This is a genomic window from Azospirillum argentinense (assembly GCF_000632475.1).
In the GTDB taxonomy this organism is placed as follows: domain Bacteria; phylum Pseudomonadota; class Alphaproteobacteria; order Azospirillales; family Azospirillaceae; genus Azospirillum; species Azospirillum baldaniorum.
In genome coordinates this window covers 1489905-1542991 of record NZ_CP007793.1, presented here as the reverse complement: position 1 = coordinate 1542991, position 53087 = coordinate 1489905, and the positions used below count along the sequence as shown (strand labels likewise).

General features: G+C 68.0%; 66 protein-coding genes (2 of these 66 cut by a window edge). 40 read left to right on the top strand and 26 right to left on the bottom strand.

Annotated features, from left to right (window positions below):
• Together ABAZ39_RS07360 and ABAZ39_RS07355 are read left to right on the top strand one after the other, a co-directional pair.
• On the top strand, positions 1-732 hold the 3' portion of the coding sequence (locus ABAZ39_RS07360) for an NUDIX hydrolase (protein WP_038528088.1). 21 nt of this gene lie to the left of the window's left edge; 732 of the gene's 753 nt are visible here — the last part of the coding sequence; its start codon lies beyond the left edge, outside the window; the stop codon is at positions 730-732.
• A 248-nt stretch (positions 733-980) separates the two neighbouring features.
• Complete coding sequence (locus ABAZ39_RS07355) at positions 981-2726, top strand: PEP/pyruvate-binding domain-containing protein (protein ID WP_038528085.1); 1746 nt, start codon at positions 981-983, stop codon at positions 2724-2726.
• Between the two features lie 68 nt (positions 2727-2794).
• Here ABAZ39_RS07355 and ABAZ39_RS07350 read toward each other — a convergent pair whose 3' ends face one another.
• Complete coding sequence (locus ABAZ39_RS07350) at positions 2795-3244, bottom strand: CBS domain-containing protein (protein ID WP_038528081.1); 450 nt, start codon at positions 3242-3244, stop codon at positions 2795-2797.
• Positions 3245-3590: 346 nt separating this feature from the next.
• On the opposite strand from ABAZ39_RS07350, the gene ABAZ39_RS07345 reads away from it, so the two are divergent.
• Entirely contained in the window at positions 3591-4340 is a 750-nt protein-coding gene (locus tag ABAZ39_RS07345; protein WP_014240297.1) for a sulfite exporter TauE/SafE family protein, read from the top strand.
• Between the two features lie 22 nt (positions 4341-4362).
• On the opposite strand, the gene ABAZ39_RS07340 is transcribed toward ABAZ39_RS07345, so the two are convergent.
• Positions 4363-4923, bottom strand: a complete 561-nt coding sequence (locus ABAZ39_RS07340) for a gamma carbonic anhydrase family protein (RefSeq protein WP_038528078.1) — start codon at positions 4921-4923, stop codon at positions 4363-4365.
• Between the two features lie 127 nt (positions 4924-5050).
• Here ABAZ39_RS07340 and ABAZ39_RS07335 point away from each other — a divergent pair, with 127 nt between their 5' ends.
• Entirely contained in the window at positions 5051-5281 is a 231-nt protein-coding gene (locus ABAZ39_RS07335; protein ID WP_038528075.1) for an FmdB family zinc ribbon protein, read from the top strand.
• An 8-nt stretch (positions 5282-5289) separates the two neighbouring features.
• Here the strand turns inward: ABAZ39_RS07335 and ABAZ39_RS07330 are convergent, their stop codons facing one another.
• Positions 5290-6831, bottom strand: coding sequence for a sigma-54-dependent transcriptional regulator (locus ABAZ39_RS07330; protein ID WP_038528073.1), 1542 nt, complete (start codon positions 6829-6831; stop codon positions 5290-5292).
• 272 nt (positions 6832-7103) lie between these two features.
• Between ABAZ39_RS07330 and ABAZ39_RS07325 the strand changes: the two genes are divergently transcribed.
• Positions 7104-8417, top strand: coding sequence for a D-amino acid dehydrogenase (locus ABAZ39_RS07325; protein WP_038528070.1), 1314 nt, complete (start codon positions 7104-7106; stop codon positions 8415-8417).
• An 18-nt stretch (positions 8418-8435) separates the two neighbouring features.
• On the opposite strand, the gene ABAZ39_RS07320 is transcribed toward ABAZ39_RS07325, so the two are convergent.
• Positions 8436-9185 carry a PRC-barrel domain-containing protein gene (locus tag ABAZ39_RS07320; RefSeq protein ID WP_038528068.1) on the bottom strand — a complete coding sequence of 250 codons (750 nt, stop codon included), beginning with the start codon at positions 9183-9185 and terminating at the stop codon, positions 8436-8438.
• A gap of 129 nt (positions 9186-9314) precedes the next feature.
• Here ABAZ39_RS07320 and ABAZ39_RS07315 point away from each other — a divergent pair, with 129 nt between their 5' ends.
• The gene (locus ABAZ39_RS07315) at positions 9315-9887 is read left to right on the top strand and encodes a type 1 glutamine amidotransferase domain-containing protein (RefSeq protein WP_038528065.1); all 573 of its coding nucleotides are present in this window, start codon (positions 9315-9317) and stop codon (positions 9885-9887) included.
• A gap of 47 nt (positions 9888-9934) precedes the next feature.
• Here ABAZ39_RS07315 and ABAZ39_RS07310 read toward each other — a convergent pair whose 3' ends face one another.
• Entirely contained in the window at positions 9935-10597 is a 663-nt protein-coding gene (locus tag ABAZ39_RS07310) for a LuxR C-terminal-related transcriptional regulator (protein ID WP_038528064.1), read from the bottom strand.
• Between the two features lie 352 nt (positions 10598-10949).
• On the opposite strand from ABAZ39_RS07310, the gene ABAZ39_RS07305 reads away from it, so the two are divergent.
• From ABAZ39_RS07305 to ABAZ39_RS07235, 15 genes are all read left to right on the top strand, one after another.
• Positions 10950-11651: a LuxR C-terminal-related transcriptional regulator gene (locus tag ABAZ39_RS07305; protein ID WP_038528061.1), complete on the top strand. Its 702-nt coding sequence runs from the start codon at positions 10950-10952 to the stop codon at positions 11649-11651.
• A 118-nt stretch (positions 11652-11769) separates the two neighbouring features.
• On the top strand, positions 11770-13236 hold the full coding sequence (gene xdhA, locus ABAZ39_RS07300) for a xanthine dehydrogenase small subunit (RefSeq protein ID WP_038528058.1): 1467 nt from the start codon (positions 11770-11772) through the stop codon (positions 13234-13236).
• On the top strand, positions 13229-15568 hold the full coding sequence (xdhB, locus tag ABAZ39_RS07295; protein ID WP_038528056.1) for a xanthine dehydrogenase molybdopterin binding subunit: 2340 nt from the start codon (positions 13229-13231) through the stop codon (positions 15566-15568). The genes xdhA and xdhB overlap by 8 nt, the downstream gene beginning before the upstream one ends.
• The gene (locus tag ABAZ39_RS07290; protein WP_247881646.1) at positions 15561-16403 is read left to right on the top strand and encodes an urease accessory protein UreD; all 843 of its coding nucleotides are present in this window, start codon (positions 15561-15563) and stop codon (positions 16401-16403) included. Before xdhB ends, ABAZ39_RS07290 begins: the two co-directional genes overlap by 8 nt.
• Before the next feature lie 100 nt (positions 16404-16503).
• A complete protein-coding gene (locus tag ABAZ39_RS07285) occupies positions 16504-16806 on the top strand; it encodes an urease subunit gamma (RefSeq protein ID WP_014240308.1) in 303 nt (100 codons plus the stop codon).
• Between the two features lie 11 nt (positions 16807-16817).
• Positions 16818-17123 (top strand): urease subunit beta, encoded by a 306-nt coding sequence (locus ABAZ39_RS07280; protein ID WP_038528052.1) that lies wholly within the window; start codon positions 16818-16820, stop codon positions 17121-17123.
• A 26-nt stretch (positions 17124-17149) separates the two neighbouring features.
• Positions 17150-18859, top strand: coding sequence for an urease subunit alpha (gene ureC / locus ABAZ39_RS07275; protein ID WP_038528050.1), 1710 nt, complete (start codon positions 17150-17152; stop codon positions 18857-18859).
• Between the two features lie 18 nt (positions 18860-18877).
• On the top strand, positions 18878-19729 hold the full coding sequence (gene murI, locus ABAZ39_RS07270) for a glutamate racemase (RefSeq protein ID WP_038530939.1): 852 nt from the start codon (positions 18878-18880) through the stop codon (positions 19727-19729).
• Entirely contained in the window at positions 19726-20295 is a 570-nt protein-coding gene (locus ABAZ39_RS07265) for an urease accessory protein UreE (protein WP_038528048.1), read from the top strand. The genes murI and ABAZ39_RS07265 overlap by 4 nt, the downstream gene beginning before the upstream one ends.
• A gap of 96 nt (positions 20296-20391) precedes the next feature.
• Positions 20392-21102, top strand: a complete 711-nt coding sequence (locus ABAZ39_RS07260; RefSeq protein WP_038528046.1) for an urease accessory protein UreF — start codon at positions 20392-20394, stop codon at positions 21100-21102.
• Positions 21099-21737, top strand: coding sequence for an urease accessory protein UreG (ureG, locus tag ABAZ39_RS07255; RefSeq protein ID WP_014240314.1), 639 nt, complete (start codon positions 21099-21101; stop codon positions 21735-21737). The genes ABAZ39_RS07260 and ureG overlap by 4 nt, the downstream gene beginning before the upstream one ends.
• Before the next feature lie 100 nt (positions 21738-21837).
• Positions 21838-22725 (top strand): PRC-barrel domain-containing protein, encoded by an 888-nt coding sequence (locus ABAZ39_RS07250; protein ID WP_038528043.1) that lies wholly within the window; start codon positions 21838-21840, stop codon positions 22723-22725.
• A 43-nt stretch (positions 22726-22768) separates the two neighbouring features.
• Complete coding sequence (locus ABAZ39_RS07245) at positions 22769-23191, top strand: YgaP-like transmembrane domain (protein WP_081862914.1); 423 nt, start codon at positions 22769-22771, stop codon at positions 23189-23191.
• A 302-nt stretch (positions 23192-23493) separates the two neighbouring features.
• Complete coding sequence (gene fabI, locus ABAZ39_RS07240) at positions 23494-24279, top strand: enoyl-ACP reductase FabI (protein ID WP_038528041.1); 786 nt, start codon at positions 23494-23496, stop codon at positions 24277-24279.
• Between the two features lie 362 nt (positions 24280-24641).
• Complete coding sequence (locus ABAZ39_RS07235; RefSeq protein WP_038528038.1) at positions 24642-25052, top strand: bacteriohemerythrin; 411 nt, start codon at positions 24642-24644, stop codon at positions 25050-25052.
• Between the two features lie 15 nt (positions 25053-25067).
• Here ABAZ39_RS07235 and hutG read toward each other — a convergent pair whose 3' ends face one another.
• Both hutG and ABAZ39_RS07225 read right to left on the bottom strand, forming a co-directional pair.
• Positions 25068-25892 carry an N-formylglutamate deformylase gene (gene hutG / locus ABAZ39_RS07230; RefSeq protein ID WP_038528035.1) on the bottom strand — a complete coding sequence of 275 codons (825 nt, stop codon included), beginning with the start codon at positions 25890-25892 and terminating at the stop codon, positions 25068-25070.
• Positions 25893-26066: 174 nt separating this feature from the next.
• Positions 26067-26417 (bottom strand): ArsR/SmtB family transcription factor, encoded by a 351-nt coding sequence (locus ABAZ39_RS07225; protein ID WP_014240322.1) that lies wholly within the window; start codon positions 26415-26417, stop codon positions 26067-26069.
• A gap of 302 nt (positions 26418-26719) precedes the next feature.
• Between ABAZ39_RS07225 and ABAZ39_RS07220 the strand changes: the two genes are divergently transcribed.
• Together ABAZ39_RS07220 and ABAZ39_RS07215 are read left to right on the top strand one after the other, a co-directional pair.
• Complete coding sequence (locus ABAZ39_RS07220) at positions 26720-27190, top strand: DUF3299 domain-containing protein (protein ID WP_038530933.1); 471 nt, start codon at positions 26720-26722, stop codon at positions 27188-27190.
• A gap of 85 nt (positions 27191-27275) precedes the next feature.
• Complete coding sequence (locus ABAZ39_RS07215) at positions 27276-28445, top strand: hypothetical protein (RefSeq protein WP_247881645.1); 1170 nt, start codon at positions 27276-27278, stop codon at positions 28443-28445.
• A 9-nt stretch (positions 28446-28454) separates the two neighbouring features.
• On the opposite strand, the gene ABAZ39_RS07210 is transcribed toward ABAZ39_RS07215, so the two are convergent.
• The 16 genes from ABAZ39_RS07210 to ABAZ39_RS07140 form a co-directional block, all read right to left on the bottom strand.
• Complete coding sequence (locus tag ABAZ39_RS07210; protein WP_051657861.1) at positions 28455-29450, bottom strand: tyrosine-type recombinase/integrase; 996 nt, start codon at positions 29448-29450, stop codon at positions 28455-28457.
• Complete coding sequence (locus ABAZ39_RS33925; protein ID WP_081862913.1) at positions 29404-29685, bottom strand: helix-turn-helix transcriptional regulator; 282 nt, start codon at positions 29683-29685, stop codon at positions 29404-29406. The genes ABAZ39_RS07210 and ABAZ39_RS33925 overlap by 47 nt, the downstream gene beginning before the upstream one ends.
• A 2-nt stretch (positions 29686-29687) precedes the next feature.
• Complete coding sequence (locus ABAZ39_RS07205; protein ID WP_038528032.1) at positions 29688-29978, bottom strand: hypothetical protein; 291 nt, start codon at positions 29976-29978, stop codon at positions 29688-29690.
• Entirely contained in the window at positions 29971-31266 is a 1296-nt protein-coding gene (locus ABAZ39_RS36490) for a hypothetical protein (RefSeq protein WP_038528029.1), read from the bottom strand. The genes ABAZ39_RS07205 and ABAZ39_RS36490 overlap by 8 nt, the downstream gene beginning before the upstream one ends.
• A 4-nt stretch (positions 31267-31270) precedes the next feature.
• Positions 31271-32386, bottom strand: coding sequence for a hypothetical protein (locus ABAZ39_RS32895; protein WP_051657860.1), 1116 nt, complete (start codon positions 32384-32386; stop codon positions 31271-31273).
• 13 nt (positions 32387-32399) lie between these two features.
• Positions 32400-33026: a hypothetical protein gene (locus tag ABAZ39_RS07190; protein ID WP_038528027.1), complete on the bottom strand. Its 627-nt coding sequence runs from the start codon at positions 33024-33026 to the stop codon at positions 32400-32402.
• 21 nt (positions 33027-33047) lie between these two features.
• Positions 33048-33251 (bottom strand): hypothetical protein, encoded by a 204-nt coding sequence (locus tag ABAZ39_RS07185; protein ID WP_038528025.1) that lies wholly within the window; start codon positions 33249-33251, stop codon positions 33048-33050.
• Positions 33251-34561 carry a recombinase RecT gene (locus ABAZ39_RS32890; protein ID WP_144243475.1) on the bottom strand — a complete coding sequence of 437 codons (1311 nt, stop codon included), beginning with the start codon at positions 34559-34561 and terminating at the stop codon, positions 33251-33253. The genes ABAZ39_RS07185 and ABAZ39_RS32890 overlap by 1 nt, the downstream gene beginning before the upstream one ends.
• Positions 34562-34566: 5 nt before the next feature.
• The gene (locus ABAZ39_RS07175) at positions 34567-35559 is read right to left on the bottom strand and encodes a YqaJ viral recombinase family protein (RefSeq protein WP_038528023.1); all 993 of its coding nucleotides are present in this window, start codon (positions 35557-35559) and stop codon (positions 34567-34569) included.
• Positions 35556-36140, bottom strand: coding sequence for a 3'-5' exonuclease (locus ABAZ39_RS07170; protein WP_038528020.1), 585 nt, complete (start codon positions 36138-36140; stop codon positions 35556-35558). Before ABAZ39_RS07170 ends, ABAZ39_RS07175 begins: the two co-directional genes overlap by 4 nt.
• An 11-nt stretch (positions 36141-36151) precedes the next feature.
• Positions 36152-37258 carry a hypothetical protein gene (locus ABAZ39_RS07165; protein WP_051657858.1) on the bottom strand — a complete coding sequence of 369 codons (1107 nt, stop codon included), beginning with the start codon at positions 37256-37258 and terminating at the stop codon, positions 36152-36154.
• A complete protein-coding gene (locus tag ABAZ39_RS07160) occupies positions 37255-37494 on the bottom strand; it encodes a hypothetical protein (RefSeq protein ID WP_038528018.1) in 240 nt (79 codons plus the stop codon). Before ABAZ39_RS07160 ends, ABAZ39_RS07165 begins: the two co-directional genes overlap by 4 nt.
• 5 nt (positions 37495-37499) lie before the next feature.
• A complete protein-coding gene (locus tag ABAZ39_RS07155) occupies positions 37500-38159 on the bottom strand; it encodes a hypothetical protein (protein ID WP_038528015.1) in 660 nt (219 codons plus the stop codon).
• A 198-nt stretch (positions 38160-38357) separates the two neighbouring features.
• Positions 38358-38552 carry a hypothetical protein gene (locus ABAZ39_RS07150; RefSeq protein WP_144243474.1) on the bottom strand — a complete coding sequence of 65 codons (195 nt, stop codon included), beginning with the start codon at positions 38550-38552 and terminating at the stop codon, positions 38358-38360.
• Positions 38549-38911 (bottom strand): hypothetical protein, encoded by a 363-nt coding sequence (locus ABAZ39_RS07145; RefSeq protein ID WP_038528010.1) that lies wholly within the window; start codon positions 38909-38911, stop codon positions 38549-38551. Before ABAZ39_RS07145 ends, ABAZ39_RS07150 begins: the two co-directional genes overlap by 4 nt.
• A complete protein-coding gene (locus tag ABAZ39_RS07140) occupies positions 38911-39255 on the bottom strand; it encodes a hypothetical protein (protein ID WP_038528007.1) in 345 nt (114 codons plus the stop codon). The genes ABAZ39_RS07145 and ABAZ39_RS07140 overlap by 1 nt, the downstream gene beginning before the upstream one ends.
• Before the next feature lie 508 nt (positions 39256-39763).
• Between ABAZ39_RS07140 and ABAZ39_RS35450 the strand changes: the two genes are divergently transcribed.
• From ABAZ39_RS35450 to ABAZ39_RS33915, 3 genes are all read left to right on the top strand, one after another.
• Entirely contained in the window at positions 39764-40051 is a 288-nt protein-coding gene (locus ABAZ39_RS35450; RefSeq protein WP_144243473.1) for a hypothetical protein, read from the top strand.
• A gap of 178 nt (positions 40052-40229) precedes the next feature.
• A complete protein-coding gene (locus ABAZ39_RS35445) occupies positions 40230-40547 on the top strand; it encodes a hypothetical protein (protein WP_144243472.1) in 318 nt (105 codons plus the stop codon).
• 4 nt (positions 40548-40551) lie between these two features.
• A complete protein-coding gene (locus ABAZ39_RS33915; protein ID WP_081862912.1) occupies positions 40552-41199 on the top strand; it encodes a sensor histidine kinase in 648 nt (215 codons plus the stop codon).
• 66 nt (positions 41200-41265) lie between these two features.
• Here the strand turns inward: ABAZ39_RS33915 and ABAZ39_RS32885 are convergent, their stop codons facing one another.
• The 3 genes from ABAZ39_RS32885 to ABAZ39_RS32880 form a co-directional block, all read right to left on the bottom strand.
• Positions 41266-41532: a ribbon-helix-helix domain-containing protein gene (locus ABAZ39_RS32885; protein ID WP_081862911.1), complete on the bottom strand. Its 267-nt coding sequence runs from the start codon at positions 41530-41532 to the stop codon at positions 41266-41268.
• Between the two features lie 110 nt (positions 41533-41642).
• Entirely contained in the window at positions 41643-41888 is a 246-nt protein-coding gene (locus tag ABAZ39_RS07125) for a hypothetical protein (RefSeq protein WP_247881644.1), read from the bottom strand.
• Positions 41889-42580: 692 nt separating this feature from the next.
• Positions 42581-42988, bottom strand: coding sequence for a helix-turn-helix transcriptional regulator (locus tag ABAZ39_RS32880; RefSeq protein WP_051657856.1), 408 nt, complete (start codon positions 42986-42988; stop codon positions 42581-42583).
• 123 nt (positions 42989-43111) lie between these two features.
• On the opposite strand from ABAZ39_RS32880, the gene ABAZ39_RS37655 reads away from it, so the two are divergent.
• From ABAZ39_RS37655 to ABAZ39_RS07060, 14 genes are all read left to right on the top strand, one after another.
• Positions 43112-43357: a transcriptional regulator gene (locus ABAZ39_RS37655; RefSeq protein ID WP_081862909.1), complete on the top strand. Its 246-nt coding sequence runs from the start codon at positions 43112-43114 to the stop codon at positions 43355-43357.
• Complete coding sequence (locus ABAZ39_RS07115) at positions 43357-43638, top strand: hypothetical protein (RefSeq protein WP_051657855.1); 282 nt, start codon at positions 43357-43359, stop codon at positions 43636-43638. The genes ABAZ39_RS37655 and ABAZ39_RS07115 overlap by 1 nt, the downstream gene beginning before the upstream one ends.
• Positions 43639-44140: 502 nt before the next feature.
• Positions 44141-44650 (top strand): hypothetical protein, encoded by a 510-nt coding sequence (locus ABAZ39_RS07110; RefSeq protein ID WP_038527999.1) that lies wholly within the window; start codon positions 44141-44143, stop codon positions 44648-44650.
• Positions 44650-44907: a hypothetical protein gene (locus tag ABAZ39_RS07105; RefSeq protein ID WP_038527997.1), complete on the top strand. Its 258-nt coding sequence runs from the start codon at positions 44650-44652 to the stop codon at positions 44905-44907. The genes ABAZ39_RS07110 and ABAZ39_RS07105 overlap by 1 nt, the downstream gene beginning before the upstream one ends.
• A 21-nt stretch (positions 44908-44928) precedes the next feature.
• Positions 44929-45894: a hypothetical protein gene (locus ABAZ39_RS07100; RefSeq protein WP_038527994.1), complete on the top strand. Its 966-nt coding sequence runs from the start codon at positions 44929-44931 to the stop codon at positions 45892-45894.
• A gap of 11 nt (positions 45895-45905) precedes the next feature.
• Entirely contained in the window at positions 45906-46430 is a 525-nt protein-coding gene (locus tag ABAZ39_RS32875) for a RuvC family protein (protein ID WP_051657854.1), read from the top strand.
• On the top strand, positions 46427-47899 hold the full coding sequence (locus tag ABAZ39_RS07090) for a DEAD/DEAH box helicase (RefSeq protein ID WP_051657853.1): 1473 nt from the start codon (positions 46427-46429) through the stop codon (positions 47897-47899). The genes ABAZ39_RS32875 and ABAZ39_RS07090 overlap by 4 nt, the downstream gene beginning before the upstream one ends.
• Positions 47899-48519: an MT-A70 family methyltransferase gene (locus ABAZ39_RS07085; RefSeq protein ID WP_038527991.1), complete on the top strand. Its 621-nt coding sequence runs from the start codon at positions 47899-47901 to the stop codon at positions 48517-48519. The genes ABAZ39_RS07090 and ABAZ39_RS07085 overlap by 1 nt, the downstream gene beginning before the upstream one ends.
• Positions 48516-49178 (top strand): hypothetical protein, encoded by a 663-nt coding sequence (locus ABAZ39_RS35440; protein WP_144243471.1) that lies wholly within the window; start codon positions 48516-48518, stop codon positions 49176-49178. The genes ABAZ39_RS07085 and ABAZ39_RS35440 overlap by 4 nt, the downstream gene beginning before the upstream one ends.
• Positions 49178-49747, top strand: a complete 570-nt coding sequence (gene nusG / locus ABAZ39_RS07080; protein ID WP_038527989.1) for a transcription termination/antitermination protein NusG — start codon at positions 49178-49180, stop codon at positions 49745-49747. Before ABAZ39_RS35440 ends, nusG begins: the two co-directional genes overlap by 1 nt.
• A gap of 172 nt (positions 49748-49919) precedes the next feature.
• A complete protein-coding gene (locus tag ABAZ39_RS07075; protein ID WP_051657852.1) occupies positions 49920-50240 on the top strand; it encodes a phage holin family protein in 321 nt (106 codons plus the stop codon).
• Between the two features lie 104 nt (positions 50241-50344).
• A complete protein-coding gene (locus tag ABAZ39_RS07070; protein ID WP_081862906.1) occupies positions 50345-51127 on the top strand; it encodes a terminase small subunit in 783 nt (260 codons plus the stop codon).
• Positions 51099-52391 (top strand): PBSX family phage terminase large subunit, encoded by a 1293-nt coding sequence (locus tag ABAZ39_RS07065; RefSeq protein ID WP_038527986.1) that lies wholly within the window; start codon positions 51099-51101, stop codon positions 52389-52391. Before ABAZ39_RS07070 ends, ABAZ39_RS07065 begins: the two co-directional genes overlap by 29 nt.
• Positions 52391-53087: the 5' end (the start) of a portal protein gene (locus ABAZ39_RS07060; RefSeq protein WP_051657851.1), read on the top strand. Its footprint extends 1427 nt past the window's final position; only the first 697 of its 2124 coding nucleotides appear in the window; its start codon is at positions 52391-52393; its stop codon lies beyond the right edge, outside the window. The genes ABAZ39_RS07065 and ABAZ39_RS07060 overlap by 1 nt, the downstream gene beginning before the upstream one ends.

Genomic DNA, 53087 nt, shown 5'->3' with positions numbered 1-53087 from the left:
CTTTCCGCCGCCAGCCTGATCCTTCTGCGCGACAGCGTGGACGGGCTGGAGGTCTTCATGATCCAGCGCCACCGCGACCTTCGCTTCGCGCCCGGCGCCACGGTGTTTCCCGGCGGGCGGCTGGACGCGGAGGACAGTGAGCTGCCCTGGCGGGAATTGTCCCTGCCGCTGACTGACGACATGCCGCAGCGGATGGCCGCGATCCGCGAGGCGTTCGAGGAATGCGGCCTCCTGCTGGCCGGCGGCACGGTGGACGCCGTCCTTCTCGACGGGCTGCGCAGCGCGTCGGGCGGGACCTTCCTGGACCGGCTGCTGGCCGCGGGGCTGGAGCCGGACGTGGCGGCGCTGGTGCCCTTCGCCCGTTGGGTCACGCCGGAGAGCGTGTGGCGGCGCTACGACACCCTGTTCTTCCTCGCCAAGGCGCCGCCGCGCCAGACCGCCGTGGTCGATGGGGTGGAGGCGGTCGCCGGATTCTGGGGCACGCCGTGGGCCATCCTGGCCGAGGCGGAGGCGGAGCGGCTGTCGCTGGTCTTCGCCACCCGCATGACCCTGCTGCGTCTGGCCGGCTGCCGCACGGTCCGGCACGCGATGGAGGAGGCCGCGCGCTTCCACCCCCTGACGGCCATTGTGCCCCGTCCCGCCGACACCCCTGAGGGGCCGGTGCTGCGCATCCCGGACGGGCTCGGCTATCCCCTGACCCAGGTCCCCCTGGAGCAGGCGCGGCTGGGCTGATCGCCTGAGACCGCCGCGCATTTCCAACCAGAATTTCCGAGCAACAATTCGCCTAAAATTCCGCTATGCGGAATTTCCCGTGCCTTTTTTCGCCGCCGAAGCGTTATCGTCGCAAATGCGACTATTTGTGCATTGCACTCAGTTCGTAAAGTGGCAATATGAAGAAATAAGATATCGGTTTGACCGGAGAAATTTTCCGTTCATGTCCACAGGGTGCCTGAACACCACGCCGACGCGAGGATAGGTCCATGCTCCACCAGTCCATCATCCAAGGCTCCACCGACACCAGCGGCGCCATCGCCGTCGGTGCCGCCGTGGTTGCCGGGCACCCGGCGCTGCCGGCGGCCAATGGACAGGCAGCCGGTGGACAGCGGTGGGTCTACGCCTTCGGCGGTGGCGGTGCGGAGGGGCACGGCGGCATGCTGGCGGAGCTGGGCGGCAAGGGCGCCGGGCTGGCCGAGATGGCGCGGCTGGGCGTGCCGGTGCCGCCGGGCTTCACCATTGTGGCGGAGGCCAGCCGCCGGCACCGCGCCGGGCAGGGCGGCTTTCCCGCCGGACTGACGGCCCAGGTGGAGGAGGCGCTGACCCGGCTGGAAGCCGTGGCGGGCGCCCGCTTCGGTGGGTCGGAGAACCCGCTGCTGGTGTCCGTGCGGTCGGGCGCGCGGGCCTCGATGCCCGGCATGATGGACACGATCCTGAATCTCGGCCTGACCGACGCGACGGTGATGGGGCTGGCCGCGCGCAGCGGCGACGCCCGCTTCGCCTACGACTGCTACCGCCGGCTGATCCAGACCTACGGCACGGTGGTGCAGGGGGTTGGCGCCCACGTCTTCGACGCGGCGCTGGAGGCCTACAAGGAAATGCGCGGGCTGACCCGCGACGCCGACCTGGGCGCCGCCGACTGGCGCGCCGTGGCCGCCTCCTACCGCGCGGTGATCGAGCGCGAAGCAGGGGAGCCCTTCCCGCAGGACGCGCGGACCCAGCTCTTCGCCGCCATCGCGGCCATCTTCCGCTCCTGGAGCAACGCCCGCGCCGTGGCCTTCCGGGCGGTGCACGGCATTCCCGACGACTGGGGCACCGCGGCGACCGTGCAGGCGATGGTGTTCGGCAACCGCGGCAGCGCCTCCGGCACCGGCGTCGCCCACAGCCGCGATCCCTCCACCGGCGAGGCCGTGCTGTGCGGCGAGTTCCTGGCCGACGCCCAGGGGGAGGACATCGTGTCCGGCCTGCGCACCCCGGGGCCGCTGACCGGCGCCGACGCGTCCCTTGAGGCGGTCGCCCCCGAGGCATTCGCCGAGCTGGGCCGCATCGCCGACCGTCTGGAGCGCCATTTCGGCGACATGCAAGAGATCGAATTCACCGTTCAGCAGGGGCGCCTGTTCATCCTCCAGTCGCGCGCCGGCAAGCGGACGCCGGAGGCGGGAGTGCGCATCGCCACGGAAATGGCGCAGGCCGGCATCATCTCGCGGGCCGAGGCGGTGCAGCGCGCCGACCTGCCGGCGTTGGCGGACAGCCTGCGCCCCATTCCAGATCCGGACGCGCCCCGCGAGGTGATCGCCCGTGGCCTGCCGGCCTCCTCCGGTGCTGCCACGGGTGCCGCGGTCTTCACGTCGGACGAGGCGGTCCGGCTGGCGGCGGAGGGCGTGGCGGTGGTGCTGTGCCGTCCGGAAACCTCTCCCCACGACGTGCACGGCATGCAGGTGGCTTGCGCGGTGGTGACCGCCCGTGGCGGGGCGACCAGCCATGCCGCCACCGTCGCCCGTGCCATGGGGCTGCCCTGCGTCACCGGAGCGCGCATGCTGCGCGTCGATCCGGCGGCTGGCGTGATGACCGTGGGCGATCTGACCGTCCGGGCGGGTGAGATCATCACCGTGGACGGCGGGGCGGGGCATGTGATCCTGGGCAGCGTGCCGATGATCCGCCCCGAGCCGCCGGAAGCCGTGGCCCTGCTGCTGCGCTGGGCCGAGGGGGCTGACGAGGGCGTTGGCGCGTGATGGTTTGAAGCCATGAAAGAGGCCCGTCGTCCGAGGGGACGACGGGCCTTTTCGCTTCCGGGTCGCGGTCAGTGCGCGTAGAGCGGGGTATCCTGCGCCGGGGGCTGGGCGTGGGCGACCATCTCAGTGAGCTGGAGCTTGGTGAAGTCGCGGGCGCTGACGACGCCGACCAGCGTGGCGCCGTCGAGCACCGGCAGATGGCGGATGTGGTGGCGGTCCATCAGCTCCAGAGCGTGGACGAGGCTGTCGTCGGGCGAGCAGGTCTGCGGCGCGCGTGACATCAGCATGAAGACCGGCGTCTTCAGGACGGACGCGCCGCGCTCCAGCAGCGCATAGACCACGTCGCGCTCCGACAGCATGCCGGCTACGGCGTTGCCCTCGGTCCGGCAGACGTCCTTGACCACCAGGGCGCTGATGTTCTCCGACCGCATCAGCCGGATCGCCTCCTCGATGGTTTCGCCGGAACGGACGGTGACGACGCGGGATTCCTTGGTCCGAAGAATGTCGGCGACTTTCATGGCGAGCCCTCCACCAGACAGCGGGTTGCGTAAGCGCGCCCTGCACGGAGACCCCCGCGGGGGACCGGAGCTTGACCGGTGGAACCGCGTCGGGCCGGTCGAAGGCCGTCGGCGGCACCTGGACATCGGGCAGTGGCAGGCGATGGATATTTGGTATACCAGATGCCACGGCACGTCAATGGCTAATGTAGCAAACAATCAGCGAAATCGCATTTTCCGTGCGACGCGTTTGCTGAACCGCGCAGCCACAGTCTCGGCGTTCATCCGCCTCCTATGGCGTTTGTCAGGGTGCCCACAACGATAGCTGGCATGCCAAATACATAAAGAAGCTGACGGTGGGGGTGCGATGCTTGCCATGGTGCTGCTGATGGTCGCGGCGTTCGCGTCGGGCGTTCTCAACGCGGTCGCCGGGGGCGGGGCCTTCATCACCTTTCCGGCGCTGCTGTTCGCCGGGGTGCCGCCGGTCAGCGCCAACGTGTCGAGCACCGTCGCCCTGTTCCCCGGCCAGATGGCCAGCGCCTGGGCCTACCGCAACGAGATCCGTGGCGTGACGGAGGTCAGCGTCACCGCCTTCTCGGTGGTCAGCCTCGTCGGCGGGGTGGTCGGGGCGATTCTTCTGCTGACCACGCCGGACCGCGCCTTCGCTGGGCTGGTGCCCTGGCTTCTCCTGTTCGCGACGGCGGTCTTCGCGGTCGGCAGCTTCATGCCGGCGCTGGCCGCCCGGCTGCGGCTGAGCGGTCGCTCCGTTCTGGTCGTGCAGTTCGTCATCGCCATCTACGGCGGCTATTTCGGTGGTGGAATCGGCTTCCTGATGCTGGCGGCGCTGACCCTGTTCGGCCTGCGCGACATCCACGCCATGAACGGTCTGCGCATCCTGCTGGCCGCGCTGATGAACGGCGCGGCGGTGGCAGCCTTCTGCCTGTCCGACGCGGTGTCCTGGCCGGAAACCGCCGTCATGGCGGTGTCGGCCATCGCCGGCGGCTATGCCGGCGCCCACGCGGCGAAGCGGGTCAGCCGCGACGTGATGAAATGGGTGGTGGTGTCGATCGGCGTGGGGCTGACCCTGTACTTCTTCATCAGGGGCGCCGGAGCCTGAAGGCGCCCCACGCCGGCGCCGGTCAGGGCTGGCCGGGGACGGTGCCGGAGATGGTGATCGGGCGCAGCCCCTTGGCGTAGCTTTTCCACCGCTGCTGGTAGACGGCGGCGGGGGCGCGCATGCGCTCCACATCCTCGTCCGACAGCGTCCGCACCACCTTGCCCGGCGCGCCGAGCACCAGCGAGCGGTCGGGGATCTCCTTGCCCTCCGCGATGAAGGCGTGGGCGCCGATCAGGCAGTCGCGGCCGATGCGTGCGCCGTTGAGGACGGTGGCGCCGATGCCGATCAGGCTGCCGTCCCCGACGGTGCAGCCGTGCACCATCGCCAGATGGCCGATGGTCACGTTCTTCCCGATGAGCAGCGGGAAGCCGGGATCGACGTGGAGGACGGCGTTGTCCTGGACGTTGCTGCCGGCGCCGATGTGGATGCGCTCCTCCTCGGCGCGCATGACCGCGCCCCACCAGACGGACACGTCCTCCTCCAGCAGGATGTCGCCGACGACGGTGGCGCTGGGGGCCACCCAGCAGTTGGGCGGCAGTTGCGGGACCTTGTCGTTGAAGGCGTAGATCACCCGTTCCTCCATGTTTTATCGTCGAGCGATCCTAACGCAGATCGCTACGGCGGGGTGCGGTTGCTGCACTGCGCTATACCCATAAGAAAATTACGTGATAGGATGGGGCGCCTGGTTCCCGACCCGTGTGAGGACTCCCATGCCGCTCTACTCCTACCGCTGCACCGCTTGCGACCACGACTTCGAAGCGCTGGTGCGCTCGTCGGACACGCCCGTCTGCGCCTCCTGCGGATCGGCGGCGCTGGAGCGGAAGGTGGCGCGCATCGCGCCGGACACCAAGGCCGACAAGTTCCTCAAGACCGCCCGCGGCGCCGCTGCCGCAGAGGGCCATTTCAGCAACTACAGCAAGGCGGAACGCTCGCGCATTTAGCGCGGCGCTCACGTCCCGTCCGGTATCCCGTATTTCCGCAGCTTGTTCGCGATCATCGTGTGCGAGGTGTGGAGGCGGGCGGCCAGCTTGCGGCTGGACGGGTAGCGCGGGTAGAGGCGGCGCAGCAGGCCGCGCTCGAACGCCGCCTCCGCCTCGTCCCAACTCGACGGTTCGGCGGCCTCGCCGCCGGTTTCGGCGCCCATGCGCGCTCCGGCCAGTTCCAGGTCGGCGGCGTCGAGATAGGCGCCGTCGCTCATCGTCACGGCGCGGAAGATGACGTTCTCCAACTGGCGGACGTTGCCCGGCCAGGGGTTGGCGAGCAGGGCGGCGCTGGCCGCCACGGTCAGCCGGCAGGGCGGGCGGCGGGCCTGGGCGCAGGCGCGGGCGATGAAGTGCCGGGCGAGCAGGAGGATGTCGTCGCCGCGCTCGCGCAGCGCCGGGACTTGGAGCGACAGCACGTTCAGCCGGTAGAACAGGTCCTCGCGGAAGCTGTGCTCGGCGACCATGGCGTCGAGGTCGCGGTGGGTGGCGCTGACCACGCGCACGTCCACCGTCTGCTCGCGGTCGCCGCCGACGCGGCGGAAGCGCCCGTCGTTCAGGAAGCGCAGCAGCTTGGCCTGGAGGTAGGGCGACATCTCCCCGATCTCGTCGAGGAAGACGGTGCCGCCGTGGGCCAGTTCCAAAAGGCCGGGCTTGCCGCCGCGCTGCGCCCCGGTGAAGGAGCCGGGGGCGTAGCCGAACAACTCGCTCTCCGCCAGACTCTCCGGAACGGCGGCGCAGTTCAGCGCCAGGAAGGGCTTGTCGCGGCGCGGGCTGGCGCGGTGGCAGGCGTGGGCGATCAACTCCTTGCCGGTGCCCGTCTCGCCCAGGATCAGCAGCGGCGCGTCCACCGCCGCGACCCGCGCCGCCCGCGCCTTCAGCGAGCGGACCGGGGCGGACTCGCCGAGGATACGGTCGAAGCCGCCCTCGTCGAAATTCTGCAGCGCGTTCAGACGCTCGCCCAGCCGGCTCGGCGCGAACAGGGTGACCACCCCGCCGGCGGAGCGCCCGTCCTCCACGATGGGCGTGGCGTCCAGCAGAAAGGGCTGGCCGTTCAGCGTGACCTCCTGCCCGGCAGCGAGGCGGAATCCGTTGTCCACCAGCAGGTCGGACAGCTCGGCGTCGCCGAACAGCCGCCCGAAGTCGGCGCCGGTCAGGGCGGCCTCGCTGCGCCCGGCGACCGTCGCGGCGGCGGCGTTCGCCACCACGATGCGGCAGGCGCGGTCCACCGCCAGAACCGGGTCGGGCAGTGCGGCCAGCAGGGCGTCCAGATGCAGCCGTCGCCGCGTGCCGGGCAGGATGTCGATGGGGGTGACGGACTCCACTCCCGGCACGGCGCGCAGCGCGGCGTCGAGCGCGCCGAAACCCGGCACGTCCAGCTCCGGCGCGTCGATGTGGATGTGCGGCGGGTCCACTTCCACCGCCACGACGTTCAGGCGCCGCTTGGCGAGAACGGCCAGGATCTCGTGGGCGATGCCGACCCGGTCGGCAAACAGGACGTCGATGCGCATGGCTCTCCCCGGTGGAGGGATGAGTGTACCACGATGGTCGCGTCCGTAAACATCCGTGTACACCGTAACGCTTTTTGTACGGTGATGACAAATCTCTGTTCTGGCTCTGTTTATCAGGGGAGCGGGAAGCGCTTTCCGGCCGCCATGTAACGATTCATGTACAGCTTTGTCCGGCGCCCAACCGTCCGCTCCAGCGTTTCCGCGGCTTCCGGCACTTGGCACCGCGTTTGCGAATGGGATGCGAACAAATCCGTGATCTCGGGAGCCTTCACATGCGCGTCATCGTCCTCGGCAGCGGCGTCATCGGCGTTTCCACCGCGTATTTCCTGGCGAAGGCCGGCCACGAGGTCACGGTGGTGGATCGGCAGCCCGGCCCGGCGCTGGAGACCAGCTACGCCAACGCGGGCGAGGTGTCGCCGGGCTACTCCGCCCCCTGGGCGGCGCCGGGCCTGATGGCGAAGGCGGTGAAGTGGATGCTGATGAAGCACTCCCCGCTGGTGATCCGGCCGAAGATGGACCCGGCCATGTGGTCCTGGTGCCTGAAGCTGCTGGCCAACGCCAACGAGCGCTCCTACGAGATCAACAAGGGCCGCATGGTCCGGCTGGCCGAATACAGCCGCGACTGCCTGCGCGCCCTGCGCGACGAGACCGGCATCCGCTACGACGAGCGCGCCAAGGGCACGCTCCAGGTTTTCCGCACCCAGAAGCAGGTGGATGCCGCCGCCACCGACATGGCCGTCCTCGACCGCTTCAAGGTGCCCTACAGCCTGCTGGACGTTGAGGGCTGTGCGGCGGTCGAGCCGGCTCTGCGCCTGGTGAAGGAGAAGATCGTCGGCGGCCTGCTGCTGCCCGGTGACGAGACGGGTGACTGCTTCCGTTTCACCAACGCGCTGGCCGCGATGGCGACGGAGCTGGGGGTGGAGTTCCGCTACAACACCGGCATCCGCAAGCTGGAGAGCGACGGGCGCCGCGTCACCGGCGTGGTCACCGACGCCGGCACGCTGACCGCCGACTCCTACGTCGTCGCCATGGGCAGCTACTCCCCGACGCTGGTGAAGCCGTTCGGGCTGGACCTGCCGGTCTATCCGGTGAAGGGCTATTCGCTGACGCTGCCCATCGTCGATCCGGCGGGCGCTCCGGAATCCACGGTGATGGACGAGACGCACAAGATCGCGGTGACCCGCCTGGGCGACCGCATCCGCGTCGGCGGCACGGCGGAGCTGACCGGTTTCGACCTGACGCTGCGTCCGGGCCGCCGGGGCCCGCTCGACCATGTGGTGGGCGACCTCTTCCCCACGGGCGGCGACTTGTCGAAGGCGGAGTTCTGGACCGGCCTGCGGCCCAACACGCCGGACGGAACCCCGATCGTCGGGCCGACCCCGGTGCGCAACCTGTTCCTCAACACCGGCCACGGCACGCTGGGCTGGACGATGGCCGCCGGCTCGGGCCGGGTGGTCGCCGACGTGGTCGGCGGGCGCCAGACGGAGATCGACATGGACGGGCTGACCGTTGCCCGCTACGGCCGTTCCGCCGCCTCGGCGAGCCGCCCGACGGTCGGCGGCGTGGCCCGCCCGGCGGCCCGATAAGCGCGTTTTCGCGCGGGTTTACTCCTGGCGCGCCTGGGCACCCTGGTTCAGGCGCGCGGTGTTGAACTCCTTCATGCGCGCCGCGTCGAAGGAGCCGAGCGCCTTCACCTGCTCCGGCGTCGCCTGCAGCGTGACGGAGGTCAGGCCCGGCTCCAGCGCCGCCGCTTTCCAGGCGACGGCGTAGGGGCCTTCGCCCTCCGGCTCCGGCGTCACCACGACGGCCTTGAGCGCGCCGTTGCGGTCGAACACCAGATCCTCCACCGTGCCGAAGAAGCCGGCTTCCGTCGCGTCGCCCGCGGTGTTGGCCGGCTGGCCGATCAGGGCGGAGACGCGCCAGTCGCCGGGGCGGCTGGCCGCCTGCTGCTGGCGCCGGATCAGGTCCAGCGTGTCGGGGCCGGCAACGGGATAGGCCAGGACGCCGTCCACCGATCCGGGCATGAGCTGGTGCCAGGGAACGGTGAAGCGCGCCTCGCCGACGTCGAGCATGCCGCTGGCCTCGATCACCGCGCTTTCCAGCCGTCCGTCCGGGCCGACGACGAGATCCACCACCTGCCCAAGCTCCTCGCCGAGCAATCCCTCAACTTCGGTGCCGACGATCACGCCGGCCCGCCAGCCCTGGTAGAGCCGGGGGTAGGACGCCTCCGTGGTCCGCACCGTTTCGGCGGAGTGAGAGGGTTGTGCCTGGGCGGGTTGAGGAACGCCCAGGGTCAGGGACGTGGCGATGGCGAACGCGGCGAGGATGCCCGCCGAAGTGCCGCTGTAACGCATGGGTCTGTGCTCCCGATTGTGACGCGCGGTCCGTCAAAGGGAACATGGGGGGTGCGCGGCGGTTCCAGAGGGAACTCCCCAGAGGTACGCCGGTTGCTGACCGGACAGGCCAACCGAGGAGGTGATCCCATGGCAGGAAAACTTGAGAAGAAGACCGTCGCCGTTCTGGCGACCGACGGCTTCGAGCAGGTCGAATTGACCGAACCGGTGAAGGCGCTGCGCAACGAAGGCGCCGAGGTGCGGATCGTGGCGCCCCAGGGCGGGCAAATCCAGGGCTGGAACCACCACGACAAGGCCGACCGGGTGGATGTGGACGTCACGCTCGATCAGGCGGACCCCGGCGGCTTCGACGCGCTGGTTCTGCCGGGCGGCGTCATCAACCCCGACGCGCTGCGGCTGGAGCCCAAAGCCATCGATTTCGTGCGCAGCTTCGTCCAGTCGGGCAAGCCCATCGCCGCAATTTGTCACGGCCCCTGGACGCTGATCGACGCGGGCGGCGCGAAGGGCAAGCGCATGACCTCCTGGCCGTCGCTGAAGGCCGATCTCGGCAACGCTGGGGCGAATTGGGAGGACAGCGAGGTGGTCACCGATCAGGGGCTGGTGACCTCGCGCAAGCCGGACGATCTGCCGGCCTTCTGCCGCAAGATGGTGGAGGAGTTCGCCGAAGGCCGCCATGGCGGCCACCGCCACGCGGCGGAGTGACGATGCACCGTCCCCTCTCCCCTGCGCTGGGAGAGGGGACGAACTCTCTAGACGGACGCCAGCGGCGACAGGCCGTTCTGGATCGCCCACACCGCGGCCTGCGTGCGGTTCTGGGCGTTGATCTTCCGCATCACGTTCTTGAAATGCATCTTCACAGTCGATTCCGTGATGTGAAGGTTGCGCGCGATGGCCTTGTTCGACTGTCCGGCGAGCAGGCAGCGCAGGATCTGGATCTCGCGCTTCGACAGCTCGTTGTTGGCGGGCTGGGCGCGCTCCGGCTGCGGACGTTCGCTGTTGGCGTTGGCGATCAGCAGGCTGGCGACGTGAGTGGGGTAGACCACCTCGCCCAGCATGACCAGCTGCAGGGCGCGCAGCAGGGACTCGCTCGACATCGACTTGTTCAGATAGGCATCGGCGCCGGCCTTCAGCGACAGCGACAGCGTGCGGTCGGCGATGGCGTCGGCAAGCACCGCGATGCGGGCGCTGGTGGCGGCGCGCAGGCGCTTCACCCCGCCGGCCTCGTCGTTCGTCGCATCCCCCAGGGCCACCACGATCAGGTCGGACTGCACGCCCTGCGCGATGGCCGCCTCGGCATCCTCCACCGTCGTGGCGTGGTGGCAGACGCGGAAAGGGCCGCCGCTGATGAGCGTTCCCAGCGCCGCCGAAAACAGCCGGTCATGGTCCACGAGCATGACGTTCCACGTTCTCATCGAAACTCCTCCGCGACGCCACCCGTGACGAGCAGCGCACAACGCCAATCGTTGTCCGTTTCGCCGGGGAAAAGGGAAAAAAGCCGCCTTTATTGTATCGAAAAAGCGTGCTTTACGCTGGTTGTCCCGATGATTTATACGGATGGACAGGAAGCGGCGCAAGATGCTTGGAAGAAGCTCGATACGAATGAATCATAAATGGCTTCGAAACGATAGAAATTCGCATGGCGTCGCTTCTGCAAAGTCCAAAAGAGGTATCTTTATACTTTTCCGCTGGACAGAAAGCCGGGCTGGTTTGGGGCTCTTTTGTTTTCCAGAGCGGCTTTCGGCGGCTTGATGGGGTAGCAAAGCAATGGAAGTTCAGCTGCAGACGCGCGGCAAGGAGCGGTCGGTGGCCGGCAGGGCGCAGACATTTCTGGTGGTGGACGACCACCCCCTGGTGCGGCACGGCTTCGCCCTCTCGGTGGGGGAGATCCACCCGGACGCGCAGGTGCTGGAGGCTGGCTCGCTGGACGAGGCGATGGCCATCGCCGACCGCACGCCGGATCTGACGCTGGTCCTGTTCGACCTCAATCTGGGCGACCGCAGCGGGCGCGACGGGGTTCGCCGCATGGTCGAGGTGCTGGGAAACCGCCCGCTTCTGGTCATCTCCGGGTCGGACGAGGTGGCGGACATCGTGGACAGCGTGCGGCTGGGGGCCAGGGGCTACATTCTGAAGACCAGTTCGACGGCGGTTCTGGAGCACGCGATCTCCCTGGCGCTGACCGGGGAGACCTTCCTGCCGCTGCCGCGGGCCGTCCTGTCGGGCAACGTCGCGGCGGAGGTCGCGCGGCCCTCGGGTCAGATCCTCGACCGTCTGACCGACCGGCAGCGCGACGTGTTCCAGCTTCTGCTGGCCGGCCACTCCAACAAGGAGATCGCGCGGGAGCTGGGCGTGCTGGAGGGCACCGTGAAGGTCCATGTGCGGGCCATCATGCAGAAGCTCGGCGTGCGCAACCGCACCCAAGTCGCCGTCGTGGCCGCCCGCAGCGGCTGCTTCCCCGAGGACGCCTGACCCCCTTCGGAGCGGTTTATCCATCCGAACCATGCCTTTATGGCTAGACGGCCGGCCCGCCATTGCGGCCTGCGGAGACTTTCCGGCACTATGACGGAAACGCCCGACAGGAGGGACAATGACGGGCTCTGTGCGTTTCGTGCTCGGCGGACGGGTGGTGGAGGTGCGGGACGCCGATCCCACCACCACGGTGCTGAACTGGCTGCGCGCCAACGGGCGCCCCGGTTCCAAGGAGGGTTGCGCCGAGGGGGATTGCGGCGCCTGCACGGTGGTGCTGGGCGATCTCGCCGCGGACGGGCGCGTCCGTTACCGCGCCGTCAACGCCTGCATCCTCTTCCTGCCGATGATCGACGGCAAGCTGCTGCTGACCGTCGAGGATCTGGCCGGCGCGGACGGTGAGCTGCACCCCGTCCAGGCGGCGATGGTGGACAAGCACGCCTCGCAATGCGGCTTCTGCACCCCCGGTTTCGTGATGGCGCTGTTCGCGCTCCACCACGACCGGCGCGCGGCCGACGGCGGCCTGACCGACGGGGCGATCCACGATGCCCTGGCCGGCAACCTGTGCCGCTGCACCGGCTACCGCCCGATCCTCGACGCCGCCCGGACCATGGCGGCGGAGCGGAGCGACGACCGCTTCGACCGGGCGGAGGAGGGCATCGCCACGGTGCTGCGCTCCATCCAGCGCGATGGAGCCCTGACCGTGACCCACGGCGCCGCCAGCTTCCACGCGCCGCGGGGCGTCGATGAGCTGGCCGCCCTGTTCGCCGCTCATCCGAACGCCACGCTGGTGGCCGGGGCGACCGACGTCGGGCTGTGGGTGACCAAGCAGGGGCGCAGCCTGCCCACGCTGATTCACCTTGCCCAGGTGCGGGAGCTTCACCGGATCGACGAGGGTGCCGATGCGCTGGAGATCGGTGCGGCGGTGACCTACACCGACCTGCTGCCGGTTCTGGAAAGCCGCATGCCCGAACTGGCAGCCCTGGTCACCCGCATCGGCGCGGCGCAGGTGCGCAATTCCGGCACGCTGGGCGGCAACATCGCCAACGGCTCGCCCATCGGGGACAGCATGCCGGCCCTGCTGGCGCTGGGCGCCTCGCTGGTGCTGAACCGGGGCGGGGTGCGGCGGGAGCTGCCACTGGACCGCTTCTACCACGGCTACCGCAAGAACGACCTGAAGCCGGGCGAGTTCGTCGAGCGCATCCGCATTCCCCTGCCGCGCGAGGGCCAGCGCTTCGCCACTTGGAAGGTGTCCAAGCGGCGGGACCAGGACATCTCCGCCGTCTGCGCCGCCTTCCTGCTGACGCTGGATGGGGAGGGGCGGTTGGCGGAACTGCGCGCCGGCTACGGCGGCATGGCGGCGACGCCGGCCCGCGCCCCGGCGCTGGAGGCGGCGATGGCCGGGCAGCCCTGGACGGTGGACTCCGTGGCGGCGGCTCTGCCGGCGCTCGACCGCGACTTTCGCCCCATGACCGACATGCGGGCCAGCGACCGCTACCGGGCGCTGGTGGCGAAGAACCTGCTGATGCGTTTCCTTCTTCACACGACCGGGGCCGAATTGCCCTCCCTGGAGGCCGTGCATGGCTGACGGCGGTACCATCCAACCGATCCGCGGTGGCGTCCACCGGGGCATCGAGCATGAAAGCGCCCGCAAGCATGTGATGGGCGCCGCGGCCTACACCGACGACCTCCCGGAGCTGCCCGGCACGCTGCACGTCGCGGTGCGGCTGTCCGAGCGGGCGCACGCGCGCATCCTGGGCATGGACCTGTCGCGGGCGAAGCAGGCGCCGGGCGTGCACGCGGTCCTTACCTACGCCGACGTGCCGGGGGACGGCGACATCGGCACCGTCCAGCGCGGCGACCCCATCCTGGCCGACGCGCTGGTGACCTACGCCGGGCAGGCGGTGGTTGCTGTAGCGGCGGAGACGCTGTTGCAGGCCCGCGCCGCCGCCCGGCTGGTGGAGATTTATTACGAGGACCTGCCGGCGGTGCTGACCGCCGAGGCGGCGCTGGAGAAGGGCAGCTTCGTCTCCCCGCCGCTGACCTTCCGGCGCGGCGACGCGGCGGCGGAGGTTACCGGGGCGCCGCACCGGCTGACCGGCACGCTGGAGGTCGGCGGGCAGGACCATTTCTATCTGGAAGGTCACATCGCCTACGCCATCCCCAAGGAGGACGGCGACCTGCTGGTCCATTCCTCGACCCAGCACCCGTCGGAAGTCCAGCACGCCGTCGCCCAGGTGCTGGGGCGGCCGATGCACGGCATCGCCGTGGAATGCCGGCGCATGGGCGGCGGCTTCGGCGGCAAGGAGAGCCAGCCGGCGCAGATCGCCGCCATCGCCGGCCTGCTGGCCAACGCGACGAAGCGGCCCGTGAAGTTCCGCCTGGACCGCGACGACGACATGCTGATGACCGGCAAGCGCCACGACTTCTTCGTGCGCTACGACGTCGGCTTCGACGGCGAGGGGCGCATCCAGGGTCTGGAGATGGACCTCGCCGGGCGCTGCGGCATGTCGCTGGACCTGTCCAACGGCGTGGTCGACCGCGCCATGTTCCACGCCGACAACGCCTACTATCTGCCGGCCGCGCGGGTGACCGGGCATCGCTGCAAGACGAACACGGTGTCCAACACCGCCTTCCGCGGCTTCGGCGGCCCGCAGGGCGTCATCGCCATCGAACATGTGGTGGACGAGATCGCCCGCTCCCTCAGCAAGGACCCGCTCGACGTGCGCCGTGCCAACCTCTACGGCGGGCCGGGCCGCGACACCACCCATTACGGGATGCCGGTCGAGGAGCCGGAGATCCTCGCCGAGCTGATGGACCGGATCGAGCGGGACGGCGACTACCGCCGCCGACGGGAGGAGATCGACGCCTTCAACGCCCGCAGCCCGGTGCTGAAGAAGGGGCTGGCGGTGACCCCGGTGAAGTTCGGCATCTCCTTCACCGTCAAGCACCTGAACCAAGCGGCAGCGCTGGTCCATGTCTACACCGACGGCTCCATCCAGGTGAACCACGGCGGGACCGAGATGGGGCAGGGCATCCACACCAAGATGGCCCAGATCGCCGCCCAGGAGTTCCAGATCGACGTGGAGCGGGTGCGCGTCACCGCCAGCGCCACCGACAAGGTGCCGAACGCGCCGCCCACCGCGGCGTCGGCCGGCACCGACCTGAACGGCATGGCGGTGCGCATCGCCGTTGGGACCATCCGCGACCGGCTGGTGGCGTTCCTCGCCCAGCACTGCCACACCACGCCGGACAAGGTGGAGTTCCGCGACAACGCCGTTTTCGCTGGCAACCACGCCATGACCTTCGCGGAGGTGGCGAAGCTCGCCTATCTGAACCGGGTGTCGCTGTCCTCCACCGGCCATTACGCCACGCCGAAGATCTGGTGGGACCGCGAGAAATGCGAGGGGCGGCCCTTCTTCTACTTCTCCTGCGGCGTCGCGGTGACCGAGGCGTTGATCGACACGCTGACCGGCGAGTACAGCTTCCCCCGCGCCGACGTGTTGCACGACTGCTCGGGCAGCATCAACCCGGCCATCGACCTGGGGCAGGTGGAGGGCGCCTTCGTCCAGGGGCTGGGCTGGGTCACGTCGGAGGAGCTGTGGTGGGACGGCGAGGGACGCTTGCGCACCCACGCGCCCAGCACCTACAAGATCCCGACCTCGCGCTCGCTGCCCGAGGATTTCCGGGTGGCGCTCTACACCGACCGCCCCAACCGGGAGGACACGGTGTTCCGCTCCAAGGCGATCGGGGAGCCGCCGCTGATGCTCGGCATCTCGGCGTGGCTGGCGCTGAAGGACGCCGTCGCGGCGGTGGGCGGCCACCGGCTGCCCGTGCGCCTCGACGCGCCCGCGACGCCGGAGCGCGTGCTGCTGGCGGTTGAGGATGTAAAGACAAGAATGGGTTCCGCTGGTGGCTGACGCGTTGATGAAGAAGGTCGCCGTGCACGGCGCGGCGACGGTGCGGTTCGAGCATCGCCATGGGGCCACGCGCCTCGCCACGCTCTACCACCACGACCCGCTGCGGGTGCTGCTGCCCGATCCGCGGGCGGGGGACCTGCCCATCGCGGTGCTGGTCACCACCTCCGGCGGGCTGGTCGGCGGCGACCGGCTGGACGTCGCCCTGTCGGCGGGGCCGGGGGCGGCGGCGCTTGTGACGACCCAGGCGGCGGAGAAGGTCTACCGCTCCGCCGGGCCGGACTGCCGCATCGACACCCGCGTGACGGTGGAGGCCGGCGCTTGGCTGGAATGGATGCCGCAGGAGGCCATCGTCTTCGAGGGCTCCCGCCTGCGCCGCCTGACCCGGCTGGAGCTTGAGGGCGACGCCCGCCTGATCGCCGGGGAGATGCTGGTCTTCGGACGCGCCGCCTTCGGCGAGACGGTCACCCGCGGCCTCGTCCGCGACGCCTGGGAGGTGGTGCGCGACGGGCGGCTGGCCTGGGCCGACGCCCTGCACATGGACGGCGACCTCGCCGAGACGCTGGCCCACCCGGCGGGCTTCGGCGGTGCCGGAGCCTGCGCCACGCTGCTCTACGCCGCACCCGGCGCCGGAAGCCGGCTGGAGGCGCTGCGCGCGGTGGCGGAGGGGCTGGAGGGCGTGCGGGTCGGTGCCACGGCCTTCGACGGGCTGCTGGTCGTCCGCATCCTGGGCGGCGAGGCGCTGGCGGTGCGCCGCGCCTACGCGGCGCTGTGGTCGCATCTGCGCGCGGCGGCGGCTGGCTTGCCGACGCGCTTGCCGCGGCTGTGGGAAGTCTGACCGGCGCGAAAGCGCACCGCTGCCCGCAAAACGGGATTGGCGCACCGCAGCAACGTGGCATAATCCCGCCAACCCAATGGGAAGGCGGAGAGACAGCCCCATGAACCTGACACCGCGCGAGAAGGACAAGCTTCTCGTGGCCATGGCCGCCATGGTGGCGCGCCGCCGGCTGGAGCGTGGCGTGAAGCTGAACCATCCCGAGGCGGTGGCCCTCATCACCGACTATGTGGTGGAAGGTGCCCGCGACGGGCGCACCGTGGCCGAGCTGATGCGCGACGGCGCGACGGTGATCACCCGCGATCAGGTGATGGACGGCATCCCGGAGATGATTCACGAGATCCAGGTCGAGGCCACCTTCCCCGACGGCACCAAGCTCGTCACCGTCCACCAGCCGATTCGCTAAGGGGAGCCCCGATGAAACCCGGTGAAATCATCCCCGCCGCGGGCGAGATCGAACTCAACGCCGGCCGCGACACGGTGGAGTTGGACGTCGCCAACGCCGGAGACCGCCCGATCCAGGTCGGCTCGCACTATCACTTCGCCGAGACGAACGGGGCGCTGACCTTCGACCGCGAGAAGGCGCGCGGCTTCCGGCTGGATATTCCCGCCGGGACGGCGGTGCGCTTCGAACCGGGGCAGACGCGGCGTGTGCGGCTGGTCGCCTACGCCGGCAACCGCGTGGTCGTCGGCTTCAACGGCAAGGTCAACGGCAGCCTGTAAAAGGCGCCAGCGGAGGGCATCAGACAATGGCGCATCGCATCGACCGGGCCGAATACGCGGCTCTCTACGGCCCCACCGTGGGCGACCGTGTCCGGCTGGCCGACACCGACCTGATCGTGGAGGTCGAGAAGGACCACACCGTCTATGGCGAGGAGGTCAAGTTCGGCGGCGGCAAGGTGATCCGCGACGGCATGGGGCAGGCCCAGACCGCGCGCCAGGGCGGCGCCGTGGACACCGTCATCACCAACGCGCTGATCATCGACCACTGGGGCATCGTCAAGGCCGACATCGGCATCGTCGGCGGGCGCATCGCCGGCATCGGCAAGGCCGGCAACCCGGACGTCCAACCGGGCGTGACCATCGTCGTCGGGCCGGGGACCGAGGTCATCGCGGGCGAGGGCAAGATCGTCACCGCCGGCGGCATCGACGCCCACATCCACTTCATCTGCCCGCAGCAGGTGGACGAGGCGCTGAACAGCGGCGTCACCACCATGCTGGGCGGTGGCACCGGCCCGGCGGCGGGCACGTCGGCCACCACCTGCACGCCGGGGCCGTGGCACATGGCCCGGATGCTCCAGGCGGCGGAGGGGCTGCCGATCAACCTGGGCTTCTTCGGCAAGGGCAATGCCAGCCGTCCCGACGCGCTCTTGGAGCAGATCGCCGCCGGCGCCTGCGGCATGAAGCTGCACGAGGACTGGGGCACCACCCCCGCCGCCATCGATACCTGCCTGACGGTGGCGGAGGAGACGGACATCCAGGTGGCCATCCACACCGACACGCTGAACGAGTCGGGCTTCGTGGAGAACACCATCGCCGCCTTCAAGGGCCGCAACATCCACGCCTTCCACACCGAGGGGGCGGGCGGCGGCCACGCGCCGGACATCATCAAGGTGGCCGGCCTGCCCAACGTGCTGCCCAGCTCCACCAATCCGACGCGGCCCTTCACGGTGAACACGGTGGACGAGCATCTCGACATGCTCATGGTCTGCCACCACCTGTCGCCCCGCATCCCGGAGGACGTGGCCTTCGCCGAGAGCCGCATCCGGCGCGAGACCATCGCGGCGGAGGACATCCTGCACGACCTCGGCGTCTTCTCGATGCTGAGTTCGGACAGCCAGGCCATGGGCCGGGTTGGCGAGGTGATCATCCGCACTTGGCAGACCGCGCACAAGATGAAGGTTCAGCGCGGGCGTCTGGCCGAGGAAACGGGCGAAAACGACAACTTCCGCGTCAAGCGCTACGTCGCCAAATACACGATCAACCCGGCTCTGTCGCACGGCATCGCCCATGTCGTCGGCTCGGTCGAGGTCGGCAAGCTGGCCGATCTGGTCGTCTGGTCGCCGGCCTTCTTCGGCGTGAAGCCGGACATGGTGCTGAAGGCCGGGACCATCGCGGCGGCGCTGATGGGCGACCCCAACGCCTCCATCCCGACGCCGCAGCCGGTGCATTACCGCCCGATGTTCGGCGCCTATGGCCGCGCGATGCAGGCCAGTTCCCTGACCTTCGTCAGCAAGCTGTCGCTGGAGAACGAAGCGCTGCGCTCGCTCGGCCTGCGGCGCGAGCTGGTCGCGGTGACGGGCGTGCGGGCCATCGGCAAGAAGCAGATGATCCACAACGATTCCACACCCCACATCGAGGTCGATCCGGAAACCTACGAGGTGCGCGCCGACGGCCAGCTCCTGACCTGCGAGCCGGCGGACGTGCTGCCCATGGCGCAGCGGTACTTCCTGTTCTGAGTGTGGGGTGACGGGTTCGTGATTGGTGTCTTCGATTCCGGGCATGGCGGTCTGACGGTGCTGCGCGCGCTGGTGGCCGCCGCTCCTGGGCGTCCCTTCGTCTATCTCGGCGACCATGCCGCCGCTCCCTATGGTCCGCGCAGCGAAGAGGACATCTACCGCCTGACGGTCCAGGGGGTGGAGCGGCTGTTCGCCCAGGGCTGCGGGCTGGTCGTCCTGGCCTGCAACACGGCGGCGGCGGTGGCCCTGCGGCGGATGCAGCAGACGTGGCTGCCGGTGGCCCATCCGGGCCGCAACGTGCTGGGGGTTCTGGTGCCGATGGTCGAAGCGATCACCCGCGTGCCCTGGATGCAGGACGGGCCTGCCGCCGACTGGCGTCCGGAGCCGCGGACGGTCGGCGTCTTCGCCACCCCGGCCACCGTCGCGTCCGGCTCCTTCCCGCGCGAGATCGGCAAGCGCGCGCCCGACGTGCGGGTGGTGCAGGAGGCCTGCCCGGACCTCGTTCCGCTGATCGAGCGGGGGGCGGGGGACGCGGAACTGGCTCCGGCGGTGCGCGGCTATGTGCGGGCGCTGCTGGCGCAGTTGGATGGACGCCCGCTGGACGCGGCGGTGCTCGGCTGCACCCATTACCCGCTGGTCGCGCATCTGTTCGCGGAGGCGCTGCCGCCGGGGGTGGAGGTGCTGTGCCAGCCCAGTCTGGTCGCCCGCTCGCTGGACAACTACCTGGAGCGCCACCCCGAATACGCCCCCATTGCTGGCGAGGCGGCGGGCGCCCTTCGTTTCTTCACCACGGGAGCGGCGGAACCGGTCGGCGCCCTCGCGGGACGTTTCTTCGGCCGGCCCACACCCTTCGAACGGCTTTCTCCATGACCGACACGCTCCGCCGCGCCACCCGAGTCCACGCCCGCGGCCATTGGCCGACCGAGCGCGAGGCCGGCACGGTGACCCTCGCCTTCGACGACCGCCACCGGCGGCGCATGGTGATGACGGACGATGCGGGGGCCGACTTCCTGCTGGACCTGCCGCGCACGGTCGCGCTCGACCATGGCGACGGGCTGGAACTGGGCGACGGCGCCTACCTGCGCGTGGTCGCTGCCGACGAGGAGCTGATGGAGGTGCGCTGCGGCGGCGGGACGGAGGGCTTCGCCCGCATCGCCTGGCACCTCGGCAACCGCCACCTGCCGGTGGAGATCGTCGGCGAGACCATCCGCCTGCGCCGCGACCATGTGATCGAGGACATGCTGAAGGGGCTGGGGGCCAGCGTCGCCGCCATCCACGCGCCCTTTGCGCCGGAAGGCGGGGCGTATTCGGGGCAGGGGCATGGCCATTCGCACGGGCACGGCCACGACCATGGGCATGATCACGACCACGACCATGGTCATTCGCATTCCCACAGCCATTCCTATTCCCATTCCCACGGGCATTCGCATGACTGAGGGCGCTTGCCCCCTCCCTAACCCTCCCCCGCTTCGCGAGGGAGGGGACTTGGGCGAGGATAGGCACCCTCTCCCGCGCAGCGGGGGAGGGTCGGGGTGGGGCCCGTCTCGGCCGCCCACCTCACCAAGCTCCTCGCCTGGCTGTCGCCGTCCTTCCCGGTCGGCGGATTCTCCTACAGCCATGGCATCGAGGCGGCGGTGGAGCAGGGCCTCGTCCGCGATCGCGACACGCTGGCGCGCTGGATGGACGGCATTCTGCGCCACGGCGCCGGGCGGACCGACGGCATGCTCTTCGTCGCCGCCCACCGCGCCGTTCTGGCGGGCGACGAGGCGGGCTTCGCCTGGGCGGTCGAACGCGCCGACGCCATGCGCGCCACCTCCGAAACAGCGCTGGAGAGCCGCGCGCAGGGGCAGGCCTTCCTCATCGCCGTGCGCGCCGCCTGGCCGCTGGAGGGGATGGAACGCTGGGACCGGGTGATCGCCGACACCGGCCGACCGGTCGCCCGGCCAGTCGCCTACGCCGTCGCCGTGGCGCTGGCCGCCGCGCTGATCGGCGTGCCGGAGGGGCCGGCGCTGTCGGCCTATCTGCACGCCTTCGCCGCGAACCTCGTCTCCGCCGGGGTGCGGCTGGTGCCGTTGGGGCAGACGGACGGGCAGAAGGCCCTGGCGGCGCTCGATTCCGTGGTGCACTCTGCGGCGGAGGCCGCGCTGGCCGCCCCGCTCGACGATCTGGGCAGCCGCGCCATGGCCGTCGATTGGACCTCCATGATCCACGAAACCCAATACACGAGGTTGTTCCGCTCATGACCGCCCCGATTTCCAAGAGCCATGGTGGCCCCCTGCGCGTGGGCATCGGCGGGCCGGTCGGCTCCGGCAAGACGGCGCTGACCGACGCGCTGTGCAAGCGCATGCGCGACGACTGGGAGGTCGCGGCGATCACCAACGACATCTACACCAAGGAGGACGCCGAATTCCTCACCCGCTCCGGCGCGCTGAAGCCGGACCGGATCATGGGGGTGGAGACCGGCGGCTGCCCGCACACGGCGATCCGCGAGGATGCCTCGATCAACCTCGCCGCCGTCGACGAGATGAACCGCAAGTTCCCGAACCTCGACCTGATCTTCGTGGAATCGGGCGGCGACAATCTGGCAGCCACCTTCTCGCCGGAACTGGCCGACCTGACCATCTACGTCATCGACGTGTCGGCGGGCGACAAGATCCCGCGCAAGGGCGGGCCGGGCATCACCCGGTCGGACCTGCTGGTCATCAACAAGATCGACCTCGCCCCGCTGGTCGGCGCCAGCCTGGAGGTGATGGACCGCGACGCCAAGAAGATGCGCGGCGACCGGCCCTTCGTCTTCACCAACATCAAGACGGGGCAGGGGGTGGATGCGGTCCAGTCCTTCATCGTTCAGCGGGGCGGGTTGCCGCTTCCGGGCTGACCGCTTCGCAGAAGAAGCATTCGCGGAACCTCCGTCTTGGCCGTGCTGTTTTCCCCGCGTGAGAACCACACGCACGGAAACCAAGCCGGAGGCACCCACGATGAAACGTTTGCTCCTCAGCGCCGCCATGATCGCGGGGGCGCTCGGGCCTTGGCCGGCATTCGCCGAGACCTGCCCGGAGGGGGTGAACCGGCTGGGCCAGCGCATCGGCGCGCTGGAGGCCGCCGGCAACCAGACTCCCGCCTCCATCAGCCCGCAGGAGATCGGCCAGCTCCGTGCCCTGCGCCAGACCGCCGAGCGCGCCGGGCAGCGGGGCGGCGAGCCGGCCTGCCAGACTATCCTGGGCGAGGCCGACGCCCTGCTGCGCTCGGTCGAGCATCCGCGCGTGGTTGCCGCCGACGACCTGTCGAAGGCCAAGCTGCACAACGCCAGCGGCGAGGAGATGGGCTCCATTTCCGAACTGGTGGTCGATCCGAACACTGGGCGCGTTGCCTATGCGGTGGTCGAAGCCGGTGGGTTCCTCGGTCTTGGTGAGCGCAACTTCCCGGTTCCCTGGGCACTGATCCAGCCGGCGCAAGGAGGGGCGGCGCAGTCCGGTGACGGCTATGTCCTGAACGTGACCAAGGACCGGCTGACCGCGGCGCCGCAATTCACCCGTTCCAACCGCCCGGACATGTCGGACCGGCAATGGGCGGTGGCGCTGCACACCTATTACGGAGTCCAGCCCTATTGGATGCGCGACGGTGCGGCCCTCGCCGCGGTTGGTATGCCGGAGGGCGGTGCCGCGGGATCGCCGCAGCTCCAGTCGGAGGTGCAGCGCCTCTCGCAGGAGGTGGACCGGCTGAACCGCGAGCTGTCGCAGGCCCGCACGCTGGCCGATACGGCCCGCAAGCCCGACGGGACGGCGCAGCCGGGCTCGTCCGGTTCGACCGGCGCTGCGCCGGCGCCGGGCCAAGGCGGGTCCACGCCGCCCGCTCCGCAGCAGTGACCCCCGAAGCAGTGACTGTAGAAAAAGATCGAGGAGAGCAGCGATGGCGATGACGAGCCAAAAGGGCATGGGCAGCCGCGACGCGGCCCTGCCGGACGATCTCGAACGCATGATCAACGTCGGGCACACCGAACGTCTGGTATCTCTGGTCGGCGGCGGGCTTCTCGCCGTGCTTGGGCTGCGCCGTCCAACCGTCGGTGGGGCGGCGCTGGCTCTGGCCGGCGGCGCTCTGGTCGCCCGTGGGCTGACCGGCTATTGCCCGGCCAAGGCGATGATGGAGGATTTTGGCGGCCATCACGACGGGGCGGGCACCCCCGCTGAGGATGTGGATCAAGGCGTCCATCGGTACTCGCGTCATCCCGGCGACATCTACGACGACGCCGACGAGAAGGAGAAGGTGGACGAGGCGTCGATGGAATCCTTCCCGGCCAGCGATCCGCCGTCCTTCACGCCCGGCGCCGTTTGATCGTCTCCGGTTCCATAGAAGCCGGTCCTGCGAAAAGGCCCCTCCGAAAGGTGGGGCCTTTGTTTTTGTTGCGGTCCTCGTTATGAATACGCAAGAAAGAGGTATGGATTGCCGCTGCGGACTTCGCGTCTTCGCTGTGTGAAGGCTGTGTTACGGATAAACAAAGCGATAATGTCGGATATATTGCGACTTTAACAAGTTGCCTATGACCTTCGATTGCATTATGGTGCGTTGCACAATTCGAGTGATCCGATCTGGCGCACTCTGAATCCGGCCACCTTGCAATCCGGGAAAGCCAGCCTATGACCACGATCATCCCCGCCGCCACCACTCTTGAAGGCAAGAAGGGCCTCGTGCTCGGCATCGCCAACGATCAGTCGATCGCGTGGGGCTGCGCCCGCGCCTTCCGCGCTCTGGGCGCGGATCTCGCGGTCAGCTACCTCAACGACAAGGCGAAGCGCTTCGTCGAGCCGCTGGCCCAGCAGCTCGAAGCGGAGATCTTCGAACCGGTGGACGTCACCGGCGAGGGTGAGCTGAAGGCCATCTTCGAGAAGATCGAGCAGAAGTGGGGCAAGCTGGACTTCGCGCTGCATTCCATCGCCTTCGCCCCGAAGGACGATCTGCACGGCCGCGTCGTCGATTGCTCGCGCGAGGGCTTCCAGATGGCGATGGACGTGTCCTGCCACTCCTTCATCCGCATGGCCCGCTACGCGGAGCCGCTGATGAAGGACGGCGGTTCGCTGTTCACCATGTCCTATTTCGGCGCCAACCGCGTGATCGACAATTACGGCGTCATGGGTCCGGTGAAGGCCGCCCTGGAGGCCAGCGTGCGCTATCTGGCGGCGGAACTGGGCCCGAAGGGCATCCGCGTCCACGCCATCTCCCCCGGCCCGATCAAGACCCGCGCCGCCTCCGGCATCGCCCATTTCGACGAGTTGATGGAGAAGGCCGCGGAGCGCGCACCGGAGCAGCGCCTCGTCACCATCGAAGAGGTCGGCTACACCACCGCCTTCCTGGCGACCGACGGCGCCAAGGGCATCACCGGCAGCACCACCTATGTGGATTGCGGCTATTCGATCGTCGGCTGATCGGGCGTTGTTTGACAGGTAAGTTGGGGCGGCTGATCGTCGCCTCATCTTCATAAAGTTGATGCGAAGGCAGGCGGAAACATGACGTTTCCCCTGCCTTTTCGCGTCTTTGTTTTGGTGCGGCAAAATGCCATGTGACGATCGTATGCGTTCGTTTTGTAGAAAATGCGCCCATAATGCAGGCAAAGGCCGTCGGTTGCGGAGTCGGCGGTAACAAGGGTCGCGGCGTCCGGTATTTACGGTTCCTTGACGGGTTGCGCACCTTCATCTTCAGTTGCGCAAGCTACGGCGCGCTTCCCTTCAATGCGGTGGCTTTCGGCGGAATGGCCCGGTAGCCGCGGAAGTCAGGGTGCGGAGGGTTCATGGGTGTCATTACGTGGAGGCGGCAGCTCAGCGTCGGCCAGCCGTCCATCGATGAAGATCACAAGCACCTGATCGAGTATCTGAACGAACTGGACGCCGCGCTGAATTCGCGCAGCTTCATGCCGGTGCGCGTCGCCAAGATCCTCATGAAACTGCTGGAATACACCCAGCAGCATTTCGCCCGCGAAGAAAAGATCATGCAGGCCGTGCATTACCCGAAGTTCGAGGAGCACGTCCGCCAGCATCACGAGGCCGTGCGGACGCTGAGCGAACTGTCCGCGGTCTTCACGCGGGACCCGACGCATCAGAACGCCGAGCGGATTTATACCTTCACCGCGAACTGGCTGGTCCACCACATCATCATGCAGGACACGCAGCTGACCCCCTATGTGCGGGGCGTCTGGGTCTGAGGGCCGGACAGGGCGTTACAGGAAGGCGCTGCGCCGCCGGCCTGCGGCGTTCTCCCAAGCCCACTCGACGACGAGGCTCAGCAGCCGCTCCAGCGTCGGACGCACCTGACGCGCCGACTCCTCGCGGAAGCCGAAGGGAGCCTCCTCGTCCATGTAGGTGAGCTGCGACAGTTCGAGCTGGATCGAATGGATGTTGTCGGCGGGGTTGCCGTAGCGGCGGGTGATGAAGCCGCCCTTGAAGCGCCCGTTCTGCACCGAGGAAAAGCGCCCGGTCGCGGTGAGCACGTTCATCACCCGGCCGACCAGCGCCGGCGAGGCGCTGGACCCTTCCGCCGTGCCCAGGCTGAAATCCTGGATCTGCCCGTCGAAGAAGCGCGGCACGCGCGATCGGATGGAATGGGCGTCGAACAGCACCGCCACGCCGAAGCGTTCCTTCAGCGCTTGAAGCTCGCCGTTGAGCTGCTCGTGATAGGGGCGCCAATAGGCGCCGCACCGCCGCTGCACCTCTGCCGCGTCCGGCTCCTGCCCCGGGCGGTAGACCGGCTGGTGATCGAAGGTGGTGAGGGGACAGAGTTCGGTGCTGCCGGCGCCGGGGGCGGGAAGGGCGCTGTCGGGATCGCGGTTGAGGTCGATCACATAGCGCGAGAGGATGGGCTTCAGGAAGCCGACGCCCAGCGCCGGGGCGAAGTGATAGAGCCGGTCGAGATGCCAGTCGGTGTCCGGCATCGCCAGGGCGGAGTCGGTCATGATGGCCGCGATGTCCGGCGGCACGACGGTGCCGACATGCGGGATGCTGAGCAGGACGGGGGTTTCCCCCGGCTGGAAGCGGAACGTCTCCATGCCAACACCCTTTGTTTCCTGGCCCGATTCATCAAGCCATTCGTGCAACAACGGTTTGATGCGCCGCAGCATGATCGGAACTATGCGGCGCAACCGGCATGGCGGTCAAATCCTATTGCGTATTTGTTATAAAGGCTTCAACGGGTTGTGGCGGCCGTGGCCGCCGCAACCACCTCACGCTTCCAGATCGCCTTCGCTTTCCTCGGCCACATGGTCGACCATGTCCGACAGGACGCGCCGGATGTGCTCGTCGGTGATCAGGTAGAAGACACGGTTGCCGCGCCGTTCCGCCTGGATCAGCCGTCCCGCCCGAAGCAGGCGGAGGTGATGGCTGACCAGGGACGGCGACAGGCCCAGCGCCGCCGCCATGTCGCCGACCGAGGTCGAGGTGTCCAGGCAGGCCAGGATGATGCGCAGCCGGCTGGGGTCGCTCATCAGGCGGAACATGTCGGCCAGTTCGGTGGTCTGGTCTTCGGACAGGCGGAGATGCGCCGGCTTGTCCTTCGGTGCTGACCCTTTTTGCATGCCGCGTTGATTCCCGCTCGTAAGGTTTTTATCGGTGGTTGCCGCTCTTACAAAGTATAGGTCGGCCGCCGCGTCAATCCCATAGGTCGGCGTAGCGATGCCCGAAGTCGCCGGGCGGCGGCATCTTACGTACGGCCTATCGCTCGCCTGTTGACGTTGGGCGAGGGCTCGGGAACAATTCGGCCACAAGCATGACGGTCTGGGGCAAAGGCCGCACAGGATGCCTTCAACGATCGAATGAACGCGATCGGATGAACGGTCGAACCAACGGCCGAAACGGGCAGATCGAGGGGGAGGAAGCCATGACGTCGCGCCGACAGGTTTTGTTGCCGCTCGCGCTGGCCCCGGTGGCCGGCTGGGCGATCTGGGCGACCAACGCCAGCGAACCCACGCATCCCGCCGGGCCATTCCATCTGCCGCTGGACGACACCACGGCCCTGTGGCGGGATCTGGTGCAGGTCCGCATGGAAGGTCCGGCGGCCAATCCAGTCTTCCCGACCCGGGTCAAGGCGCTGGAGGGCAAGCTGGTGACGGTCCGCGGCTTCATGGTGCCGTTGAGCGACGCGCCGGCCCACAACCGTTTCATCCTCGCTGCCAACCCCATCTCCTGTCCGGCCTGCCACCGGCCCAGCCCGTCCACCATGCTGCACGTCCACAGCCAGATCCCGGTCCGCGAGTCGCAGGCCCCGGTGCTGATAACCGGCACCTTGCGGCTGAACCCCTTGGAGGGGTTGTTCTACCGTCTCGACCGCGCGGAGCTGCGCTACGCTTGATCGTTGCGGATCGGATCGGTCGTTCCTTTTTCCGTTGTGGCATGAAATGCTGCCGCCTGTTCGTCGGAGTAATGGCGGGGATCGCGTGGCCGGAAGGGGAGTGGCGCTGGGGCGGGCCGCCGGGTTGTTCCTGGCGCTCATCCTCTATGGCCTGCTGAGCGCTCCCGCACCGGGGCGGGTCCGTTTGGCCGAGGCGGCCATCGGGGCGTTGCTGGTGCTGGGCGTCGGGCTGCTGCGCCCCCTGTCCGTGGCGACGGGCCACGCCTTGCTGGAACGCGATTCGCCGCCCTGGGAGTTGCCCGCGGTGCTGGCCCTGGCGGTGCTGCTGTGGTGCCCGCTGATGCGCGGCGTGTGGCTGGATTGGGCGCCGGACGACATGCTGCGCGACGTGGTGCCGCTGCTTTATCTGTTCCTTCCCGTGTTGCTGGTGCCGATGCTGCGTGCCGCCCCCGACCGGGCTGTGGCGCTGCTGGCCGCGGGCATGGCGCTGGCCGGGATCGGTTTCGCGCTGCGTTGGTGGAAGCAGGCGCATTGGGGGTTTGGCGCCATCGGCGTCCGGGCGATGGCGGATGGCGGCGTCTATCTGCTGAACGCTCCGTCCGTCCTGTTCGCCGCCATCGCGCTGCCGGTCTTCGGAGTCGGTGCGTTGGCGCGCGGCCGCTGGCTGTGGGGCGCCGTTGGCGTGGCCGCGATTCTGGGCGGGCTTCTGTGTCTGGCGGCGCTGGCCGGAGCGGTGCACCGGATGGCGCTCGGGCTTGCCGCCATGGCCTTCGCCGCCCTGGGGCTGTGGTGGTTGCGCCGGGCGCCCCTGGCCGCGTTGGGCGTGGGGATGGCGGCGCTGCTGTCGGTGACGCTGTTCCCTGAGTTGCTGCTTGGCGCCTTGGGGCAGGCGGCCGAGAAAACCCGGCTGGCTGGGGCCAACACCCGGTGGGAAGAGGCGGAGGCCGCCCTCGGGCAGGCCCTGTCCTCTCCGACTGCCTTCCTGTTCGGGCAGGGGTGGGGAGCGCTCCTCGCCAACCCGGCGGTCGGCGGCTGGCGCGTGTCCTACACCCACACGCTGGCGACCTACGCCGTGGCCAAGGCGGGAGTGGTCGGCTTGTGCGCCCTTGTTGCCTATTTCGGCGGGCTGGCTCCGCGTGTGCTGGCGTTTCTCCGTTCCGATCCCGCGCTTGGTTGGGCGGTGGTGGCGCCGCTCCTGATGGCGCTCCTGGCGCATACGAGCTTCAATGGCGTTGAAACAAAACAAAAACAATAACTTACAAGGCTATTTTCCATCTTTCGCCCTGGGGCGAAAATCCTCCAATTTTGCGATGGCGGAGACGGCCCGGCGGCGTTGATCGGCTGCGCGCGTGTAGTGCTCGACCATCGCCAGCGTGGCGTGACCGGTGACCGCAGCAATCTCGTGCGCGCTGCAGCCAGCTTCGGCCAAGCGGGACGCCGCCACCTTGCGCAGGCCGTGGAACACGTAGCCGACGAACTCCGGCCGGGCGCGATCTCCATTTATTTCGCCCTTCGCTCCGACCCGTTTCCTCCCGCGCAGGCATCGGCTGAACATGGTGGCGAACGATGGGCCATCTTTCCATGGCGCTCCGGTTGGGCGCTCTAGGATCATCGTCGTTTTGGCGCTGTCCCTCCAGGCGTTCAGTTCGGCGCGCAGGGCGGCGTGGCACGGGACCCACAGCTTGGCCCCGGTCTTTTCCTGCACGACTCGGATTGCCGACCCGTCGTAATCCGCCCAGGTCATGCGGATGCAGTCCCCCTCGCGCTGCCCGGTATAGAGACCGAGAACAACGGCCCGCCGCGCCCATTCCGGCAGGATGCCCGGCGTGATCGCGCGCTCCACCAGATCATCAGGCCATGTCGCATATTCCCCGGTGGCGAGCGTCTTGATGCGCAGGGCGGGGTGGTAATCGATGTATTCCCGGTCCACCGCGAACTGGAGGATGATGCCCCACATGATGTGGAGGGAGTTCGCCGCGCACGGGGTGTCGGCCAGATTGTCGCGATGGGCGAGGATGTGCCGGCGCTTGATCGTCTTGATGTTGACCTCGCCGAATCGGTCCACGATGTAGCCGAGCGAGCGCTCATAGCTCCGTTTGCTGTTCGGTCTGAGCTTGGTGAAGCCCGAACTCAACCGGTACTCCCTCACCACTGCTTCAACCGTGCGAACGCGGGGCTGTCCGCTCCGCGTTTTCCGTTCGTAGGTGTAGGTCTTAACGGTGCCGTCCGCGAGCGTCCGCTTTACGGTCTTTCCGGCCATCGGCAACCATCCTTGCCACGATTTCATCAGGGTCAGCAGAGCGTGGCGGGGTGCTGGTTGCCGCGTCAAGCCCGCGCCTTGCCGCTGCGCGCAGTTCGTCCACCGGCCACCGCTTCAGCCCGCCGATCACAGCAGGCTTCGGCAGGACGCCTTTCTCGACCCAACGCCGCACGGTCGTCTTGCTGGTGTCGAAGAAGTCAGCAACGGACGACTCGGACAGATACTCGGTCCCCATCCCTACGCCCCCTCTCCCTGCGCCCCGCGGGCGGCCAGATACTTCATGTCTGCCGGCGACAGAAGGCCGACGCTGTAGCTGCTGCGATCCGGCGCCGGGGTCAGGACTTCGCGCCCGCAATCGGGGCACGAACGCACGCCCCAATCGCCATCATTCCGGCGGTGCAGTTTCTTCGGAACATCGGTGATGTCCTCTTGGCAGAACGGGCAGCGTGCGCCCAACTCGAAGCCCAGCGGGTCCATGAGCATCTTGGTTCTCGGACCCTTGGCTCGGTCCAGAAGGGCGTCAGCCATTCCCTTCCTCCCTCGTCTCGGTGGGCAGGAGGCCGGAGGCGCGGGCCTTGGCGAGGGCTTCGGCGTCAGCTACCTGAATGCGTTCCCAATTGTCCTTTCTCTGACGGTCCTCTTCATCGCGGCCGGCAGAGAAGGCATCCAAGGCTCGACGGTACGCTTGCTGTGGGGTCAGACCATCGGTGAACATCTGGCGCCAATATTCTGGGAAGACGGAAAACTCTCCGGGCTCAAACCCGTACTCACCCTGGATCACGTCCTCTTCGAGATGCTGGAGCCACGTCCGGAAAGCCGGTGTGATCTCGTCGTCACCATCATCGTCGCCGTCTTCGTCGGGCAGCAGGTTCGCCAGATCGCCGATAGCGTCTTCCGGCACGATGAAGTGCCCGGCAGCATCCTGTTCGGTCTCGCGGACGACACGCCCAGCTGCTTCGCGAAGCTCCGCCAGCTCCCACGCGATGTCTCCGCCCTGCGCCTGCCCCATGTCCTGCATCGCGAAGACGCGCACGGCGTCCTTGTCCACGTCGTGGGCTTCCATCAGCCATTGCGGCTCGGGGTGCCATTCTGTGGCGCCGTGGTAGACCCGGATCGGGATTGCCCGGCGGGTGCCGGTTTCGCCGCGGTAGTTGGTGTAGGTGAAGACGAGCGGTTCGCCCTGCGCCTGCTGTGCGCCCGATGAGAGGGCGGCGTCGATGATGTCGGTGTTCTGCTCGTCCCGCTCTTGATTGGAAAAATACCAGTTTGGGCTGTTCAATCGCTCCCTCACCGTGGTTAGAGCCTCCCGCACCGCTGCCTCTCGCGCCTCTGCGGCGGAAAGGGCGGACTCAAGCTTCTGCCGAACCCGCCACGCAGCATTGGCGGCCTTCTCGAATTTGGTGCGGGCAGCAGCAAGGACCGCCTCCGCCTGGGTGCGCGCTGTCCGTTCATCCGCATAGGCCCGCACCACTCCACCGTATGCCGTAGCGTCGGCCCCATGGAGCATCGTGGCGACCACCGAGACGGCGGCGGCGTGGCTCTCAGCTCCGGTCAGGCGGGCCAGTTCGGATAGCAGGGCCTCCGCCTGGGTGGCGCGGGCCTCGGCTGCCAAAGCATCGTCCAAACGGTGAGCGGCCTGCTGCTCCCAGCTATCGCGATCCGCCTCCAGTTCCGCGACGCGCGCGGTCAGGGTGTCGATCAGGTCGGCGGCTTGGTCGCACACATCGTAGGCTGTCCCTGAGTGGCGGACAGGATCAGCCTCCAGAAGGCTGCGCAGGCGCGCGCTCAGCGGCGCCGGGGCGGGGGAGGTGGTCATGGGGTCAGTCCTCCTCGTCGGTGTCCAGTGGGCAGTGGCGGCGGCTTTTGGCTGGCTCGCCGTCACGGAGCTGCGGGCATTCGGGGTGGATGCAGTCGCCGTCCTTACCGGCTGCGCAATGCGTGAGAGGTTTGAACGCCTCCATGGGGGCGGGAGCGGAGGGGAGGGGCAGTACCTCCACCTGGAGAGCATCCCAGACGGCCTGGAAGGTGACCCACTTCGGTGATGGCATCCGCATCGTGAGCGAGATGGTCACCGGGCCGCCCGGCTCCTCGCTGTTGGTGATGCTGTCCAGAGTGCCCCTCCACCCCTCCACCCCTCCCGGCGCTGCGGCGGGCGCCAACGACCACCCATGGAACCACGCGAAGGCGCAGTAGGCCGCCACGTCGCGCGGGTCGCCCTTGTGGACGTGCTCGGCCAGCTTCGCCACCAGCTCGTCACGCCAGTCTCCCCGGCGCCACCCGTCGCTGTAGCCGTACTTCACCTCGGCCAGCCGCAGCTTGGCGGCCAGTGCCTCGGCAAAGCCGGTGACCAGTTTTGCGGTGTCGGGGTGCAGGCCGACCGGCAGGGTGATGTAGCCGACCGGGAGAGGTTGTTGCGGCGCTGCGGCGGGCGCAGAGACAGCGCGGGCGGCGGCGATCCATGCGGTCTTGTGCCCTTCGTCCAAGCTGTCCCAAAACTCATCGGGCGTAGCGATCATGCCGCCGGGCCATTTGGTGTCCGACCATGTGTAGGCGATCCGCTTGGCCGTCTCGGTCAGGTCCGGGGCGGCCTCCACGGCGGGGCGGCGGGGCGCTTCCGGTGCGGAGCCTTTCACGTCCCCGGAGGTCGGGACCGGCAGGGCTGCGGCGGCTACGTCGGCGATATCTCGCAGGGTTCCGAGCGCGAGCGGGGCGCCATCATTGATGGCTTCGCGAGCGATGGTCCTGATCTTGGCGAGCGCCGGGAACATGATCTGGTAGGAGGCGGCCCAGACCTTCGCCATCTCCTCCGGGTCTCCGGAGCCGGGGCCTTTGTCGTAGACCTCGCCCAGGATGACGTCGTTCTCGGTGGGGCCGCCCCAGATGAAGCGCCCACGGGCTTCGGCGACGCGGCGGGGCCGTGCGGTCTTGTCGGTCATTGTGTCGGTCTCCTCAGGCCGAGGGCGTGGCTATGCGCGCGATCCCGGCGGCCCGGAAAAAGGCAGCGGCTTCTCGCTCGGTGGCGTCGCGCATGAACGAGTTGTGAATGCCCATCGCCTCATCCTTCAGGCGAGCGGCCTCGCCTTCCAGGGCTTGGGCGATGGCTTCAGTTTGGTCTGCCGCGGGCGTTTCAGGGCGGCGGTTCCAGTTGGCGACCATCTTGTTGGCATCTGCCCATCCGCAACTGTTGACCATCCACGCGCGGATGCTGAGGCTTTCCGCATCCCATGGACCGGCGTGCAACCAGCGGCCCCTGTAAGTGACCTTCAGGGCTCCTCCGGTGTGCGGGCACGGAAGGAGGTCAAGGCCACCCCAGGAGATGCTCTCCGCGTCCTCGCCTTCACGCGCGAGGCGCCATTCCATGCCATCCGGGACCGAACGAACGTAGCCGTCCCAGCGGGAATATTCCGGCCACCACTCGGACGGCCCGTATCCCATGCCGCAGTACTGGAGCTTCGCGCTCCACTCGGGCCGCAGCATCATGCCGCAGATCATGCGGGCCGGGATGCGCCAGCGGTACAGCGCCTTGGTGTCTTCCGGGCGCCGCTCGCTCCACAGAGTCCATTCGGTGTCGGTCATTGCGGTCTCCTCGCTCTGCGCTCAGCGCGGAGCGGTGGGGGTGGGCTGCTGCGCGTCCAGGCGCGCCAGGAAGTCGGCGAGGTCCAGCGTGTCCGGGTGGCGACCGAACTCCTCCACCGCATCCAGGGCGCGGCGAAGCTCCTCCGTCTGCCGACGCGGCGGGTAGAGGTCGGGCGCCTTGAGTGCCCGGACCATGCTGCGCGAGCGGCTGCGGCGCCCGGCCATCACTTCGCTCCCTTCTTCTGCTGGAAGCCGGCCGTGCGGCCCTGGACGAACTCGCGCCAGGCGGCGGCGTGCGCCCCGCCGTTTGCGGCGATCAGCGCGTTGATCCGGTCGGTGTGGTCGTCGAGGAAGGTGACCCACTGCCCGAAGGTCAGGCAGGACGAGCCGATGCGCTGCAACTCGGCCAACTCGTCCGCCCACTCGTCTCCCTCCGGCGCGTCGCCGTCGCCCTCCGGCTGGCCCTCCTCCGGCTTGGTCAGGTAGGCCTTGCGCAGCCGCGCCAGCGTGTCGTCCCCGCCCTCGGTCATGTCGGCGGCCCACTCGGCGGCGTCGCTGTTCAGCTCCCAGAGCTTGGCCGGGTCGGCGGCGCCCTGCAGCGCGGCTTCGAAGCGGGCCAGCCAGTCGGCGGCGCTCGTCGTCTCCGACACCTCGCCGTCCAGCGTGACCAGCTGATAGGTCTGCGGCGGCGGGACGAAGGTTTCAGGCGCGGTGCCGGCGTCATGCTCCAGGGTCGGGGTGGTGCTGAAGTTGGCGAGCTGCTGGGCGGCGGTGACGGCGGCGATGGATGGGCCGGCCTGCCGGCGCTCGTCCGCAGCGTGCATCGCATCGTCCCGCTCGATGACGCGCTCCAGTTCCTCGGACAGCGGCAGAGCCTTCATCAGCCGGCGCAGGACCGTCTTGCGGGCCATCTCGCCCCACCACTCCTTCCACGGGCCGGAATCCTTCGACCGGCTGACGGAGCGAACCTTCTCGATCTCCTGGAAGCTCATCACCTCGACGTGCTTCTCGTCGTCGTCCGTAACGGCGATGGCATAGGCTCCGATGGCCGGGCCGCGGTCCACATCGAGGGTGGGCGGCTTGTGGTGGATGTTGGCATCGAATCCGAGCTGGTAATCAAACTCGTCGTTCTTGTGGACCACGTAGGCGTCCAGCCGCTTGATCTGGCCGCTGTTCATCGCGAGCTTCCGCAGCCCGCGCACCATCGGCATGTACTGGACCTTCTTGACCCAGACGTCCCTGCCGTCCCGCTTCTCCTTGGTGTTGAAGATCACCAGGGCAGCTTCCTTGCCGTTGGGCATCAGGCCGTCCGCCGCCGCCTCCAGGCAGGAGTTGAAGAGGGACCGTCGGTCGGCCTGGGCGAGGTCGGGATTCTTCGCGGCGGCGGTCATCACCACGCGGGCGAACTTGTCGGGCGTGATGTGGCTGGGGAGCGCAACGGAGAACTGCGCCTTCACCGCCTCCTTGGACAGGTCGGCCTGCAGGTCCTTCACGGGGTCGCGCGGGGCGACGGCGGTTCCGGTGTTCGTGGTCATGGTGATCAAGCCTCGCGAATGGTCATGGCCCCGCGGTAGGGCTTGCCGCCCCGCTGCGCGTAGACCCAGGTGATGGAGTGGCCGGCGGCCTTGGCCCGGATCGTCTCCGGGGCGTCGCCGAGCTTCAGGGCGATTTGCGCTTTGACCCGGGCCTCGGCGTCCTCCGCCCGCTTGCGGATGCCCTGAACCTTCAGGAACCGAGCGCAGAGCGTTGGCAGGCGGTTGTCCCCGGTCAGGTCCAGCGGCGCGGACCGCGTCTCGGCGCCCAGCAGCGACAACTCGGCCTGCGTGTCGAAGTCGGCGACGTCGAGCGGCGGCGTGCCGTCCTCCACCGCGCGCCAGAAGGCGGTGACGGCCTGCTCGATCTTGGCAATCGTCGGGTCGTGCCGCTCGATCCGCCCGCGCTTGAGCGACGATCCGCCGACGCAAGCGACGATCCAGCCGTGGGGTGCCCGGACGCGCTCGCACGCAATCTGGTGCTGGAGCTGCAACGTGATGTCGATCGGCGGCGCGGTGATCTCGTCGCCTTCGGTCTTCCACAGGTCGCGGAACACCAGATAGTCGACGTTCTTGATCTCGACCGGCGGCAGGCCGATCTCGTGCACCTCGAAATCACGGCTGGCGCCCATGCCCAGCACCGCGGCGTGGCGGAGGTAACGGTGGACCTTGCGCAGCGGCCAGGGCGCCCATTTGTCCATGGCCGCGTCGGCGATTCCCGCCTCCAGGTGCTTCCCGAGCCGGACGCGCTCGTTGTTGTCCAGATCCTCCGCCGGCAGGACGCCGCGCTTCTGATGGTAGAGCCGGTACCCGGTCGTATGGCGGGACACGCAGCCGAGCATGGTGGCTCCGGCGGGCGGAACCTCGAACATGTGCAGGTAGGCGAGGGCGCCGGTCGGCAGTTGCCACAGGTAGAACAGGCTGGCGATCTCCGACCCGCCGATGTGCTGGGCGCGGAGAGCGTGCCAATCTTCGCGATTTTTCGGAAGAATTGCGTTCACAGCGCCGGCTCCTTGATCGTCTGCAGGTGGAAGTACAGGCGGGCGCAGGCGCGAACGTCGACCAGGGCGTCATGGGCGCCGTCGAGCGGCTCGTTGAAGAAGACGCGGAAGCACTCCTCCAACTTCGGCCACTTCCAATCTCGATCGTGCCGCGGGTTGGCGTGCAGCACCTTCGCCAAGGGGGTGGCGGTGCGCATGGTGCAGAAGGAGGGGACGCTGTAGACGTCCACCGGCACCTGGGCGCGGTGCCGTGCGGCGTCCATCACCGCCAAGTCGAAGGGGACGTTGTGGCCGATTACGATCTCGGCGCGCTGCAGCATGCCCCAGAACACCGACAGGACGGAGCGCAGCGGCACGCCACCACGCTCGGCCACCTCGGTGGTGATGCCGTGCACCGCAGCAGCGGCATCGGGAATTTCCCAGCCGGCCGGGCGGACCAGCAGGTTGACGGAAGCGCGCTCGGTACCGTCCATCTCGGTCAGCAGGGCGGCGAACTGCACGAGATGCGGCTGGTGATCGGCGGTAGGGTCCGCGCGGAAGTCCACCAACCCGGTGGTTTCGGTGTCGAAGAACAGGATCATATCTGCCCCGCTCAGTAGGCGATGGAGACGCGCGGCACGTCGCCCTTGGCGATGGCCGTGATTGCGGTCTTGGCGTCGCCGTAGGACAGGCCGGCGGCGGTCAGCGCGGCGACGGCGGCGTTGTTCACCGTGGCCCGGTGGGTGCGGTCCGCTTCGCGGCGGCTCCGCGCCTCCTCCTCGGCCTTGCGCTCGCCCTCGATCCGCTGGCGTTCCTGGCGGGCGGCTTCTTCGGCCCGCTGCTGGGCGCGCTCCTCGGCCTCCTTGGCGCGGCGATCGGCGTCCAGCCGGTCCCGCTCCGCCTGGGCAGCGCGCTCCTCAGCCTCGGCCTTCTCCCGTTCCGCCTTCTCCTGGATCTGCCGGGCCTCCTGCTCGACCCGCGTCCGTTCGGCGGCGGCGGCGCGTTCCGCCTCCTGGCGGGCCTGTTCGGCGGCGCGCTCCTCGCGCTCCCGCTGTTCCTGCTCCGCTTTCTCCCGAGCGGCTTGGGCTTCGCGCTCTGCAGCTTCCTGGCGCAAGCGCTCCAGCTCGGCGCGCTCGGCGTCGCGCTGGTGGGCTGCCTCCAGCATCATCGCCAACTTGCCGACGGCCTCGGCCTTCGCTGCCTCGGCGCGGGCGGTGAACTCCTGGAAGGTGCTGGTGTCGACGGCCTGGGCGACCGTTAGCCGGTCGGCGATGGCGTCGGTGGTCGGAACGCCGTCAAGCACGGTCAGCCGGGCGATGTCAGCCAGTGCGGATTCGTGTCGGGAAACCCGCGCCTTTTCCGCCTCCTCGAACTCGGTCAGCGGCGCGCGGAACTCCTTCTGGAGGGCCTCCAGCCCGTCCCAGAAGATGCGGCGGATGCCGTCGATGGCGTCCACCTTGACCTTGTAGTCGGCCTTGAGCTGCTTCCCGAAGGCGTCGGCGGCGGTCTTCGACCGGGCGATCTTCGCGGCCATGGACGCGATGGCGTCGCGCCCCTTCTTGGTGGACACGTCGCGGTCGATGGCCAGCACCTCGCGCCGGACGTCGGCGACGATTTCGGCGGCCTTCTCCGGCGTGAAAATCTCGGGTGTCAGGTCGGCGATGATGGCGAGCCCCTTGCCGGTCTCGGTCTTGGGCGCTTCCAGGGTGTCGGTGGTCATTGCTTTCGGGCCTCCTGGCTCCAGCGGTCTTCGTGGGCGCCGACGATGCGGTCCAATTCTGCCTGCTCGGTCGGCGTCAGGCGCTCCAGCGCGCCGACCATCAGGCGAGCGAGCCGGTTGTGTTCCGTGGGGTGGTCGGCATCGATGCCGGTGATCAGCAGCACCTTGCCGTGCAGCAGGATCAGGCTGCCGTAAGCGGTCTCGTCCGATTCGGTGACGGTGTACGGGCTGGCCATCCCCATCACTCCGCGGCCAGGATCTGCAGCGGCTTCGCGCGGCGCAGCGCGTCGGCGAACCACGTCTTCGCGGCCTCGGGGGTGACCAGCAGCCAGCGGCGGGAATCGTTCAGCAGGAAGGCGGCGCGCGCCCGGTCGAGCAGGGCGGTGTCCAGCGTCTGCCCGTCATCGTCGATGCTGGCGACGTAGGTTGCGTCCTCCCACACGTCGATGACGAGGGACAGCCCCAGCGCGCCGAGCTGGAGGGTCTGGCCGAGGTCCGGGCGGACGGTGGCCGCGGGCTCGGGCTGCTGCTCCGCGATCCGCCGAAGCCAGAACCCGAGCTGCACGCAGCACTGCCGGTGGCGGTCGCGCTGGTGGGCCAGCTCCTTCAGGACGGTCCTCTCGGTCCAGTCGCAGCCGGCGACGCGCACGACGTCTGCCTCCGGGTGGTTGCGCAGGTACCGCAGGGCGCTGCACAGGGTCCATGCCGTGCCCCGGTGCCGCTCCGCCCGCTCGCGCCACCGCTGGAGCATCTCCGTTGGGCTGTAGGGGGGCTGGTAAGTGGCGACCCGCCCCAGCGCCTTCGCCCGGCCCGACGTGTGGGCGTGGTCGTCCATCTGCTCCAAATCCTCGATGGTCATGGGCGGGGCGGCGGGGCGGGCGGGCGTGGCGATCAACTTCATCGCGTCCTCCGGGTGTGATGGGGGAGAGAGCCGGCCCTCTACCTCGGGCGCCGGCGCCGGCCTCATGCCCGCCTCGGTCCTGCGCGATCCGCAGTTTTCCCGGCGGTGCTAAGCCGCAGCTCTCTCTGACGCCTCGTGCCCGCTGGGATCATCCATGCGGGCTGGAGCGCGCCGGGGCGCGGGCTATGTCGGGACGGATCAGGCGGCGTACCGGTCGGCGAACTGTCCGCGCAGGGCTTCAAGGCGCCGTTCCAGCTCGGCGATCTCGGCGGCGCGGTCGAAGCCCAAGGCGTGGTGGTGACGGAGGAAGGACAGCCACGTCGCGTGAAGTTCGATGGTGGCGGCGCGGTCGTGCCGGCTGGTCCCGTGGAACAGGCGCTCCACCTCCATCACGCGGCGGTTGCCAGGACGGGTTTCCAGGCGGGCCGGTCGGTCGGGCGCGTCACGCCGTAGGAGCGGAGCGTCTCGACGATCACATCCCAGGTCGCGGCGTCCGGCCGGCCGAAGGTGGACCAATCCCAGATGCCCTCGATGCCGTCGGCGGCGTCCATCGCGGCCTCAATGTTGGGCGCCACGCCGATCAGCGCGCCGGTCGGGAGGTGGGTGAGGTTCCAACCGCCCTTCTCGCCGTGAAGGCCGAAGGGACCGCGGGCCGCGCCAAAGTCGACCGCCATCGGACCAACGATCGTGGCGATCAGGAACGGGTAGGGCGCCCAGGTGGAGGAGGGGGAGGGGGTGTTGAGGGGGAGCATCAGGCGGCTCCCTGGCCGGTGGCGGCCTCGATGGCGCCGCTGACGCGCTGGTAAAAAAGCGCGTGCGCATCATCGAACCCGGCGCAGTACTCTTCGCCCTTGTCGTCAACGCGCTCGCCGCTGGCGTCCATCGCCTTCATGACGGCGGCGGCGATATCGACCGGCTGCGTCACCCCCAGGAGCGCGTCGATCTGCTCCGGGGTCTCGGTCACCTTGTAGGTCTCCGAACCCATGTAGACGGCGGTTTCGTTGATCAGGCGCTCGAAGGCGTCGATGCGCTCGGCGCGGACGCGAAGCGGCTTCCCGTTGGTCCCGGTCAACGTGATGAATTGCGCGATGATCACGGTCTTCTCCCCCTTGTTCGCCTCCCGAGGAGTTCCCGGCGGCACGGGATGGCGCGCCGCCGGGAGAGGTTGGGGAGGTCAACCAGCCCGCCGGGTCATCCGTGGGCGTTGGAGAAATGTAAGCGACGCTTACCTCTGCCCGCAACAGAAAAATGAAAGCGACGCTTACATTGATGCCGGCCCATTGCTTCTCTCATACTCGCGTCGGTGGCGCTCGACGGCGGGCGCTCATGCGGGGGCGTGTGTGGTGGACGGAGCGAATTTCCGGGTCGGTATGGTCTTGGCCCTGGTGAGCGTGGCTGTACTCGCTGGATGCAGGTCATCCCGCGAGGTGGCTGCGGGGGAGTTCGCGGCCCTCTCAGCAAAGTGTGGGCTTCCCACCTTGGCAACCACGGGGCCGAACTTCCGGGAACGCCTCCCAGAAGAGGAGGCGGCCAGCCGATATCAGTGCGTGGCGGAGGGATTCGCAGCATCGCCGGCCTTGGCACAGAACCCGAATGCAGACTTGGTGCGCTACACGATCGCGTTGTCGGAGGTGCTGACGAAGCAGGTTGCTCGCGGCCTCGATCCCGCCATGGCCGAGCTTCAGTTCGCCGAAAAGGAAGCGGAGATGAAAAGTGCTGCGGCGCTCAGGCGCTCGGCAGCGCAGGCGGCAGAGTCCGCAGCGATATCTGACGCACTGGACACGCTGAAAAGGATGCAGCCATCACAGCCGGTCGGGCCTCCGCCGCCGGTCCAGGTCGCGCCCTTTTCATGCCGCAAGAACGCGCTGACGGGAAATCTGAACTGCTGGTGACCAAGCAGGCCGCTGAGCCGTGGCTGAGGTGAGGGAGAGGTCAAGTGCCTGCTGCTAATGATGATAGGAACTACGAGGGTCTTCTTCATAGCATCGAAAAGCAGATTCAGCGAAGGGGCGCGAATGCCCGCGGGGGGGTAGCGTTGAATTTGGCGGGGGAGGCCCCCATGATCCCGGTATGGAAGCTTTGCTGAAGCGCATGGAGCGGATGGAAGATGTCTTGGAGCGCTTGGAGCCTAAGATAATAGAAATCCATGCGTTTATATCTGCTAGCATTCCACATCTTGCAACAAAGGCAGAGATAACCGCGGTTCAGTTAGAAATATCCCATTGTGAAAATCGCATTTCTGACCGTATTAATAATGAGGCGAATGTGCTTTCTGAAAAGATAAACCATAGACCAACCACCGCTGTTATTCTAACAATCTTTGGATTGATGGCGGCAATTGCTGCAGTTCCATGGAAAGAATTGTATAAACTTTTTAGTTTCGAGTAATAATATGGAAGAATCAATTGACAAGAATGAAGATGATCGCGTTTATCAACGGATTAAAGAACTAGAATCCGAACTGCGAGAGCTTCAGCATCGTGCCAAAAACAGTCTTCAGTTGGTTGTCAGCCTTCTGAAACTTCAAAGTGGGCGAATTCGCGATCCAGATGCCCGCGCAGCGTACGAGCAGACATTGCTGCGGATTGGATCATTAACATCCCTGTACCAGCAGCTTCACGAGTCTGGGTCAGGTACTCACTTAGACTTGGGCCGGTATGTTAAAGTGCTTTGCGAAACGTTGAGCACGAGCACCTTTGGCAAGGCGGCCGAAGTCAACGTGAACGTCGATTCTGATCCAATACAGATTGGCTTGTACGAAGCAATGCCGCTCGGCCTAATTATTGTTGAGTTGGTTAGCAACAGCTTACGCCGAGTTCATCCAATTGGTGGACTTATCAGCGTTTCTGTTCGAAAAGAGGGAGGTGGTCGCGCTCGCCTGACAGTAGAGGATAATGGGCAAGCACTGCACGCCTCTTTTGATCCTTTGGCGGAGGACGAACTGATGTTGGCAGAAGCTCTGGCTGCTCAGTTGGGTGATGCTTTGGAAAGCTCTGTTTCTGATGGAAACAATCGGTCAAGTGTGAGCTTTCCAATTTGATGAGTCTTTCCCAAGGGCGCCGCAATGCGCCCTTCGCGTATACGGAGCGGCGCTATGCATCGGTCGTCACTCCGCCGCGACGGCCACCTCGCAGCAAGACGCCTCCGGCCTCGGCGTGGCCGCCCTGAAATACTCCATCACGTAGACCCGTACGACGCTGGAAAAGCTGTCTACGTCTTGGGCTTCCAGTTGACTGGCGAGGCGGGTGCACAGCTTGCTCACCGTCAGGCCCTCCCTCTGCGCGATCTCCGCCAGGGCGTCCCAGAAGGCCGGCTCCAGCCGCATGCTGGTGCGCTTCCCGGCGACGCAGACGTTCTTGAGTTTCTTCGACATGACTTCACCGCCGCGTGTCTGGTTGCACCCCTATGTGTGCACCTTCACGGAGCCGAAAAACATGTGATGAACTTCACACGAAATGCGGGGTCATGCCTCGTGCAGCGAGATCATAGCGGGATCGCCGTCAGCCCACAGTCGCCCTGGCCAATCCGCCGCGCCTGCCCCTCGAAGGCCGCTCGCTCCTCCTCCTCGGGCTCCCTGACGACCAGGGCGTCCCGGCGTTCCGCGCACGGGCTGCCGAGCAGCATCGCGGCGGCAACGGCGCGTGCCCGGCCGGCGTCCCAAGCCGAGACCACGGCCCTATGCCGGGCGTCTTCAACGACGAAAAGCCTACGTGGCGGCTGCTCGGTCATGGCGAACCCCAACATGCGTGTTCGCATTATGTTCGCTTTTGCGGGGTGGGGAGTCAAGGGGTGCCGCGCCGACGCATGATCCTGACCGGCCCATCATCTGCGTCGCCCCGCCGCAGCCGCCGCTGTAAGCCCTTGCAGTTTGCTAATTTCCATAAGCATGCGATGCAATTTGCATACTTGGGTACTCTACTGTTACGGGAATGAAGCGAAAAACCTCTACCAATGTAATCATGTGATCGGGTAGGGTTCAGCATCGTTCAAGCCCACGAACGAAAGGGTCGGCAGAGAGGGGCCTAATCCTCACCGCCGACCTTTATGAGACGAGCTCACCGGGCGACAGATGCCAAATGGCCCTCCGTGCCTGTCCGCACCCGCGCAGGTCATGGAACCCTTGCACATGGTGAGCCAAGTGGGAACCATATCTTACATACGGGAATATTCATTTCCCATTAACCCCAGCCTCCATCGGCCCTTGCCGGAGCGGCCCGCCGCTCGACCCGCGGGCTGGTTAGGCTGAAAATCCTACATGCAGGACAAAAAGCACGCAACCGTATGGACGGGAGCGCGTTTCCGTGGCATCGTTTGTTCTAAATTCGTTCTGGGGGTGCGGATGGGGAGCGGAGTGCTATTGAGCGAAGAGCGCCGCTTGGTCGATGCCATGAGGAAGCTGCCGCCTGAGGCGGTGGCCCGAATTATTCGGGCTGCGGTTCAGCGTCATCAAGAGAGATGCCGGCCCGGCGTGCCTCCCGGTGGATCTGCGCCCATAGCCAATCCTTGTCTTCCGGGGGAAGTTGCCGGTAGATGAACACGAGCCCCCACTCCTCATCGGTCAGCTCTGGCGCAGATTCAACCTTCGCATGGTTGCGCGCCGAGTAGGCCCGGAAAACTGCAGCCTCACCGCCAGGGAGCAGGTTCGCCAAAGCCTCAACTTCCAGCCCGTACAGCCGGGCGAGGCCAAGCAGGTTCTTCGGCTCTGGGGTCGTCTCGCCGCTTTCCCACTGCCCAACTGCTGGCCGGGACACCCCGAGATCGGCAGCCACCTTCGCCTGGGTCAGCTTCTTAGCCTTCCGGGCGTCTCGTAAGCTCTTCGGTAGATCCATGGTCGCAGGTTTTCCCGCACGCGGCAAAGCCTGAATTTGAAAGCAACGCTTACGGAACTCAATGCAAGTGTCGCTTACGTTTCGTGCTTGCCAATTAAGGTAAGCGTCGCTTACATTTGGGGAATGAAAGACCATGCTCTCTCTCAAGCGATAGCGGCAGTGGGTGGACCGGCGGAGCTGGGGCGCCGACTCCAAATCAGCAGCCAAGCCATTTCGCAGTGGCGGAGATGCCCCCCGGAACGGGTGATCCAAGTCGAAGAGGCGACGGGCGGCAAGGTGTCTCGCCATGCGCTGCGCCCCGACCTGTATCCGCTTACGAGGCCCCGCCGCAAGCCGGCGCCCGCCCAACCCAACCAGGGGGCGGCGTGATGAGCGTACGTGAGATCGCCCCCAGTACTGAGCGGGCCGACCGTGTGTTGCGGCAGATCGCTGAACAAGCGGATGTTGCCCGCTCCGAGTTCGGCCCCGATCTGGCCGGTTTCGCCCTGGTCGCGTGGGACATGCGCGGCGCAGTGCGGACGACCATTGACTGCCGCGAAGGCGCCGTTGCGCTGTCCCTTGTCCCTACCTTCGCCCACGACGCGCTGAACCGACACGTCGCCGTGGTGATTCAACAGACCGCCGAGAGCGAAGGGCTGGACGATGTGTGATGCTACTTCTTCTTTTTGCTGCCACCAGGCTTCGGCTTTACCTGCGTCAGAGCTGATCCTGCGGCTGACTTTGCGGCCGCGCTGGCATTCGGATCGCGCAACACCTTCGACGCGTTGCTCGCGGCTTTCTTTCCAGTGGTCTCGTTCTTCGGAGGCATCTGATCGCTCCATGGTTGGTGTGAACAACCCCATGGTAGCGCACGCGGGCGGCGTCGTCATGGCGTCGCCCGCAACTCCCTCGATGCGCGCGTGGTGAGGTGGCCGATGCCTGATCGTGCCGCGGATCGCCCGAACCACCCGCGCCCGACACCGGGCACGGACTCCCAGCCTTCGGACGCCTGTCAAGGCTACGCCGCGCGGCGACGCGCCGTCGCTTGGGCTTTCGGCGATTCGGCCAGCCCTTAGGCGGGCGGCTCCTCCATTGGCGTGGGTCAGTCGTCTCATGCCGCCATTCTCAGCCGGGGTACGTCCACCGGCGAATACAACCAGCGGGACCCTTGGAATGACCCTGCAGATTCCCCGAGACGCCGAAACCACCGCGGGAGCCCTCGCGAAGATCGTGCAGACGCTGGGCAGCGGCGACGTGAAGTCCGGCGTCGCGCTCGCCGCGCAGATCACCGGCAAGAGCCGTTGGACCGTTCGCGCCTGGATGGACCCGTACAAGGACGCCGAGCCGGGCCTGTCCTGCGCCGCCGCCCTCGACACCGCCTACTTCACCATGACCGGCGAGGAGCCGCCGCTGTACCGCCTCTATGGCGACACGGTGTCGGTCCAGACGCACGGCGCCCACGGCTCCCACACCACCGACGTGAAAGACCAGATGCTCCGCCTGACCGGCGACATGGGCGAACTGGCGATGGAGCTGACCCGCGCGGAGGAGGAGGCCCGGAAGACGCGGCGCGGCTTCTCCCCCGGCTCGATCGCCGTCGTCACCGCCAAGGCCGACCGCATCCGCGACCGGCTGGCCGGCATCGTCAAGGGCGTTCGCTCCTGGTCGGAGGCCGTCCGCTGATGGACATCCTCACCGACCTGATCAACCGCCGCCCCGCGGGTCACCGGGCGTCCGCCCAGGAGCTGGCCCGGCTCGCCGAGCAGGCCATCGCCGCCGGCGCCAAGGTCATCCGCCCCGATCCGCAGGATCTGCGCGCCGCCGCTGACGAAGCCGACGCCCAGCGTGTGGCGAATGCCCGCAAGCGCGCCAAGAGCCGCGTCACCGTCGGCACCCGGGTTGCGCTGTCCGCCGCGGGGCGGCGCACCACCACCCCGTAACCCCCACCCAAGGAGACCCCTGTGGCACGCAAGAAATCCGGCACCAACAAGGCGGAAGTCCGCCGCGCCCGCGCGAAGGGCCTGACGTCCGAGCAGTTCTTCGGCTTTGTCGACGACGTGAAGGAGGCCCGGCAGGAGCTGGACGACGCCAACACCGCCCACGCCACCACGCACAAGAAGGCGGACGGCCTGGGCATCCACCCGCAGGCGGTGAAGCTCTACCTCCGTCTCGACAAGATGGAGGACACCAAGCGTAACGACTTCCTGCGCGCCTTCGATCAGTACCGCGGCTGGGCCGGCCACTGGAGCGCGCAGGCCGACCTCTACGAACAGCCGGGCGCCGACGCGACCCCGCTGGAGGAGGCCATGAACGCCACCGATCGCGATTCCTCCGACGAACCCAAGCCGCTGGGCGACATCGTGGCCGGCATCGTCGCCGACGCCAAGCCCGCCTACGACGTGGCGTCGCCCTCCGATCTGCCCGGCGCCGAGCCCGCCGATGAGCAGGCCGATTGGGGCGATGAGGGGTCGGACGAGACGAACGCCGAGCTGGAGAACGCCGGCTTCACCTTCGCCGAGGGGCGCAAGGCCGGCCAGCAGGGCGCCGAAGCGGACGCCAACCCGCATCCTGCTGCGTCTCCGTCGCACGCCATCTGGGAGCGCGGGCGCGTCCAGGGCGCCGCGGACGAGCCCGCCGAGGACGAGGCGACCGACCGCGAGGCCGACGAGGGAGGAGAGCAGGAGCCGGCCCCGGCCCGCGCCGCGTCGGCGAAGCGTGGCCCGGCCGAGAAGTTGGCGGCCTACTTCGACGGCTTCGACGGCGTTGAGATCGGCATGGCGGAGGGCGATTGCCCGCATGGTCGCGGCGCCTTGCGCACCTCCTGGCTCTCCGGCCACCGCGACGCGAAGAACGGCAAGTCCCCGTCCTTCGTCCGCCCCGCCACCCGTCGCCCGCTGGCCGCCGATGCGGCGGCGGCCCTGCACTGAGGGAGGGGCCCATGGCCGGCGGCGTCCTGGCGCTCGATCTCGCCACCAACACCGGATGGACCCTGGGGCGGCTGCCGATGCAGCCGCTTCTCCCCATGCAGGCGCGCGTTCGGAAGCCGCCCAAGCCGCTCTCCGGTGCGATCCGGTTCGGCCGGCCCGGCTGCACCGTCGGCGCGTTCGCGGACGCCGCCGAGGCCTGGGGACGGCGCTTCCTCGAGGAGCATCGGCCCACCGGCCTGATCTATGAGAAGCCCATCCTGCCGCAGGAGACCAACCCGGACACGATCCTGAAGCTGAACGGGCTGGCCCTGATCTTCCTCATGCTGGCCCACCGCTTCGGCATCCGCTGGGTGCGCACCGCCCAACCGTCCACCGTGAAGAAGCACTTCTGCGGCAGTGGCGGTCCCGGCAAGGAGGGCGTGCAGGCCGAATGCCTCGCCCGCGGCTGGACCTTCGCCACGGACGACGAAGCCGACGCCCTGGCCCTGTGGGACTATGCCGCGACGCTCGCGGCCAACGAAAGGGCCGCCGCATGAACGCCATCGTCTCCGGCCAAGCCTCCCTCTTCTCCGGCGACGCGCCGGTCCGCCCGACGCTTCGCCCCTACCAGGAGCGCGGCGTTGCCGAAATCCTCGCCTGTCTGGAACGCGGCATCGATCCGCTCTACGCGCTGCCCACCGCCGGCGGCAAGACCACCATCTTCACCGCCGTGACCGAGGTGGTGGGCGCGCAGGGCTGGGAGGTGTGGATTCTCGTCCACCGCCGCGAGCTGCTGAAGCAGGCCAGCGACCGGCTGCTGTCCATGGGCATCTCCCATGGGCTGATCGCGCCGGGCGCGCCGCTGACCAACGATCCGGTTCAGGTGGCCTCGATCGACACCATTGGTGCCCGGCTGGAGCAGCTTCGCGATCGGCTGGCCCGCGTCCGGCTGGCGATCATCGATGAAGCTCACCACGTCGTTGCGTCGAAATGGCAGCGCGTGCTGGAGGCGATGCGCCGGGCCCGGCGCCTGGGCGTCACCGCCACCGCCTTCCGCTACGACGGCAAGGGGCTGGGTGAGCATTTCAGCCAGGCCATCGAAGGGCCGGCCGTCGCCGAACTGATCCGCGACGGCTATCTTGCGCCCCCGGCCATCTTCGCGCCGCCGGCCAAGATCGACCTCAGCAAGGTCAAGAAGCGGGGAGGGGATTACGTCGCCGCCGACCTCGCCAAGGCGGTGGACACCGACGAGCTGACCCTGCCGGCGGTCCGCCACTACGCCCGGATCTGCGGCGGCGTGCCCGCGGTGGTCTTCTGCGCCGGGGTCGAGCATGCCCGGCACGTTGCCAAGCAGTTCCAGGCCGGCGGCTGGGACGCCGCGTCGATCGATGGGGAGATGACCGTGGCGGAGCGTGACCGGGCCATCCGGCAGCTCGCCACGGGCCGCCTGTCGGTCCTGACCAGCTGCGACATCATCAGCGAGGGGACGGACCTCCCGGTGGTCGGCGCGGCGATCCTGCTGCGGCCGACCGAGTCCACCGGCCTCTACCTGCAGCAGGTCGGGCGCGTGCTGCGCACCCACCCGGGCAAGGACAAGGCGATCATCATCGATCAGGTCGGCAACGTCGCCAAGCACGGCATGCCGGACGAGCGGCGCGTCTGGTCGCTGACCGGAGGACTGAAGGGTCTGGAGCGCGCGGTGACGGCGACGCGGCGCTGCCGCTATTGCCATTTCGTCTGCGCGAAGGGGCCGGACCGCTGCCCAAACTGCAGCCGGGCCTATCCCAAGCCGCCGGTGGCCGCGGTGCCGGAGGTGGCGCTCGCCGTCATGCCGGGGATCGCGGGCCTGTCGGCGGAGCGCATCGCCGCCATGAAATACAAGGACATCCTGCCGCTCGCCAAGACGGAGGAGGACCTGCAGCGGGTCGCCGCCATCAAGGGGTACAAGCGCGGCTGGGTGAAGCGAATCCTGGAAGAGCGCGCCGCCGCCACGGCCTACGGCAACATGCAGCGGAGGTATGCGTGATGGATTGGCCCTTCGGCGACCTTCGCCCCTTCAGCTACGGCCTGATCTACGCCGACCCTCCCTGGCGGCAAGAGATGTATTCGGAGGAGACCGGAACCCGCAAGGCTCCGCAGGCCCATTACGCCTGCATGCCGCTGGACGAGATCAAAGCGCTTCCCGTCGGGCACCTCGCAGCGCCGGACTGCTACATCGTCATGTGGAGCTTGTGGAACTTCGTGGCGCCGGGCTACGCCACCAACACGCTGCAGGCCTGGGGATTCGCGCCGAAGAGTGGCGGTTCTTGGCACAAGGTCACCAAGCACGGGAAAGCCGCCATGGGCACCGGTTACGGCTTCCGCGGCTGCTGCGAGCCCTTCCTCACCGGCTCCATCGGCAAGCCCAAGGTGCACAGCCGGGGCGAGCGCAACGGCTTCACCACGGACGTTGACGCGGACTTCGAGCTCAACGCGCTGCTGGCGCAGGCGCGCGAGCATTCCAGGAAGCCGGAGGAGATGCGCGAGGCACTGGAGCGCATGTTCCCCGACGTCCGGAAAGTCGAACTCTTCTCCCGCCGCCCTGCCTGCGACCGCTGGGACGTGTGGGGCAACGAAACCGCGAAGTTTCAGGACACCACAGCATGAGCGCCGAGCAGCCCTGGCTGAAGTTCTTCCCGACCGACTGGCGGGCCGACCAAGGGCTGCGCGTTGTCTCCCTGGCCGCCCGCGGCCTCTGGATCGAATGCATGTGCATCATGCACGAAGCCGACCCCTATGGGCATCTCGTCGTCAACGGACGGCCCGTGACCGACACGCAGCTTGCGCTCCTGACAGGCGCCAGCCCGGACCAGCTCGCAGGACTCCTTTCCGAGCTGGAATTGGCCGGCGTCTTCTCACGAAACAGCAAGGGCGTGGTCTACTCACGACGCATGACCCGTGACCACAAGAAGTCCCAAACAGCGCGGAAAAACGGCAAAACCGGAGGCAACCCAAGTCTTTGTTCTGACAAGGAAAATTCCGCGTCGGATAAGGGGGCGGTTAAGCGCAGGGTTAAGGGTCGGGATAACACCCAGAGGCCAGAGGCCAGAAACCAGAATAACCCCCCTAAATCCCCCCAAGGGGGGACCGGGAATGATGATGGGATTTTGGATCATGGGAAGTCGCGCAGCACATGGCGGCTGCTGCTGATCGGCTATCGGGACAACCGCCTCTGGCCGATCACCGCCGGTCCGCAGCCCTTTGAGCCCGGATGCTACGCGCCGGCCGATCTGGTCCGCGAGATCCTCGAACCGGAGGACGTTTGATGGACATGTTTTCCGACCGGGAATGGTTTGCCGTGGTCGTGAAGGCCGGCAGGAACCAGGAGGTTCACCGGCGCTTCGAGGAGCAGGGTTACCGCTCGTTCCTGCCGCTGTGCCTGCGTGAGCGCAGCAACGGGCCAGGGCGGCTGGAGACCGTGACGCGCCCGCTGTTCGACCGGTACCAGTTTGTCGGCTGCCACACCGAGCAGCCGTTCAGCCCGATCACCAGCACGATCGGCGTGAGCTTCGTGGTGCGCGGCGTGGGCAACTTCCCGCTGAGGGTGTCGCCGCTGGTCCTGCGCAGGGTCAAGGCCCGCTGCGACAAGGATGGCGGAGCTGTGGATTTCCGTCCGCACCAGCCCGAGCCGAGGCCGCCGGTCACCTGGGAGCCCGAGCAGGTTCTGCGCGTGATTGACGGACCGTTCCGCGACTTCGCCGCGGTCTTCCTGGAGGTCGACAAACGCAGGGAGACGGCGCTCGTCCTGCTCGACCTGTTCGGCCGAACCACCCCGCTCGCGATCCCGGTGGACAGCCTGTCACCCGTCGAAGCGCCGGCTCGAAGGATTGCCTGATGGTGGTAGCTTTAACCATTTCGAAAGGATTAGAGGGGATACCATGCCCTTGGTCCCCCGGCACCCGTCCGGGATGGGACTGCGGCAGCTATAGAAGCGCCCGACCTACCCGATCCCCGACATTCGCCCGCCCGGTCTTCCGAGGCGGGTTTTTTCGTGCCCGGAGCCCAGCATGGCCGATATCCCGCCTGAATTATCCAAAGCCGCCTCCGGCCTGATCGGTCCGATCATCGGGGCGGCAATGGGCGTGCTGATGCGGCACAGCCAGCTCGTCCAGGCCGGCCAACGCCCGTTCTGGTCGCTCCGCCTGCTTTACGAGGTTCCGACCGTGATCGGCATGGCGATCATCGGTGGCGGTCTCGGGGCCTACCTCAGCCTGCCTGAACTTGCCTCCTGGGCTGTGGCCGGCCTTCTGGCCTGCTACGGGCCGAGGAGCATCGACGTTCTGGTTCGGGCGGCGGCGGCCAAGCTGGGCGTGAAGGCGGAGGGCTGACCATGGCGTGCATCCTCGACGCTCCTTCCGGCGTGCTGGCCGTCATGATCGCGATCATCGAGGCGGCGCGGCAGCGCATGGAGCAACACAAGACGGGGTGAGCCATGGCGAAGCGGCTTGATCCCGCGACCTGGGCGCAGATCAGGGCGCGCTACGCCGCGGGCGCCTCGTTCGGGGCCATGGCGAAAGAGTTCAGCGTCTCCAAGGGGACGCTTGGCGAGCGGGCGAAGGCCGAGGGGTGGACCCGCTCCGCTCCGAACGCCCCGAACGGAAAACCGAACGCTCCGAACGGTCGGCGTTCGGGAGAGGGCAAGGCGAGGGGCACGGCCTCCAGGCTGGGCGGGGATGCGCTGCGGCGTCCGCCTCTCGAAGACCCTGAAAGCCTTGGTGAACTCAACCCCCGGCAGCGTCAGTTCGTGCGGGAGTATGGGCGGGACTTCAACGGCACCCAGGCTGCTATCCGGGCCGGCTACAGCCCTGCCAGTGCGGCGCAGCAGGCTTGCGATCTCCTGAAACATCCGAAGGTGTCCAAGGCCATCGCTGAGGCTGAACGGCTGCGGGCGGAGCGGACCAACGTCACGGCGGACCGGGTGCTTCAGGAACTGGCCCGGATGGGCCTCGCCGACCTGTCCGACCTTGCCGAATGGGACGCCGGCACCGTCCGCCTCCGATCCTCCTCCGAACTCCCTCCGGACCTGTCCGCCGCCGTGGTGGAGGTGAGCGAGGGGAAGGAGGGGGTGAAGATCAAGCTGGGCAAGATGCAGGCCCTGCGCGAACTGGCGAAGGTCACCGGCCTGACGGCGCAGCGTCCGAACGGCGGGGGCGGCGCCGACCCGGTAACGAAGGTGGAGCGCACCGTTGTCCGTCCTGCAGATCCCCACGGCTGAAGTCTTCCTGCCGCTGCTGCCCCCCTCCCGCTACAAGGGCGCCTGGGGCGGCCGCGGGTCCGGGAAGTCACACTTCTTCGCCGACCTCCTGATTGAGGATTCCCTCGCTGAACGCGGCCTTTGCTCCGTCTGCATCCGCGAGGTTCAGAAGTCGCTGAAGGACAGCGCCAAGCGGCTCATCGAAAACAAGATCGAGGAGTTCCGTCTCGGTTCGGAGTTCCGCGTCTTCCGGGACGCGATCCAGACGCCGGGCGACGGGGTGATCGTCTTCCAGGGCATGCAGGACCACACGGCGGAGAGCATCAAATCCCTGGAGGGCTTCAGACGGGCGTGGGTGGAGGAGGCACAGACCCTCTCGGCGAACAGCCTGACGCTCCTCCGCCCGACGATCCGCGCGCCGGGGTCGGAGCTGTGGTTCTCCTGGAACCCGCGCAGCAAGAAGGACCCGGTGGACAAGCTGCTCCGCGGCGAGGCTCCGCCGACCGGCACCACCATCGTCCGGGCGAACTGGTCCGACAACCCGTGGTTCCCCGCCGAGCTGGCGCAGGAGCGCCGGGACGACGAGCGGGACCGGCCGGACCAGTACCCGCACATCTGGGAAGGGGACTACGCCAAGGTGACCGAAGGAGCCTATTACGCCGCCGCCCTGACCCAGGCCCGCAAGGATGGCCGCATCGGGCGCGTCGCTGCCGATCCGCTGATGACCGTCCGCCTGTTCGCCGACATCGGCGGCACCGGCGCCAAGGCCGACGCCTTCACCATCTGGGCGGCGCAGTTCATCGGCAAGGAAATCCGGGTGCTGGACTACTATGAGGCCGTTGGCCAACCGCTGGGCGCCCATCTCGCGTGGATGCGGGAGCGCGGCTTTGACCCTGGCAAGGCGCAAATCTGGCTGCCGCACGACGGGGCGACGCAGGACAAGGTGTTCGCCGTCTCCTACCAGAGCGCGCTGGAGGAGGCCGGCTATCGCGTGACGGTCGTTCCGAACCAGGGCAAGGGCGCCGCGGCGGCGCGCATCGAGGCGGGGCGCCGGCTGTTCCCGCGCTGCTGGTTCAACGAGACGGCGACACAGCCCGGCCTGGACGCGCTGGGCGCCTATCATGAGAGGCGGGACGAGTCCCGGCAGATTGGGCTCGGTCCGGAACACGACTGGGCCAGCCACGGCGCCGACGCCTTCGGCCTGATGTGTGTGGCCTATGAGGAGCCGTCGCGCTCCGCCGGCTTCGGCCGGGACCTGAATTACCGATCGCTTGGAGTTGCCTGATGGCCGCGATGACCGAACGCGAGCTGTGCGCCATCCTGAAGGCGGAGCGCGCCAACGCGCTGGGCGGCGCGCAGTCGCCCGAGTTGGCGGACGAGCGGGCCAAGGCCCTCGACTACTACAACGGCGACATGGACAAGGACATGCCGCGTCCCGGCCCTGACCGGTCCGGCGCGGTGTCCACGGACGTTGCCGACGTGGTGGAGGGGCTGATGCCCTCCCTGTTGGAGATCTTCGTCAGCGGCGACGAGGTGGTCCGCTTCGAGCCGGTCGGGCCGGAGGACGAGGACGCCGCCCAGCAGGAGACCGACTATGTGAATCACGTCTTCATGCAGGGCAACCAGGGCTTCCTGGTCCTGCACAACTTCATCAAGGACGCGATCCTGCAGAAGGCCGGCGTCGTCAAGGCGTGGTGGGACACGACGGAGCAGCGGCAGCGTGAACGCTACGTCGACCTGACGGACGACGAGTTCGCCCTTCTGCTGGCCGCCGACGGCGTCGAGGTGGTGGAGCATGAGGAGCGCCCCGCCGATCCCATGACGATGGAGCAGGGGCCCGAGCCCGGAGCGGAGGGGATGGCCCCGCCGCAGCCCGCCACGCTGCACACCGTCACGGTGGTGATCCGGGAGGAGCGTGGGAGCTGTCGGGTCGAGGGCGTTCCGCCGGAGGAGTTCGGCATCAGCCGCCGGGCGCGCAGCC

Coding starts and splice junctions, on each gene's coding strand:
- ABAZ39_RS07355 (WP_038528085.1), top strand. CDS start 981: ATGCTCCACCAGTCCATCATCCAAGGCTCCACCGACACCAGCGGCGCC.
- ABAZ39_RS07350 (WP_038528081.1), bottom strand. CDS start 3,244: ATGAAAGTCGCCGACATTCTTCGGACCAAGGAATCCCGCGTCGTCACC.
- ABAZ39_RS07345 (WP_014240297.1), top strand. CDS start 3,591: ATGCTTGCCATGGTGCTGCTGATGGTCGCGGCGTTCGCGTCGGGCGTT.
- ABAZ39_RS07340 (WP_038528078.1), bottom strand. CDS start 4,923: ATGGAGGAACGGGTGATCTACGCCTTCAACGACAAGGTCCCGCAACTG.
- ABAZ39_RS07335 (WP_038528075.1), top strand. CDS start 5,051: ATGCCGCTCTACTCCTACCGCTGCACCGCTTGCGACCACGACTTCGAA.
- ABAZ39_RS07330 (WP_038528073.1), bottom strand. CDS start 6,831: ATGCGCATCGACGTCCTGTTTGCCGACCGGGTCGGCATCGCCCACGAG.
- ABAZ39_RS07325 (WP_038528070.1), top strand. CDS start 7,104: ATGCGCGTCATCGTCCTCGGCAGCGGCGTCATCGGCGTTTCCACCGCG.
- ABAZ39_RS07320 (WP_038528068.1), bottom strand. CDS start 9,185: ATGCGTTACAGCGGCACTTCGGCGGGCATCCTCGCCGCGTTCGCCATC.
- ABAZ39_RS07315 (WP_038528065.1), top strand. CDS start 9,315: ATGGCAGGAAAACTTGAGAAGAAGACCGTCGCCGTTCTGGCGACCGAC.
- ABAZ39_RS07310 (WP_038528064.1), bottom strand. CDS start 10,597: ATGAGAACGTGGAACGTCATGCTCGTGGACCATGACCGGCTGTTTTCG.
- ABAZ39_RS07305 (WP_038528061.1), top strand. CDS start 10,950: ATGGAAGTTCAGCTGCAGACGCGCGGCAAGGAGCGGTCGGTGGCCGGC.
- xdhA (WP_038528058.1), top strand. CDS start 11,770: ATGACGGGCTCTGTGCGTTTCGTGCTCGGCGGACGGGTGGTGGAGGTG.
- xdhB (WP_038528056.1), top strand. CDS start 13,229: ATGGCTGACGGCGGTACCATCCAACCGATCCGCGGTGGCGTCCACCGG.
- ABAZ39_RS07285 (WP_014240308.1), top strand. CDS start 16,504: ATGAACCTGACACCGCGCGAGAAGGACAAGCTTCTCGTGGCCATGGCC.
- ABAZ39_RS07280 (WP_038528052.1), top strand. CDS start 16,818: ATGAAACCCGGTGAAATCATCCCCGCCGCGGGCGAGATCGAACTCAAC.
- ureC (WP_038528050.1), top strand. CDS start 17,150: ATGGCGCATCGCATCGACCGGGCCGAATACGCGGCTCTCTACGGCCCC.
- ABAZ39_RS07265 (WP_038528048.1), top strand. CDS start 19,726: ATGACCGACACGCTCCGCCGCGCCACCCGAGTCCACGCCCGCGGCCAT.
- ureG (WP_014240314.1), top strand. CDS start 21,099: ATGACCGCCCCGATTTCCAAGAGCCATGGTGGCCCCCTGCGCGTGGGC.
- ABAZ39_RS07250 (WP_038528043.1), top strand. CDS start 21,838: ATGAAACGTTTGCTCCTCAGCGCCGCCATGATCGCGGGGGCGCTCGGG.
- ABAZ39_RS07245 (WP_081862914.1), top strand. CDS start 22,769: ATGGCGATGACGAGCCAAAAGGGCATGGGCAGCCGCGACGCGGCCCTG.
- fabI (WP_038528041.1), top strand. CDS start 23,494: ATGACCACGATCATCCCCGCCGCCACCACTCTTGAAGGCAAGAAGGGC.
- ABAZ39_RS07235 (WP_038528038.1), top strand. CDS start 24,642: ATGGGTGTCATTACGTGGAGGCGGCAGCTCAGCGTCGGCCAGCCGTCC.
- hutG (WP_038528035.1), bottom strand. CDS start 25,892: ATGGAGACGTTCCGCTTCCAGCCGGGGGAAACCCCCGTCCTGCTCAGC.
- ABAZ39_RS07225 (WP_014240322.1), bottom strand. CDS start 26,417: ATGCAAAAAGGGTCAGCACCGAAGGACAAGCCGGCGCATCTCCGCCTG.
- ABAZ39_RS07220 (WP_038530933.1), top strand. CDS start 26,720: ATGACGTCGCGCCGACAGGTTTTGTTGCCGCTCGCGCTGGCCCCGGTG.
- ABAZ39_RS07210 (WP_051657861.1), bottom strand. CDS start 29,450: ATGGCCGGAAAGACCGTAAAGCGGACGCTCGCGGACGGCACCGTTAAG.
- ABAZ39_RS33925 (WP_081862913.1), bottom strand. CDS start 29,685: ATGGGGACCGAGTATCTGTCCGAGTCGTCCGTTGCTGACTTCTTCGAC.
- ABAZ39_RS07205 (WP_038528032.1), bottom strand. CDS start 29,978: ATGGCTGACGCCCTTCTGGACCGAGCCAAGGGTCCGAGAACCAAGATG.
- ABAZ39_RS36490 (WP_038528029.1), bottom strand. CDS start 31,266: ATGACCACCTCCCCCGCCCCGGCGCCGCTGAGCGCGCGCCTGCGCAGC.
- ABAZ39_RS32895 (WP_051657860.1), bottom strand. CDS start 32,386: ATGACCGACAAGACCGCACGGCCCCGCCGCGTCGCCGAAGCCCGTGGG.
- ABAZ39_RS07190 (WP_038528027.1), bottom strand. CDS start 33,026: ATGACCGACACCGAATGGACTCTGTGGAGCGAGCGGCGCCCGGAAGAC.
- ABAZ39_RS07185 (WP_038528025.1), bottom strand. CDS start 33,251: ATGGCCGGGCGCCGCAGCCGCTCGCGCAGCATGGTCCGGGCACTCAAG.
- ABAZ39_RS32890 (WP_144243475.1), bottom strand. CDS start 34,561: ATGACCACGAACACCGGAACCGCCGTCGCCCCGCGCGACCCCGTGAAG.
- ABAZ39_RS07170 (WP_038528020.1), bottom strand. CDS start 36,140: ATGATCCTGTTCTTCGACACCGAAACCACCGGGTTGGTGGACTTCCGC.
- ABAZ39_RS07165 (WP_051657858.1), bottom strand. CDS start 37,258: ATGACCACCGACACCCTGGAAGCGCCCAAGACCGAGACCGGCAAGGGG.
- ABAZ39_RS07160 (WP_038528018.1), bottom strand. CDS start 37,494: ATGGCCAGCCCGTACACCGTCACCGAATCGGACGAGACCGCTTACGGC.
- ABAZ39_RS07155 (WP_038528015.1), bottom strand. CDS start 38,159: ATGAAGTTGATCGCCACGCCCGCCCGCCCCGCCGCCCCGCCCATGACC.
- ABAZ39_RS07145 (WP_038528010.1), bottom strand. CDS start 38,911: ATGCTCCCCCTCAACACCCCCTCCCCCTCCTCCACCTGGGCGCCCTAC.
- ABAZ39_RS35445 (WP_144243472.1), top strand. CDS start 40,230: ATGGAAGCTTTGCTGAAGCGCATGGAGCGGATGGAAGATGTCTTGGAG.
- ABAZ39_RS33915 (WP_081862912.1), top strand. CDS start 40,552: ATGGAAGAATCAATTGACAAGAATGAAGATGATCGCGTTTATCAACGG.
- ABAZ39_RS32885 (WP_081862911.1), bottom strand. CDS start 41,532: ATGTCGAAGAAACTCAAGAACGTCTGCGTCGCCGGGAAGCGCACCAGC.
- ABAZ39_RS07125 (WP_247881644.1), bottom strand. CDS start 41,888: ATGACCGAGCAGCCGCCACGTAGGCTTTTCGTCGTTGAAGACGCCCGG.
- ABAZ39_RS32880 (WP_051657856.1), bottom strand. CDS start 42,988: ATGGATCTACCGAAGAGCTTACGAGACGCCCGGAAGGCTAAGAAGCTG.
- ABAZ39_RS37655 (WP_081862909.1), top strand. CDS start 43,112: ATGAAAGACCATGCTCTCTCTCAAGCGATAGCGGCAGTGGGTGGACCG.
- ABAZ39_RS07115 (WP_051657855.1), top strand. CDS start 43,357: ATGAGCGTACGTGAGATCGCCCCCAGTACTGAGCGGGCCGACCGTGTG.
- ABAZ39_RS07110 (WP_038527999.1), top strand. CDS start 44,141: ATGACCCTGCAGATTCCCCGAGACGCCGAAACCACCGCGGGAGCCCTC.
- ABAZ39_RS07105 (WP_038527997.1), top strand. CDS start 44,650: ATGGACATCCTCACCGACCTGATCAACCGCCGCCCCGCGGGTCACCGG.
- ABAZ39_RS32875 (WP_051657854.1), top strand. CDS start 45,906: ATGGCCGGCGGCGTCCTGGCGCTCGATCTCGCCACCAACACCGGATGG.
- ABAZ39_RS07090 (WP_051657853.1), top strand. CDS start 46,427: ATGAACGCCATCGTCTCCGGCCAAGCCTCCCTCTTCTCCGGCGACGCG.
- ABAZ39_RS07085 (WP_038527991.1), top strand. CDS start 47,899: ATGGATTGGCCCTTCGGCGACCTTCGCCCCTTCAGCTACGGCCTGATC.
- ABAZ39_RS35440 (WP_144243471.1), top strand. CDS start 48,516: ATGAGCGCCGAGCAGCCCTGGCTGAAGTTCTTCCCGACCGACTGGCGG.
- nusG (WP_038527989.1), top strand. CDS start 49,178: ATGGACATGTTTTCCGACCGGGAATGGTTTGCCGTGGTCGTGAAGGCC.
- ABAZ39_RS07075 (WP_051657852.1), top strand. CDS start 49,920: ATGGCCGATATCCCGCCTGAATTATCCAAAGCCGCCTCCGGCCTGATC.
- ABAZ39_RS07070 (WP_081862906.1), top strand. CDS start 50,345: ATGGCGAAGCGGCTTGATCCCGCGACCTGGGCGCAGATCAGGGCGCGC.